Source organism: Spirosoma sordidisoli, assembly GCF_004138325.1.
GTDB lineage: Bacteria > Bacteroidota > Bacteroidia > Cytophagales > Spirosomataceae > Spirosoma > Spirosoma sordidisoli.
Window position 1 is genome coordinate 1 of the sequence record NZ_SBLB01000014.1, and the last position, 57,671, is coordinate 57,671.

48 protein-coding genes (1 of these 48 running past the window's edge) are annotated in these 57,671 nt (G+C 54.4%); 25 read left to right on the forward strand and 23 right to left on the reverse strand.

Features of this window, described 5'->3' with window-relative positions; genetic code table 11:
* From EQG79_RS29120 to EQG79_RS29130, 3 genes are all read right to left on the reverse strand, one after another.
* Positions 1-350 (reverse strand): mercuric transporter MerT family protein (locus EQG79_RS29120; RefSeq protein ID WP_240699507.1); only part of this gene is annotated, 350 nt, incomplete at its 3' end.
* A 13-nt stretch (positions 351-363) separates the two neighbouring features.
* On the reverse strand, positions 364-759 hold the full coding sequence (locus EQG79_RS29125; protein ID WP_129606536.1) for an ArsR/SmtB family transcription factor: 396 nt from the start codon (positions 757-759) through the stop codon (positions 364-366).
* A 176-nt stretch (positions 760-935) separates the two neighbouring features.
* Positions 936-1,649 (reverse strand): DUF4198 domain-containing protein, encoded by a 714-nt coding sequence (locus EQG79_RS29130; RefSeq protein WP_129606538.1) that lies wholly within the window; start codon positions 1,647-1,649, stop codon positions 936-938.
* Between the two features lie 77 nt (positions 1,650-1,726).
* Here EQG79_RS29130 and EQG79_RS29135 point away from each other — a divergent pair, with 77 nt between their 5' ends.
* On the forward strand, positions 1,727-1,948 hold the full coding sequence (locus tag EQG79_RS29135) for a hypothetical protein (protein WP_129606540.1): 222 nt from the start codon (positions 1,727-1,729) through the stop codon (positions 1,946-1,948).
* A gap of 71 nt (positions 1,949-2,019) precedes the next feature.
* On the opposite strand, the gene EQG79_RS29140 is transcribed toward EQG79_RS29135, so the two are convergent.
* From EQG79_RS29140 to EQG79_RS29220, 15 genes are all read right to left on the reverse strand, one after another.
* Positions 2,020-4,011, reverse strand: a complete 1,992-nt coding sequence (locus tag EQG79_RS29140; protein WP_129606542.1) for a heavy metal translocating P-type ATPase — start codon at positions 4,009-4,011, stop codon at positions 2,020-2,022.
* Positions 4,012-4,019: 8 nt separating this feature from the next.
* Positions 4,020-4,646 (reverse strand): hypothetical protein, encoded by a 627-nt coding sequence (locus tag EQG79_RS29145; protein WP_129606544.1) that lies wholly within the window; start codon positions 4,644-4,646, stop codon positions 4,020-4,022.
* A gap of 298 nt (positions 4,647-4,944) precedes the next feature.
* On the reverse strand, positions 4,945-5,844 hold the full coding sequence (locus EQG79_RS29155; protein WP_129606548.1) for a bestrophin family protein: 900 nt from the start codon (positions 5,842-5,844) through the stop codon (positions 4,945-4,947).
* Positions 5,845-5,855: 11 nt separating this feature from the next.
* Positions 5,856-6,761 carry a PE-PGRS family protein gene (locus EQG79_RS29160; protein WP_129606549.1) on the reverse strand — a complete coding sequence of 302 codons (906 nt, stop codon included), beginning with the start codon at positions 6,759-6,761 and terminating at the stop codon, positions 5,856-5,858.
* A gap of 2 nt (positions 6,762-6,763) precedes the next feature.
* Positions 6,764-7,672: a cation diffusion facilitator family transporter gene (locus EQG79_RS29165; protein WP_129606551.1), complete on the reverse strand. Its 909-nt coding sequence runs from the start codon at positions 7,670-7,672 to the stop codon at positions 6,764-6,766.
* A 10-nt stretch (positions 7,673-7,682) separates the two neighbouring features.
* Positions 7,683-8,279 (reverse strand): D-sedoheptulose 7-phosphate isomerase, encoded by a 597-nt coding sequence (gene lpcA, locus EQG79_RS29170; RefSeq protein ID WP_129606553.1) that lies wholly within the window; start codon positions 8,277-8,279, stop codon positions 7,683-7,685.
* A gap of 27 nt (positions 8,280-8,306) precedes the next feature.
* Positions 8,307-8,963, reverse strand: coding sequence for a DUF1345 domain-containing protein (locus tag EQG79_RS29175; protein WP_129606555.1), 657 nt, complete (start codon positions 8,961-8,963; stop codon positions 8,307-8,309).
* Positions 8,964-9,028: 65 nt separating this feature from the next.
* Entirely contained in the window at positions 9,029-9,514 is a 486-nt protein-coding gene (locus tag EQG79_RS29180) for a hypothetical protein (RefSeq protein ID WP_129606557.1), read from the reverse strand.
* 54 nt (positions 9,515-9,568) lie between these two features.
* Entirely contained in the window at positions 9,569-9,949 is a 381-nt protein-coding gene (locus tag EQG79_RS29185; RefSeq protein ID WP_129606558.1) for a SpoIIAA family protein, read from the reverse strand.
* Positions 9,950-9,970: 21 nt separating this feature from the next.
* On the reverse strand, positions 9,971-10,717 hold the full coding sequence (locus tag EQG79_RS29190) for a ZIP family metal transporter (RefSeq protein ID WP_129606560.1): 747 nt from the start codon (positions 10,715-10,717) through the stop codon (positions 9,971-9,973).
* A 7-nt stretch (positions 10,718-10,724) separates the two neighbouring features.
* Positions 10,725-10,988: a hypothetical protein gene (locus tag EQG79_RS29195; RefSeq protein WP_129606562.1), complete on the reverse strand. Its 264-nt coding sequence runs from the start codon at positions 10,986-10,988 to the stop codon at positions 10,725-10,727.
* Positions 10,989-11,073: 85 nt separating this feature from the next.
* Positions 11,074-11,409 carry a hypothetical protein gene (locus EQG79_RS29200; protein WP_129606564.1) on the reverse strand — a complete coding sequence of 112 codons (336 nt, stop codon included), beginning with the start codon at positions 11,407-11,409 and terminating at the stop codon, positions 11,074-11,076.
* A gap of 87 nt (positions 11,410-11,496) precedes the next feature.
* On the reverse strand, positions 11,497-12,786 hold the full coding sequence (locus EQG79_RS29205; protein WP_129606566.1) for an efflux RND transporter periplasmic adaptor subunit: 1,290 nt from the start codon (positions 12,784-12,786) through the stop codon (positions 11,497-11,499).
* Positions 12,787-12,793: 7 nt separating this feature from the next.
* Positions 12,794-17,218, reverse strand: a complete 4,425-nt coding sequence (locus tag EQG79_RS29210; RefSeq protein ID WP_129606568.1) for a CusA/CzcA family heavy metal efflux RND transporter — start codon at positions 17,216-17,218, stop codon at positions 12,794-12,796.
* Between the two features lie 543 nt (positions 17,219-17,761).
* Entirely contained in the window at positions 17,762-18,130 is a 369-nt protein-coding gene (locus tag EQG79_RS29220) for a four-helix bundle copper-binding protein (RefSeq protein WP_129606573.1), read from the reverse strand.
* Positions 18,131-19,020: 890 nt separating this feature from the next.
* On the opposite strand from EQG79_RS29220, the gene EQG79_RS29225 reads away from it, so the two are divergent.
* The 9 genes from EQG79_RS29225 to EQG79_RS29265 all read left to right on the forward strand — a co-directional run bounded on the left by EQG79_RS29225 (position 19,021) and on the right by EQG79_RS29265 (position 26,261).
* Complete coding sequence (locus EQG79_RS29225; protein WP_240699508.1) at positions 19,021-20,025, forward strand: YncE family protein; 1,005 nt, start codon at positions 19,021-19,023, stop codon at positions 20,023-20,025.
* A gap of 14 nt (positions 20,026-20,039) precedes the next feature.
* Complete coding sequence (locus EQG79_RS29230) at positions 20,040-20,906, forward strand: DUF2911 domain-containing protein (protein ID WP_129606577.1); 867 nt, start codon at positions 20,040-20,042, stop codon at positions 20,904-20,906.
* A 4-nt stretch (positions 20,907-20,910) separates the two neighbouring features.
* On the forward strand, positions 20,911-21,579 hold the full coding sequence (locus EQG79_RS29235; RefSeq protein WP_129606579.1) for a class I SAM-dependent methyltransferase: 669 nt from the start codon (positions 20,911-20,913) through the stop codon (positions 21,577-21,579).
* Between the two features lie 11 nt (positions 21,580-21,590).
* Complete coding sequence (locus tag EQG79_RS29240) at positions 21,591-22,034, forward strand: 5-fold beta-flower protein (RefSeq protein ID WP_129606582.1); 444 nt, start codon at positions 21,591-21,593, stop codon at positions 22,032-22,034.
* Between the two features lie 59 nt (positions 22,035-22,093).
* Positions 22,094-22,810 carry a DUF2231 domain-containing protein gene (locus tag EQG79_RS29245; protein ID WP_129606584.1) on the forward strand — a complete coding sequence of 239 codons (717 nt, stop codon included), beginning with the start codon at positions 22,094-22,096 and terminating at the stop codon, positions 22,808-22,810.
* A gap of 6 nt (positions 22,811-22,816) precedes the next feature.
* Complete coding sequence (locus EQG79_RS29250) at positions 22,817-23,596, forward strand: hypothetical protein (RefSeq protein WP_129606586.1); 780 nt, start codon at positions 22,817-22,819, stop codon at positions 23,594-23,596.
* Complete coding sequence (locus EQG79_RS29255) at positions 23,593-25,083, forward strand: multicopper oxidase family protein (RefSeq protein ID WP_129606588.1); 1,491 nt, start codon at positions 23,593-23,595, stop codon at positions 25,081-25,083. The genes EQG79_RS29250 and EQG79_RS29255 overlap by 4 nt, the downstream gene beginning before the upstream one ends.
* Positions 25,084-25,149: 66 nt before the next feature.
* Positions 25,150-25,641 (forward strand): DUF3347 domain-containing protein, encoded by a 492-nt coding sequence (locus EQG79_RS29260; protein ID WP_129606590.1) that lies wholly within the window; start codon positions 25,150-25,152, stop codon positions 25,639-25,641.
* Positions 25,642-25,694: 53 nt separating this feature from the next.
* The gene (locus EQG79_RS29265) at positions 25,695-26,261 is read left to right on the forward strand and encodes a helix-turn-helix domain-containing protein (RefSeq protein WP_129606592.1); all 567 of its coding nucleotides are present in this window, start codon (positions 25,695-25,697) and stop codon (positions 26,259-26,261) included.
* 76 nt (positions 26,262-26,337) lie between these two features.
* Here the strand turns inward: EQG79_RS29265 and EQG79_RS29270 are convergent, their stop codons facing one another.
* Positions 26,338-26,556 (reverse strand): hypothetical protein, encoded by a 219-nt coding sequence (locus EQG79_RS29270; RefSeq protein ID WP_129606594.1) that lies wholly within the window; start codon positions 26,554-26,556, stop codon positions 26,338-26,340.
* A 245-nt stretch (positions 26,557-26,801) separates the two neighbouring features.
* On the opposite strand from EQG79_RS29270, the gene EQG79_RS29275 reads away from it, so the two are divergent.
* From EQG79_RS29275 to EQG79_RS29325, 11 genes are all read left to right on the forward strand, one after another.
* A complete protein-coding gene (locus EQG79_RS29275; RefSeq protein ID WP_240699509.1) occupies positions 26,802-27,341 on the forward strand; it encodes a helix-turn-helix domain-containing protein in 540 nt (179 codons plus the stop codon).
* Between the two features lie 100 nt (positions 27,342-27,441).
* Positions 27,442-27,669 carry a heavy-metal-associated domain-containing protein gene (locus EQG79_RS29280; RefSeq protein WP_129606596.1) on the forward strand — a complete coding sequence of 76 codons (228 nt, stop codon included), beginning with the start codon at positions 27,442-27,444 and terminating at the stop codon, positions 27,667-27,669.
* A 195-nt stretch (positions 27,670-27,864) separates the two neighbouring features.
* A complete protein-coding gene (locus EQG79_RS31410) occupies positions 27,865-28,281 on the forward strand; it encodes a hypothetical protein (protein ID WP_240699510.1) in 417 nt (138 codons plus the stop codon).
* A gap of 116 nt (positions 28,282-28,397) precedes the next feature.
* Positions 28,398-29,792 carry an efflux RND transporter permease subunit gene (locus EQG79_RS29290; protein ID WP_129606598.1) on the forward strand — a complete coding sequence of 465 codons (1,395 nt, stop codon included), beginning with the start codon at positions 28,398-28,400 and terminating at the stop codon, positions 29,790-29,792.
* Positions 29,773-30,402: a class I SAM-dependent methyltransferase gene (locus EQG79_RS29295; RefSeq protein WP_129606600.1), complete on the forward strand. Its 630-nt coding sequence runs from the start codon at positions 29,773-29,775 to the stop codon at positions 30,400-30,402. The genes EQG79_RS29290 and EQG79_RS29295 overlap by 20 nt, the downstream gene beginning before the upstream one ends.
* A gap of 10 nt (positions 30,403-30,412) precedes the next feature.
* Complete coding sequence (locus tag EQG79_RS29300; RefSeq protein ID WP_129606602.1) at positions 30,413-32,356, forward strand: efflux RND transporter permease subunit; 1,944 nt, start codon at positions 30,413-30,415, stop codon at positions 32,354-32,356.
* Between the two features lie 82 nt (positions 32,357-32,438).
* The gene (locus EQG79_RS29305; RefSeq protein ID WP_240699511.1) at positions 32,439-33,680 is read left to right on the forward strand and encodes a TolC family protein; all 1,242 of its coding nucleotides are present in this window, start codon (positions 32,439-32,441) and stop codon (positions 33,678-33,680) included.
* Complete coding sequence (locus EQG79_RS29310) at positions 33,658-35,130, forward strand: efflux RND transporter periplasmic adaptor subunit (RefSeq protein ID WP_165358982.1); 1,473 nt, start codon at positions 33,658-33,660, stop codon at positions 35,128-35,130. The genes EQG79_RS29305 and EQG79_RS29310 overlap by 23 nt, the downstream gene beginning before the upstream one ends.
* 4 nt (positions 35,131-35,134) lie before the next feature.
* Positions 35,135-36,970: an efflux RND transporter periplasmic adaptor subunit gene (locus EQG79_RS29315; protein WP_129606606.1), complete on the forward strand. Its 1,836-nt coding sequence runs from the start codon at positions 35,135-35,137 to the stop codon at positions 36,968-36,970.
* Between the two features lie 80 nt (positions 36,971-37,050).
* Entirely contained in the window at positions 37,051-38,202 is a 1,152-nt protein-coding gene (locus tag EQG79_RS29320; RefSeq protein WP_129606608.1) for a glycosyltransferase family 61 protein, read from the forward strand.
* Between the two features lie 360 nt (positions 38,203-38,562).
* Positions 38,563-41,028, forward strand: coding sequence for a TonB-dependent receptor (locus tag EQG79_RS29325; RefSeq protein ID WP_129606610.1), 2,466 nt, complete (start codon positions 38,563-38,565; stop codon positions 41,026-41,028).
* A gap of 120 nt (positions 41,029-41,148) precedes the next feature.
* Here the strand turns inward: EQG79_RS29325 and EQG79_RS29330 are convergent, their stop codons facing one another.
* Both EQG79_RS29330 and EQG79_RS29340 read right to left on the reverse strand, forming a co-directional pair.
* Positions 41,149-41,889 (reverse strand): DUF6503 family protein, encoded by a 741-nt coding sequence (locus EQG79_RS29330; protein ID WP_129606612.1) that lies wholly within the window; start codon positions 41,887-41,889, stop codon positions 41,149-41,151.
* A 350-nt stretch (positions 41,890-42,239) separates the two neighbouring features.
* The gene (locus EQG79_RS29340; protein ID WP_129606737.1) at positions 42,240-44,321 is read right to left on the reverse strand and encodes a heavy metal translocating P-type ATPase; all 2,082 of its coding nucleotides are present in this window, start codon (positions 44,319-44,321) and stop codon (positions 42,240-42,242) included.
* 540 nt (positions 44,322-44,861) lie between these two features.
* On the opposite strand from EQG79_RS29340, the gene EQG79_RS29345 reads away from it, so the two are divergent.
* The 4 genes from EQG79_RS29345 (at position 44,862) to EQG79_RS29360 (ending at position 51,532) form a co-directional block, all read left to right on the forward strand.
* The gene (locus tag EQG79_RS29345) at positions 44,862-45,464 is read left to right on the forward strand and encodes a helix-turn-helix domain-containing protein (protein ID WP_129606616.1); all 603 of its coding nucleotides are present in this window, start codon (positions 44,862-44,864) and stop codon (positions 45,462-45,464) included.
* Positions 45,465-45,554: 90 nt separating this feature from the next.
* Complete coding sequence (locus tag EQG79_RS29350) at positions 45,555-47,819, forward strand: heavy metal translocating P-type ATPase (RefSeq protein ID WP_129606618.1); 2,265 nt, start codon at positions 45,555-45,557, stop codon at positions 47,817-47,819.
* 191 nt (positions 47,820-48,010) lie between these two features.
* Entirely contained in the window at positions 48,011-48,538 is a 528-nt protein-coding gene (locus EQG79_RS29355) for a DUF305 domain-containing protein (protein ID WP_170315674.1), read from the forward strand.
* 210 nt (positions 48,539-48,748) lie between these two features.
* Positions 48,749-51,532 carry a multicopper oxidase domain-containing protein gene (locus EQG79_RS29360; RefSeq protein ID WP_240699512.1) on the forward strand — a complete coding sequence of 928 codons (2,784 nt, stop codon included), beginning with the start codon at positions 48,749-48,751 and terminating at the stop codon, positions 51,530-51,532.
* 53 nt (positions 51,533-51,585) lie between these two features.
* On the opposite strand, the gene EQG79_RS31415 is transcribed toward EQG79_RS29360, so the two are convergent.
* Entirely contained in the window at positions 51,586-52,152 is a 567-nt protein-coding gene (locus EQG79_RS31415) for a hypothetical protein (protein ID WP_240699513.1), read from the reverse strand.
* 65 nt (positions 52,153-52,217) lie between these two features.
* Positions 52,218-57,671 carry the 3' portion of a polyketide synthase gene (locus EQG79_RS29370; protein ID WP_129606621.1) on the reverse strand. Its footprint extends 1,386 nt past the window's final position, so the window shows 5,454 of its 6,840 coding nt (coding positions 1,387-6,840); its start codon lies beyond the right edge, outside the window — the gene reads right to left on this strand; the stop codon is at positions 52,218-52,220.

The following is a 57,671-nucleotide window of genomic DNA, read 5'->3' on the forward strand; positions in this document are numbered from 1 at the left end:
GGTTGCTGTACTGGGGTTTTATCCTGGTAAAGCCAGTTTGAATAAGAGGGGAAAGCCAGGAGAAGCAAGGCAATTCCCGTGACGACACTCAAGAAACCTCGACTCTGCCAGAAGGTTGTTTTTTTTTGGTCACATGCACATTCCATGGTCTTTTTTGGTTTAAGTTGCTCGTACCAGGCCCAACCCAATGCACCCACTGTGAGGAGTGCCGCGTAGGGCCGCAAAGGTTCTAACCAACCCCAAGCACTGGTTGAACTGGTTGCGCCGACAAGCACCGTCAGCAACGGGACGGTGCAACAGAGAGAAGAAATAAACGCTGTCAATAATCCGGTCAATCCTGCCAGTTTCATCGCTTTGTGGTCGTTACGGTCCTGAGTAGGCAATCAGGACCGGTTCGGTTTGGAATGCTTCGAGGTGTTCCAGCAGGGCGCGTAAAACGCCTGCTGATTCCAGCCGAAGGGAATAAAATACGGTCTGACCAACTTTACGGGCTTCGATCAACTGAGCATCTCTAAGTTTGCGTAGATGCTGGGAAACTGCCGGAATGGTCATTCCCAAAATGTCGCTCAAATCGCAAACGCACAGATTGCGTTCTTCCCGGAGCAGATAAATAATTTTTAGCCGGTTTTCATTACCCGCTAAATCCAGAATTTGAGCCAATCGGCCAAAAGCGATCTGAGAACGGGTTATTGTTTCGGTAAATTGCCCAATCTTTTCCTGATTGGCATTGATCCGAATACAATTTGGTATAGTGTTCATTGGGGTTAAGATGCTTTTCCACGGTCGTCCCGCACAATAGATAAACACAAAGGTAAGACATTTGCGTATTTAAGCAAACACTTAACTAACTGTGATTCGGTTAATTTCTGTCAGTAACGCCAATATTGACAACGGATAAGCGATCAATGATAAACGCGACACTTTTGTCGCTGTATCTACAAAATCATCAGCGTCAGGGCCATTTTGTTCCGCACGGCCTGATACTCTTTTTCCCCATACTTGCCCGGCGTTTTATCCATGAAGTCCACGTCCACGACGTACTGCCCGGCTCCGGTTGGGGTCAGCGTTATTAGACCGTTGGCATCGGCGGTTAGCTTGCTCTGCTTACCATCAGGCATTGTCAATTTAACCGTGGCGTTGGCGTAGGCCGCACCATCCTTCGTAATTAGCAATGTCGCTGCCTGACCCGCTGCTGGTTTGCTTTGCGGGGTTGCATCTAAATAAAAAACAGGTTTGGCCGACAGCATTCCACCACCGATCTGGCAGATAGCCCGCAGGTATTCGCGGGGGCGCACGATGCCCAGGTTATGCTTGGTCCAATCCTGAACGGCACGGGTATCATTGACCAACAGCACCTGGTAGGTTCCTGCCTGTTTGGGTATGAATTGCGCCTGATAGCAGTTCTCAGCGGGTGAGAGGGTGAGCGGTTCGGTCGTGCCATCGGGTAGTAGCACCGAGGCAGTGAATGCCTTGATACCACCCAGCTTATCGGCTTTTTCGCGCAGGCCGTTTTCGAGTTCGCCGAAGTAGCACTGTACCGTCATCGGTTCGCCGACCTTACCGGAACCTTTGAGTTCAAGCCAGTAGCTGTGGGCCTCGGTCAGCAGGGGGAGTAGGAGGAATAGAAAGGATGCAAATGATTTTTTCATGGTTATTGATGGAAAAAAGTAAACTTTGGACAGATCATACAGTTGTAAAACTAACACTGAATAAACCAACGTTTAGTATGGCACACGAACATCATAAAGAGGCAGCTTACCACTTCCGCAAAGCCGCCGAATATCACGAAAAAGCGCAGCAACTTCACGAGGCTGGCGAACACGAACAGGAAGCCCATGCAGCTTACATGGCGTATGGTCAGCACAGCCTGGCCGACGAACACGCGCACGCGGCTGCCGAGCATCACGCCGAAGGCCACGATAAAGAGCATTCGGATCCGGTAGTCTGATTACTGAACACTCTGCCGTTTCACCTGAAAGAGACCCGTAGCCCATTGCCACGGGTCTCATTGGTTATGAGTCACTTGAATTTCAGATTCTGCACCCGAACGGCATTCAGAATCGCCAGCATGGCCACGCCCACGTCGGCGAAAACCGCTTCCCACATGGTCGCTAACCCACCTGCACCCAGCACCAGCACGATGGCTTTAACCACCATCGACAACGTGATGTTCTGCCAGACAATCCGGCGGGTAGCCCGGCCAATCTCAATGGCGGTGGCAATTTTGGCCGGTTCGTCATTCTGAATGATCACGTCGGCGGTTTCGATAGTCGCATCCGAGCCAAGACCGCCCATCGCCATACCGATATCGGCTAAGGCCACCACGGGGGCATCATTGACTCCGTCGCCGACGAACGCTAATTTTGCCTTTGGGTTGCCAGCAAGTTCAGCTTTGAGTCGCTCCACTTGCTTCACTTTGTCTTCGGGTAGCAAATCGCCGTGCCACTCGTCCACGCCAACCTGTTTGGCAACTAGTTCGACTACCGCCGACTTATCACCAGACAGCATAACAGTACGAATACCGTCTGCTTTCAGCCGTTTCACCGCGTCGGCAGCATCCGCCTTCACCTCGTCCGCAATGGTGAAATAACCCGCAAATTGGCCGTCAATGGCCGTCATCACAATGGTATACGGAATCTTGGTTAAGGCTTCATCAAACGCTACGTTGAATTTGCGAAGTAACTTGGCGTTTCCAGCCAGCATTTCTTTCCCATCGACCCGTCCTTTCAGGCCGTGACCGGCAATCTCTTCGACACCCTCGACCGAAACCGTTTCATGGCCGGTATCCGCATGGTCGATAATGGCCGTAGCCACCGGGTGGGTTGATTTGCTTTCCAAAGCCGCTGTCAGCCGGGCCAGTTCTTTTGCGTCGATGCCCACCGGCTTGACCTCCTGCACCTTGAACACGCCTTTGGTCAGCGTACCGGTTTTGTCCATGACGACCGTTTTAAGCTGGGTCATCAAATCCAGGAAGACGGAGCCTTTGAACAGAATGCCCTGCCGCGACCCGGCCCCGATACCCCCGAAGTAACCCAGCGGAATCGAGATGACCAACGCGCAGGGGCAACCAATGACCAAAAAAACCAGTCCCCGGTAGAGCCAGTCGGCAAAGCGGTAGTCCGTGACGAAAAAGTACGGTACGACGGTGATCAGTACCGCCAGCAGACAGATGATCGGCGTATAAATCTTGGCGAAGCGGGCAATGAACTCCTGCGTCTGCGCCTTGCGGCCCGTTGCCTGTTGAACCAATTTGAGAATCCGCGACAGTTTGGAATCCTGATAGGGAACCGTTACGTCCATCTCCACCAGCGACTGCCGGTTAATCATCCCGGCCAGCACCGCTTCCCCTTTCTCGATGGTACGCGGAACGCTCTCGCCCGTCAGAGCCGCCGTATCGAAGGTGCCGCGTTCGGAACGCATCGTCCCGTCTAAGCCTACCTTTTCGCCCGGTTTGATCTGGACGACCTCGCCAATGGCCACCGTCGCGGCTTTTACGACCTGTGCTTTCCCATCTTTAAGCACCGTTACCTCATCGGGCCGAACATCCAGCAAGGCTTTGATGGACCGACGTGCCCGCAGCACGGCGGCATCCTGAAACAACTCGCCGATGGTGTAAAACAGCATCACGGCCACGCCTTCGGGGTATTCGCGGATGGCGAACGCGCCGAGGGTCGCTACACCCATCAGGAAAAATTCGGTGAACACATCGCCCCGGATGCTGCTGCTCCACGCCCGGCGTAGCACCGGCCAGCCCACGGGTAGATACGCTACGATATACCAACCTAATCGAATGGGATCTTTGAACCAATCTTCCGCGTAGTTATCCAACGCGATACCACCCAGCAATAAGACTAAACTAATTGCAGCGGGAGCGTAGGTACGCCAGGTTTGTTCGGGGCCTTTTTTTGCGGGAGCAGCATCTGCTGCCGGAGTAGTCCCCTCTTCGATCAGCTCCACATCATCGTGGGTGTGACCGTCTTCATCATGGTTGTGATCGTGATCGTCTGCCATTGTGTTGGTTAGAATTCAATGAAAAAATTAAACAGGGCCAGCCCAACAAGTGTCAGACCGGTAATCAGATTCTCGTTATGCTCAAACCAGTGCGGGTTGACCTCTTGCAAGCCCCGTCGTCCGAGTGTCACCATCAGGAGCATCCCCGACAGGGTAACTACGTTATAAATCAGGGCCACCAAAGCCACGGCACCCCAGCCTTTCGCGCCCGCGCTCAGAAAATACGCTTCGATCTCCAGACAGGGTGAGAGAAACATCGCCAGGCCCAGCGACAACAGCAGAGCCGAAAAGGAACGGGCTTTGCGGGCGGCTCCTGCGTCGAAATGGTCATGTACGTGCCGGTGGCGCAGGTGCTGCATCAAATACCATACGCCTAACGCCAGCAGGAGCAGGGGAATGGCCCGCTCCGAGAGGTCGTGATAGTTCTCGGCCAGTTGCCAGCCCGCCAGACTCACCAGTACGCCCAGCAGGGTGGTACTGACCGTGTGAGCCAGTCCCGCAATGGCGGTTACGGTCAGCGTCTGCCGCAGGCTCCACCTCTCGGTTTGCCCGATGGTCACGAAGGGGAGCCAATGGCTGGGAATCAGGGCGTGTAGCAGACTCAGCGTCAGGCTACCATAAACAATTGCATCCATAGTTCACTGAATTCAATGAGCGTTATATTGTGTTCAGTCGCGTTCCCGTCGCGCACTATATAGCGTCCGCCGGGATATGTTGGTAACGGCCTTTTTTGGCCCTTTCAAAGTGGCTGGTTTGCCTGCCTGACCGGTTTGGTTACTATTGGTTGGCCGGTTCACCGGTTTCGTTTTTTTCTTAACCGTGATAAGTTTAAACCACACAGCCAGTCGATACAGACACCAACCCAGCAGGCCCAGCGTAAACGCAATCCCAACGACGACTTGCACGATATGAATGGTCTGATGCATAGTTTCTCTAAAGAATAAAGTAGGTGGGCGGTGCCGTTGACTGTTCGGCCACAGCCGCGCCCGATAATTGATTTAAACTCACTTCGATCCCTTTCGCAATGGCCGTCACTGGCGTGTCAGTGGGTCGGTTCTCAAACGGGTCCTGTAGCTGAATGGCACTTTTCTCAATTAAGAAAAAAGCAGATCCAATCAGCGTCACCAGAGGGACTTCCACGAAAAACAAATTTTCTACGAAGCCGAACGGCAACATGGCCGTAAACAGGATAATAAATACCTGTAAGTAGAACGTGTAGGTCCGGGGGAAGACGGTGTTTTTGATTCGTTCACACCGCCCCATCGCATCGGTTAGCCGGGTCAGCGTAGCGTCCACCTGCACCAACTGTAAATCGGTCAGATATCCCGCCCGGTATAGATACCGCAGTTGATTAGCATGGCCCTGCAGCACGGCCAGGGGCTGGTGCGTGGCTCCCAACACCCCGGCTTGCTCGGATACAGGAATATACGTTTTAATGGCTGACTGCGTAGGCTGGCCGCGCAGGGTTTTCCCCAATACATAACACCAGCCGATTTGTCGCTGAGCCAACATCTGAACGATATTCGCAGGCACCGTTTCATCGGGCAGAAACGTCAGCAGTTGGCGGATCAGGATCCGGCTGTCGTTGACAATGCCGCCCCAAACGACGCGGGCTTCCCACCAGCGTTCATAGGCCTGATTGGTGCGGAACGCCAGCAACAGGGAGATGCACGTACCCATCAGGGCCGGAATTGCCAAAGGAATCGACAAAAATTCCAGCCCGACGTAGTGACGCAGGGTAAACATCAGATTGGCAAACACGAATACGCTCAGTATTTCATATTTGATCTTGCCGAGTAGAAACGAAAAGGGAATGGGTCGGTTCAGCAACATAGTCGTGGGGGTTATTGGTGCCGGTAATAATTCAGCGTTACGGAGGCTGCGTTGCCGCGCTCACTCAGGGTAAAAAAGCCGTTGCCCGCCTTGTCGAAGCAAATGCCTTCTCCCTGCGGTTCAAGCTGGTAGGTGAGCGGATACGATTGCTTTCCTACCAAAGCCTCCGTTACCGTTTGTCCGGTAAAGCGGGGCCAGTAGTAAACACCCGTGTACGTCTTCAGCAGGATTTCCTGTCCATCGGGTGAGATGCTGCCCGACGTGACTAAGGTGAGCGGTAATTCACCCCGGAAGGCCGCCGTGTTAACCGATGTGGTGCTTTGTGGATAGGTCAGTTGGTAAAGCCGCACGTTCGCTTCGCCTTTGGAGACAATCCACAAATCACGGGTGAGCGGGTCGAGCAGCAGCGTCTCGGCATCACGGGGGCCGTCGGCGTAGCGAAAGGCGATCCGGTCAACTGCGCCCACCGACTCGGTCAGACTTTTGGGTTCGGCCAGCCGGTAGATAATGTTCTGTGTATTTTGTGCCAGATTATCACCGATGTCGGCCAAATACAGATACGTGATGCTTGGTTGCGGGCCGGGACCGGCAGCCATGTCTTCCCAATCCCGATTGGTGATACCCGGCAACGGTAGCCGCCCGGCCAGCTTGCCCTCGTGCGAAAGCAGGTTGAGTTGCGCGGGCGTGCCGCTGTCTTCGTTTACCCAGACATGTCCATCCATACTTCGGCTGTCGGCCAGCCCCGACGCTTCGTCGATAAGGCCCGGTGTGATTGGTGCCCGGCTCGGGATTGGCGCAAAGTCTATACTGCCGGGAATGGTCACGGTTTTTTCGCCACAGCCCCCCAGTAGCCCCACCACGAACAGGCTCAGGAAGACATGACGCACAGTTGGGGTTATAAAACGGAACGCAGTCATACTTAAAGTGTCGTTAGGCTATTGGTACATTGCCCAGCCCGTTCGGGTTGAAGGGCGATATGATTGATGTTGAACTGGGTGTTGAGTTGGCCCGCCAACGCTTCCAGCCGGGCTGTCAGGTCCGCCGTGGTCAACGTCTCATTCGTGACGACGTGACCGCTCATGACGACAATGCCCGACGTAAGCGTCCAGATGTGCAGGTCGTGGGCGTTGCCAAAGCCCGGAACAGCGTTGATAAGCTGCGCTACGGCCGTCACGTCCAATTTGTCGGGCGTTCCCTGAAGCAGGATGTTGACCGATTCCATCATCAGTTTCAGGGTACGGGGCAGGATAAACAGGCCAATGATCGCACTGAACAGCGGATCGGCGTAGTACCAGCCGGTGTAAGTCATGATCAGACCGGCGGCAATAACCCCAATCGAACTAAGCAAATCGCTGACTACCTCCAGAAAAGCCCCTTTCACATTCAGGCTGTCTTTGGCCCCCTGCCGCAGCAGGTAAATACCCAGTACGTTGACGAGCAACCCGACGAACGCCACCAGCGTCATATTACTGCTATCCACGGTGGGCGGATTGCGAAACCGGCCATAGGCTTCAACCAGGATATACAGCGAGATACCAATAAGGATCAGCGCGTTGACGAAGGCCGACAGAATCTCCAGCCGGTAGAAGCCAAAGCTGCGCCGGGCCGTGATAGGTCGGCGGCTCATCCAGTTGGCAAACAGGGCCAGGGCCAGGCCAATGACATCGGTGAGCATATGGGCCGCGTCGGAGAGCAGGGCCAGGCTGTTGGTCCAGTAGCCGACCACCACTTCCACCAGAAAGTAGGTAAACGTCAGGCCAAAGACAATTCGTAGGTTCTTGTTGTAGCGGCCCGTAGCCGATGCGGTTTGTGGGGGTGTCGGGTTCATCGATTATGCGTTAAAGCGTGTTTTTCTCCGGGGTCAACTGCTCGATCAGCAAGATCAGCACGTGAATGACCTTGCCATGTACTTCCTGAATCCGGTCGGCATAGCCAAAATGAGGTACCCGAATTTCTACGTCGGCCCGACCCGCCAGCTTACCGCCGTCCTTGCCCGTCAGCAAAACGACCGACATGCCTTGCTGCCGGGCCGCTTCCACGGCCCAAACCACGTTGGCCGAATTGCCACTCGTACTTAGGCCAAGTAATACATCGCCCGGCCGACCCAACCCTTCGATAAAGCGGGAAAACACGAACTCGTAGCCATAATCATTGCCCACGCAGGTCAGATGACTCACGTCCGCAATGGCCAGGCCCGCCAGACCGGAGCGGTCGTTCCGGTAGCGGCCGGACAGTTCCTCGGCGAAGTGCATGGCATCACAGAGTGAGCCGCCGTTGCCGCAACTCATCACCATGCCGCCCCGCCTAAGGGCATCGGCCATCAGCCGGGCGGCCTGCTCAATGGCCGCTATGTTTTCCTCGTCGGCCATGAATGTGTTGAGCACCGTTTGGGCCTCGTTGAGTTCCTGGTGAATTAGCGTCTGTAAGGATTGCATCGGTATAGATCGTCTAGATGACCTGCATTAAAACAGGCCGGATACTGTGTTGATAGTTAAGGCGATAATTAGCGTGTTGAAACCAAACGACAGCACACTGTGCAGCAACGTCAGACGGCGAAGTCGTTGTTCGGTAACAGCGACATCCGAAACCTGACAGGTCATCCCCACCACAAACGAGAAGTAGGCAAAATCAAGGTAGTCAGGTAGCTGTTTACCCGGGAAATCCAGACCGCCCTCCTGCCGGGTATCATTGGCATCATAGTAGTATAAATGCGCGTAATGCAGCGTAAAGATGCTGTGCATCAGTAGCCACGAGCTAACCACGGTCAACCCGGACAGGATCACGTGCCGCGTTGCTTCGGAGGCTGATAAACCCTTAACCGAACCCAGCAGAACGACTACGGCCAGCAGACTGACCAAAGCTCCGCCCACGGTAAAGAGAAAAATAGCGGGGCGGCTTTCATCTTCCCGCTGGGCCGTTTGCCGGGCATCGGCCCGGCCAATGACCAGCCAGATCATCATTAGCACAGTCAGGGCATAGGCCAGCCAGCCCAGCAGCAGCCGGGTTTGCCAGCCTAACCGCCCGGCAGTTAGCCACCAGACTAATCCCCCCACGATCACGGCTATTAGTGACCGGGACAAGGCCGTTAGCTTAGGCTGATATGGTCTGTTCGTTTTCATGTGTGCACAGCGAGAATTAGAAAATCAATTGCTTGGCCCCAACCCAGCTTAAAATTTTGAACTGATTAGTGGACCTGAAACGACCAACCACGCTCGGACCGGTGACGAACCCCTTTTCGTTGATGGGTTCGCTGCCAGTAAGCCACGGCCAAACCGACACCTGTTCCAAGCAGTAAGGTAAGACCCAGACGTGGACCAGTCGGCATATCCCGCTTGTCGATAAGCGTTATGGTGGTTGCTCCCACGGCTGCCCCTGCCGTTATGCCCGAAAGCATGGTCGGCAGGGAGCGTATGCCCGTAATTTTCGGCACGGCCACGCGTTGCGTATTGCCAGCCGGGTCACGCAGGAAAACGGAATCCGACCGGATACTTGTAAGTTGCCCCACTGTAGTCATCTTGCCGACCGTTTCATCCCAAACCACTAATTGTAGCTCATCGCCGTGCCGGTACGCTCGCCAAACGTGCCCTTTAGCATCAATCACCCGGAGTGCCTGGCTACGTCCCGCAAAACCAATGAGTAAAAGCGTAGTAAGTAAACCGAGCTGTCTCATCAAATTAGAGCTTTATCAATGGAGTAATTTTGCCGCCTTTACCTTTGTAGACGACTACTTGGTAGGCAGGCGCGGTAATTCGCTATCACCGAACCACTGCCAGGCCGCTTCTTTCTGGTCGGGTGGGAAAGTCCGCATCTCGGCCCGGAAGATGGTCTGCATCACCGGCGTAATGAGTGATACGTTGTCTGGTGTACCCACCAGCGCGATGCGGGCAAAATCCGCCGTGACCGTCAGGTCAAACTGCAAATCCCGCCAGAGTTCATCCGGTTGCCAGCCCCGGAAATACTCCATTTCCCAATACAGCCGGGGTTCTCCGGCACTATGCAGAGTTGTATCCAGCAATGGACGGAGTTCATAGTAGTCGTCCACCGTGATAAAGTCGGCCACGCGCAGGGCCAACCGACCGGGTTGATTGAGTAATACCTTGTACATAGGCCATTTGGTTTAGTAGGATTAAGCCACGATACCCAGGATCAAAAACAAGAGAAACCCCGCGAAGAACGTGGCCGTCAGCCAGGGCTTTTCCGGTCCTTCGTGGGCTTCCACCAACAGTTCCTCCGTCACTAAAAACAGCAGGGCCGCCAGTCCGAAGGATAGCACGATATCTAAGCCCGCTTCGGGCAGGTTGTGCAACAGGGTCGCCCCGCCAACGGCACTCACAAAAAATAGCACCGATAAACCCAGCAGCAGGCGAATGATGCGGGACCGGGCTACGCCATCGTTGGTCAGGGAGGTAGCGGTAGCCAGCCCCAGTGACAGTACCTCCACGCCCAGCGCAAACGCCAGCAGAACCCCTTCTTTGGCCCCGGCTGCAAAACCGACCCCCAGCAGCAGGCCATCGATGAAAATATCGACCCCAATAGCCAGTAGAAAAGCCAGCGGAAACCGACCGGCAGGTGCTGTGGGCATTCGGGGACGGGATAACGTTTCAACGGGTGCTTCCGTTAGTTGGCGGATGAGCAGCATCAGGCCGATGCCCGCCCCAAACCCCAGGGTCGTTAGCCACGGGTCATGCAGCCGCACCACGTCGGGAAGGATTTCAACGGCCACTACAGAAAAAACCACCCCGGCGGCAAAATGCAGAATAGCGGAACGCGCTTGAACACCAAAGCGGATAAACAGGGCAAGCAGGCCCCCGCCCGTCAGGGCAACGGTCGGCAGCAGAGCATACGAGATTACTTGTTCAAATAGGGGGTCCATAAGTATATTAGCGGGTTGGGTATCGGAAAAGCAGGTAAGCGACAATGCCTATCCGGTCATACGTACCCTCCCGGAGACGGAACGCTCCGTTGGCTCCCCGCTGACGAGCTTCCTGTTGGGGTTGATGCTTAACCTGGTCATGAACACCCATACCAGAGCGGTACGTGCGAAATGTAACAATGCCCGACCGATCAAACTGGGGCGGCAGATCCCGTTCCAGTAGAAAAATAGTCACCGAATCGGATAGTGCGTTAGTTGAAGTGGTTTGCATTACGGGTTGGAACTGCGAGGTAACACAGCCCGAGGTTAACCCCAGTAGGATTAAACCCGTGGCGATTAACAGTAGCTTCTTCATCTCAGTCAGGATTAATGGTGTAATACACGCGAATCAGAAAATCGAACGCTTCCCCATGGGCATCTATTCCGATGGTCAGGCTTTCCCACACCGCAAACATTCGGTTGATAGTGGCTTCTTGCGGACTATCGGGAGGAGCATAGGTATGCAGTTCGTCGCTCCAGAGCATGAACCCGGATTCGTCGTAGGTAGCCAGCGACAGGGCCGGGTAATGGGCAAACGTCAGTTCGTTCTCCGACACGAGCCGGTCGATGCGGACCGAGCGGATGCCGTCGCGAGCGTGCAGGTGAACCTGATGACCCGTAGGGGTGAGTAGTACGTTATCTGCTGTGTTCATCGCTTTGTCAGAAAGGGGTTCGCCTAATGAATGGATGCCCTGAAACCGGGCCTGCCCAAATCGAGGTTGGGCAGGCCCTACTATACGTTAGTGTGCGTGTCCTTCTTCTTCCCCACTGGCGGCCTGAAGCTGCGACAGAACGGCGTAGGCTCCCTTAACCACTACCCGTGCCTTAGCCAGGTCGAAATCGGCAGGCAGCGTAACCTGTGAATAGCCCCCTTCGGTGACACCCCGGCGCACGGGAATCTGCTTAAAGGTGGTGCCGTGCTGTTCGGTTTCGCCAGGTTTATGGTCGTGCTCTTCCTTGTCGGAGTGCGCTTTCTCCCCTTCTTCGTGTTCGTGTTCTTCGGGGGCTTTTTCGTCGGTAACGATAAAAATGTAATCTTTCCCTTCGGCAGAAACAATGGCCCCTTCGGGCAGGGCCGTCACCCGGCTCTTGCCCAAATCCAGACCCGCTTTCAGAAACGTGTTGGGCGATAACCGGGCATCGGGCTGGTCGAGTTTAGCCACCACCCGTACCGAACGGTCGGCATCGATGGCCCGGTTGATGTACGTAATCCGTCCTGACCGTTCTTTTCCCCCTTCATTGTTGAGCCGGAGGCTGATGCGCTGCCCTTCCCGAATCTGGGGCAAATCTTTCTCGAACACCGTTAGTTCGGCATAGAGTCCCTGACTACCCGTAAGCTGAGCAATCACATCGCTGGGCTGCACAAACTGCCCGTTCGTTACGGCTACGTTCGTCACGATGCCCGACATCGGAGCCGTTACCACATAGTACGCACTAAATGTACCGTTCAGCGCGGCCTGGGGTGACAACCCCACCAACTGAAGCCGCTGCGCTAAACCCCCTAAGCGGGAACGTACCTGATTGCGTTCGGAGGCTGTTTGCTGGAATACTTTCAGGGCACTGACGTTCTGTTCGCTGAGTTCTTTCTGGCGGGCAAATTCGGCATCTAAATACGTCAGGCGGCTATGGTTTTCGGCGTATTCCTGTTGCAGGGCCACCAACTCCGGGTTTTGAATGCGGGCCAGTACCTGCCCCTTCCGCACGGGCTGGCCGGGCAGCAGGGGCAGACTCCTGACAAAACCGCCCTGGATGGCCGTGATGGCTACCTGGCTCTGGGCCGGTACGGCCAGCCGCCCGTTGAGCTGGAGTTGCTGGCCCAGATTCCGGTTTTCCACCTGGCCCAGTTCCACCGCTCCGATGCGAAGCTGGTCGGTGGAGAGTTCGACCACATCGGCCGGGCCTTCTTTGTGCGCGTCTTCTTCGTGCGGGGCGTCGGGTTTAGCTTCTGTGGTGGCCGTTTTTTGGTCAGCCGTTTGGTTGCAGGCAGTAGTCAGCCACAACAGGCTGAGGCAAAAAATGATTTGTTTCATGGTTGTATTAAGGTAAGCCCAGAATCTGCTCTAAGCGAATGACGGATTGATTGTATTGACCCAGCACATCGACGTAGCCCGCGCGGGTCTGGTACGCCTGGGTGAGGGCCTGCGAATAGTTGAGGTAGCCGATTTCGCCCGCCCGGAATGCCACGGTTGCTTTCTCCGCCAAGAGTCGGGCGGTAGGCAGTCCCGTTTGTTCGTAGTAGCTCAGGCTGCTCTGCAACTTGCGGACTTCCTGAATAACGGCATTCAACTCGCCCTGTAAATTGCGCTGGGTGAGGACCAGCGTGGCTTCGCCTAGTTGCTGACCGAGCCGGGCCGCTTCGATGCGGGCGCGCTGGGGCCGGGTAAAGAGGGGAATGGAAACGCCCGCAATAAATCCCTGAAACCGCCTGCCCCCCCCGTAGGTAACTTCCTGATTATCGACCGTGTACGTACCCTTCAGCGACTGGTTAAAATAGCCCAGCGAGAAACTGGGCAGCAGCCTGGCCTGTTCCACGTCCGTCTGGCGGGCGGCAATCTCCGTTTGCTGGCGGAGAAAGGCCAGTTCCGGGGTCTGGGCCAGCGTAGCCGAATCCGTCACCAGCGGCAAGGCCCGGCGCGTGAGCGTACTGTCGGCCAGACCAACGGGCTGGTTGGTATTGAGCAGGGTTTGCAGCCGACTCAGGGCAATTTGCCGGTCGGCATCCGTCTGGTTCAACGCGTTCCGTAATTCCCCCAGTTGGTTGGTGGCCGTCGCCACTTCCACGGCGGTTCCTTCCCCGGTCTTTAAGCGAAGCTCAGTAGCCGCCCGGAATGCTACGAGCAGACTATCCTGGGTTCGGAGTAGCCGTCGGCGTTGGGCGATGTAGAGCAGGTCGTAATAAGCCGATTTTACCTGCGCCCGCAATCCGTTCAGGTTGACTCGTCCCTGCGCTTCGCTACCGACGACATTGGCATCGGCCACGCGCTCCAACTGCCGGATGAGTTTGGGGTTGGGCAGGTTTTGCGAAACGGTGAAATTATTATCGAAGTTGGGGCCATTGTACTGGCCCCCTGTCCAGGAGAAGTTGGTTGCTCCGATGTCGCGGGCCGCCCGGCGACCCGTTTGCTGCTGGGCGATGTTAAGCGCGTTGATGCGGGCGGTTACGTTGCCGGTGGTTGCCTGTTGCAGGGCCCCTTCCAGCGAGAGCGACGAGAATGCCGGTGTGCCTGCCGCCAGTTGGGGTACCTGAGCCGACGCATGAATGACTGTACCGCTCACTAATCCGGCAATCAGCAACCAGGTGGCCAGTTTACCCACAACAGGAGCCGGAGCCACAACAGGTTTCTTTTTCCCAAATTTGGTTTGCTCCCACCAGTATAGACAGGGCAGCACCAGTAGCGTCAGCAGCGTAGCCGACAACAACCCTCCGATCACGACCGTCGCTAAGGGCCGTTGCACCTCAGCCCCTGCCGTAGTCGCCAGAGCCATCGGCAGAAAACCCAGAGAGGCTACTAAGGCCGTCATCATCACGGGGCGTAAACGGGTGGCCGTACCCTGTAAAATCCGCTCCCGCAAATCCAGGTCGGTTTCGTCTTTGAGGTGATTAAACTCGCCAATCAGCACGATGCCATTGAGTACGGCGACCCCGAAGAGGGCGATGAAGCCGACCCCCGCCGAGATACTGAACGGCATATCCCGCAGCCACAGGGCGATCACACCCCCAATCGCGGATAAGGGAATGGCCGAGAAAATCAGTAAACTCTGCCGCACTGAGCCAAACGTAAAGAACAACAAGAGGAAAATCAGCCCCAGGGCCACTGGCACGGCGATACTCAGCCGATCTTTGGCTTCCTGTAGATTCTGAAACTGCCCGCCGTAGGTCACGTAGTACCCCACGGGTAGTTTAATCTGGCTGTCAATCTTGCCCTGTAGTTCCTTAACCACGCTTTCCACATCACGACCCCGCACGTTGAAGGCCACAATAATGCGCCGTTTGGCATCTTCCCGCTGGACCTGATTGACGCTGTTCTGGAAGGAAACGTCCGCTACCTGACTCAGCGGCACCTGCTCGTCATCTACCGTACTGATGAGCAGATTCTGCACATCTTCGAGTCGCTGACGGCTTTGCTGCTGCAACCGCACCACCAGATCATACCGCCGTTCGCCTTCGTACACTAATCCGGCGGCTGACCCGGCAAAAGCCGCCTGGAGATAGCGATTGGCATCGTCAATCGAGAGACCAAAGCGGGCCAGCGCGTCGCGGTCGAACTTGACCACAATCTGGGGCAACCCCGATACCTGCTCGACATAGAGGTCCTCCGCCCCCGGTACGGTGCCGACGACGCGGCCAATGCGGGCGGCATAATCGGCCAGCACTTTCAGGTCTTCGCCGTAGAGCTTGATAGCGATGTCCTGCTTCACCCCGGAGATTAGTTCGCTGAAGCGCATCTGAATGGGTTGCAGAAAGCCGAAGCTCACGCCCGGAATCTGGTTGAGCTTTTCCTGCATCTTCTCGGCGAGTTCTTCCCGGCTGGTAGCCGATGTCCACTCCGAGCGGTCCTTGAGAATGACCATCAAGTCGGTGGCTTCAATGGGCATGGGATCGGTTGGAATTTCGCCCGCGCCGGTTTTGCCAATGGTCTCGATCACTTCCGGAAAATTCTCTTTCAGCACTTTTCCGGCCTGAAGCGAGGCATCCGCCGATTGAGCCAGCGACGAACCGGTCATTACACGGGTCTCAACGGCAAAGTCGCCCTCATCCAACTGCGGAATGAATTCTCCACCGAGGGTACTAAACAGCCAGAGCGTAGCGGCAAACAGAGCAACCGACAGCCCTACGACCAGCCCTTTGTGGTTCAGCGTCCAGCGGATGGCCGGGTCATATCCCCGGTGGAAAAAGCCCATGATCCGGTCGGAAATATTTTTACTGCCTTCGCGAATAGGCTTCTTACTCAGCAGCAGGGCGGAGAGCATCGGTACGTAGGTTAAGGACAGGATGAATGCCCCCAGAATGGCAAAAGCCACGGTCTGAGCCATTGGGCGAAACATCTTTCCTTCGATACCGACTAAGGCCAGAATGGGCAGGTACACGATCAGGATGATGATTTCGCCAAAAGCCGCCGAGGATCGAATGCGGCTGGCCGATACAAACACTTCCTCATCCATCTCGTCCTGGGAGAGGTTGTGTCGGAATTGTTTCAGGGCAATGTGGTGCAGGGTGGCTTCCACAATAATAACGGCCCCGTCCACGATCAGCCCAAAGTCGATAGCCCCCAGGCTCATCAGGTTACCCGATACCCCGAACAGATTCATCAGTGAAACGGCAAACAGCATCGCCAGTGGAATCACCGACGCTACCACTAGTCCAGCCCGCCAATTGCCCAGCAACAGCACCAGTACGAAGACGACAATCAAGGCCCCTTCGAGCAGGTTTTTCTCGACCGTACCAATGGCGCGGTTGACGAGTTTGGTGCGATCAAGGAAGGCGTGAATCTCGATGCCTTCGGGCAGGGATTTCTTGATTTGCTCAATACGCTGCTTGACGTTGCCGATCACTTCGGAGGAGTTGGCTCCTTTGAGCATCATGACGATGGCCCCCACCACTTCGCCGTCGCCATTGCGGGTCATAGCCCCGTAGCGCACGGCTTGCCCCAGTTGCACCTGCGCGACATCGCGCACGAGTACCGGAATCCCGTTGGGACTCCGCCGGACAACGATCTTACCAATATCCTGTAAGGTGCCGATCAGCCCTTCCGAGCGAATGAAGTAGGCGTTGGGCCGACGGTCGATGTAGGCACCCCCGGCGTTCTGGTTGTTTTTTTCGAGGGCGGTGAACAACTCGTCCATCGTTACGCCGGCCGCCCTGAGCCGCTGCGGATCGACGGCCACTTCGTACTGTTTGAGAAAGCCCCCGAAACTGCTTACGTCGGCCACGCCCTTGGTCCCCAATAGTTGCCGCCGAACAATCCAGTCCTGAATCGAGCGCAGTTCCATGGCGGGGTATCGCTGCTCGAAGCCGGGTTTGGCCCGGATGACATACTGGTAAATTTCACCGAGACCCGTCGTGACAGGGGCCAGTTCGGGATTGCCCGCGTTGGCGGGAATCTGAGAGCGGGCCTGCTGCAACCGCTCGAAGACCTGCTGGCGGGCTAAATAAATATCCACGCCATCTTTCAGGACGACGGTGACGACAGACAGCCCAAAGCGGGAAATAGACCGCACCTCGACCAGATCAGGCAGGGTCGCCATGGTCTGCTCGATGGGAAAGCTGATGAGCCGTTCGACATCGAGGGCCGACAGGGCTGGGCTTTGCGTAATGACCTGCACCTGGTTGTTGGTGATGTCGGGCAGGGCATCGATGGGCAATCGGGATAACGAATAACCACCCCAGACAATAAGGGCCAGGGTGAAAATCCCGATAATGAGTTTATTCTGAATAGAAAAACGGATGATGGAATCCAGCATAACGGAATCTGAACAAATGAATAAAAAAAAGGAATGCATTCACGCTGCTACCGCCCTATCAAAAAAGGCGTAGTAGTAGCGTGAACGCTGGGGTGTTCAGACCCGAAGTTTAGGGGGTTGCCAGATGGCAGAGAGTGGGTCGGCCAGAGGAGCCGAAACGTAATGAAATGAGGCTACATCAATCGGGATTAGTTCGCACGAAGGCGTAAGCGAGTAGTGGAATTGGGGAGCAGTCGTAATTGTTGCCGCACAGCAAGCACAGGTACAAAAAGGCGTACATTGATCATGCTCGTGGTGATGACTGGCATCTGACTCCGTGGTCGAAGCTGACAGAATCATAGCTATCCCCGGCTGCCCAACGGGTAGCAGCGGTTCATCTGCACAAGGCCAAAGCGACAGACCGAGGAGATAAACGGACAATATGACTGTAAACCACTTCACGGCTACAAAGGTACGGTAATAACTTATGCAACAGGTAGTCAAAAAGAAAACCGATTAGCCCACTCTTAAACTGTAGTAAGCGGGCTAATCGGTTTTGCTTGATTAGGCGGTCATGCTGTGAGCACCCTGAGCCATTTTTCGACAGGCTTCCGCGCACCGGCGGCAGGCTTCGGCACACTGGCGGCAGTGATCCATGTGGGCCGCGTGTTTTTCACACTCGGTAGCACAGGCTTCACAGATATGAGCGCAAAGCTGGCATACATCAGCCGCGTGAACACTACCACTGGCCATGAATGAAACAGCCGTGTAACAGATCTTGGCGCAGTCACGGTCAAGCCGAATGCAGTCCACCATCATCGATACGTCCTGTTCGGATAGACAGGCTTCGGCGCAGGCATCGCAGCTGACAGCGCAGGCCTGACAGGCTTCGATGCAATCCTGATACTGTTGAGGGGCTAAGGCAGTTGTCATACTTAAAATAAATTTGAGGTTTTGTTTCTACGTGATTAACAAGTTGTATGAAGTAAGGTTTTTCTTCCCTGACCACTCGATAGGATAATAGGAGTAAACGACTGACCTTGACAGACAAACGAAAAGTTTTATAAGCCACTCGTAAAATCTTACAACACTACTTATTCAGAATAACCCCTATGTTTGCAGCGTGAAAAACCCTGTTGTCCATCGGTCCTGGTTTACTCGTCTGCTGTGTTTGTGGCTGGCGGGGTCCGTGCTGTTTGCCAGCAGTGGTTTCGTCGTGGTGGACCACTGGTGCCAAATGAGTGGCAAGAAGGTCGAGAGCCACCTAATGCCCAAGGCGTGTTTAAAAGCCTGTTCAGAGGAAGCCGCCTGTCCGCATGACAAATCAACCCGGACAATTCACAGAACACCCTGTTGTAAGGAAGTCGCTCGGTATGAACACTTAAAAACCGAACAATCGAACGCTGTTCACGCTATCGAGGTGAACCCGATTATCAGTGATCTTCCCTCTTTTGCCCAGGTAGCGCGGTTCCTATCCGTGTTATTACCGATTAGTGAGCCTTCCTCTGCTCCCCAACAGCCCGACGATCCGTTAATCCGATCTGGGCGTTTCCGATTAACCTCTCTCTGTAGTTGGCTTATTTGAGCCGATTCGTTCGTGCCATTACCGCTGGCAGACGCATCAGTGCGTCTTGGTCTGCGGCTTTTGGCATGTAGTCTCTCCACCTGGCATCATCTTACGTCTGTTCGGATATACATCCGTCGTATGGCAATCCGGTATTTCTATAAAATTCAACAAACCTACTAAAACAATGACTAAGTACACTAAACTGGTGGCATTACTGCCGCTTATCCCCCTTGCAGGTTGCATGAACATGGACAACATGAACGCAACTCAGCCAATGCTGAACATCAACTACCCAGCCGCCTACGTGGTCAATGCTGAGGGAAATAGCCTGTCGGTTATTGACTTAACCGGGCAGCAGGTGAAAGAAACTATTTCGTTTGGGGACGCTTCTATGACCGGCATGAACATGAGCAACATGATTATGTGGCCGCACCATATTTACCTTTCGCCCGATGGCAGCAAACTGGGCATCGGTGTGCCAGGCATGGACCTCAGTGCCGGGCATACGGGGGGAACAACCGGCATGAATGGCCGTGTATTGGTCGTCAACCCGGTAACGGGCCAAACAGCCCAAAACCAGCAAACTCCGGTGATGAACCATAACGCCGTTTTCTCCGCCGATGGAACTGAAATCTGGACTTCCCAAATGGATATGACGGGCAAGGTACTGGTTTATAACGCCGGTACAATGGCCCTGAAAAATACCATTACGGTCGGTATGGAACCCGCCGAGGTAACGATGTCATCCAATGGGCAGTATGCGTTTGTTGCCAATGGCATGAGCAACTCGGTGTCGGTCATTAAGGTTTCCGACAAGTCGGTGGCGAAGACCATTGCCGTTGGTGAGGACCCGGTTGGTGCCTGGCCGGGCGCGGATGGCAAGATGTACGTGGATAATGAAAAAGGCCAAAGCATCAGCGTCATTGACGTAAACACGCTGTCGATGGTCGAAACCGTGAAACTGGGCTTCACACCGGGCTATGCCGCTTATCATCCTACTCGTAACGAACTCTGGGTGAGTCAGGCCGGGACGGGTACTAAAGTAGTCATCTTCGAGCGAATGAATGGGGCCTGGATGAAGATGAGCGAGGTCCAAACGGGCCTGGATGCTCACGCCATCGCCTTCACCAAAGATGGAGCCACGGGCTATGTCACCAATCAGGGGGCCGCAACGGTATCTGTTCTGGACGTAGCCAAGCGCACTAAAATCAAAGACATTTCAGTGGGCAAGAAGCCCAACGGTATTGTGCTTAAGTATTAATCGGACCAATTCACATGACCAATTACCTGACTAAATCAACGCTGGCTATTACCCTGCTGGCTGGCGTAATGGCCCGGCCCGCGTCGGCTCAACTGAGTATGCCCGAGCCATCGCCATCGGCCACGGTGACGCAGAAAATCGGCTTTACCGATCTAACAATCAAGTACGCCCGCCCGGCGGTGAAGGGCCGAACTATCTTCGGGAAACTGGTTCCCTACGGCGAGTTGTGGCGTACCGGCGCGTCGGATGCCACCATCCTGACCGTCTCCGACCCGATGACTGTAGCCGGAAAACCGCTGCCCGCCGGGAAGTATTCGCTCTTCACCATTCCCACCCGCACCGAGTGGACGGTGATCCTGAATTCCTACACCGAAGGACACGGCACGACGGGCTACGACGCAAAAAACGATGTGCTGCGGTTTACCGTCAAACCCGATTCGTCGGCGCGGTTCTACGAATCGTTCACTATAGAAATGCAGGATGTGGTGAAAAATCAGGCGAATCTGTACCTGACCTGGGCCAATACGTCAGTTCATTTCCCGCTCGTGAGCAATGCCGATGAGCGGATTACGGCCGATATTCTGAAGCGCACAACCTCGGCTACCGACGAGGAGCCGGGCGTATTTTACCAGTCGGCCCTGTATTATTTCGACGCAGGCAAAGACCCGAAACAGGCGTTGGTCTGGGCCACCAAAGCCGCCACCCTCAAACCGGCCTTCAACTACCTGCACCTCCAGGCTAAGTTGCTGGCACAAACAGGCGATTATAAAGCGGCCATTGCTGCTGCCCGCAAATCGTCGGAATTAGCCGCCGAAAAGAAGTTTACCGAGTTCGTCACGCTGAACAATCAACTGATTGCCGGGTGGGAGAAGAAACTGTGACTGTATGAAAACGCCTTCTCCGACTTACAAACCAGCCCTGCGTTGGAACGGCCTGACCCGGTTTTACGACCAAATCATGGCCCTGACTATGCGAGAAGACCTCTTCCGAATGCTGTTGCTTGACCCAATACGGGATCAAAAGCCGCATTACGTACTGGATGTCGGTTGCGGTACGGGGACACAAGCTCTGCTGTTGCATCGACTCTTTCCTGATGCCAGCGTTTTTGGTCTTGATGGTGACGAGACCGTTTTGGCAATTGCCAGGCAAAAACACGCCCACGCCGGGTGGCCCGTGACACTGGAACAGGGACTTTCGACGGCCCTACCTTATCCCGATGGAAGCATGGACATTGTGACCTGTAGCTTATTGCTCCATCACTTGTCGGATACAGACAAAAAACAGTCGATCCGGGAGATGTGGCGGGTGTTGGTACCGGGTGGCGCACTTGCCTTAGCGGATTGGGGGAAACCCGCCAACGATGCCATGCGGCTGCTGTTCTACGGGCTTCAACTCTTCGACGGTTTTGATACAACCAGGGCGAATGAGCGTGGGCTTATACCAACTATGCTCTATGATGGTGGTTTTCGGCAGATTACTCAGACCGGACAGGTTAACACTCTTTTTGGAACAATGGTCATGCACTATGCAGTCAAACCAACCTACATTAATTAAACGACAATACGATGAAAACCAAATCCCTGTTTTTTGCCCTGTTCGCCCTGCTGTTGGGCGCGCCTTCGCTGTTGCTGGCCCAGTCAGCCAACTACAAAAATCCCATGAGCATCAATGCCAGTGGGCAGGTTAAAGACGGCACCGGCGCTACGGTTGGCACGGTTTCCAAAGACCGGATGATTATGGATGCTAAGGGCCAGAAAATCGCTTTCGTGGATGGGCAAGGCAACTTAGTAGATGCCAAAACGGGCAAAAAAATGGGGCGTATGGGGAAAGATGGCAAAACATACATGGATGCCAACGGCGATCTGATGTTCACCATTAAAGACAACGCCGATGAGACTTGCGACATCGTTGATGCAAATGGTAAAAAGATTGGTAACGTACACGACAGCTACAAAGGCTCGGCTTGTGCGCTGCATTGCTTTCAGGCCGGGCATACGCATAAACAATAAGTCTGGGTAACGATAACGACTCTTTTGGGTACGCTAATCAACCGACACATACTACTGCAATGAAACAACGACACATAGTTTGGGTATTGCTGCTCCTGGTGGCATCGGTTCAAATCAGTTTTGGGCATGGCGGCCACAAAAAGAAGAAAGCTCCGATAGACTCGGCCCGCCACGATTCGGCCATGACCTCGGCCCTGCCGATGACTCACGCAGGTACGGCTGCCGATAGTATGCACATGGACCAGGTACAGGCAATGGCTCCCATGCCTGCACCCTTAGCAGATTACCCAACGTATCACCCGATGGTCGTGCATATTCCCATTATTCTGTTGCTATTGGCCGCGCTGTTGCAATTGGTTGTGTTCATCAAACCGTCCAGCCCACTGAACTGGCTGACCTGTCTGATCGCACTGGGTGGAACGGTGGGGGCTTACGTGGCGGGTACGTTTGTGCATCCCCATACGGATGGATTGAGCGATGCCGCTCAGTTGGCACTGGAAACTCACGAAACCTACGCCGATTACACCCTCTGGCTCGGACTGGCCGGTACGGTGCTGAAAGGCGTAACGCTCTGGCGACCGCTGAAGTGGCTGGAAGGTGTTACGGCCCTGGTTCTCGTCGGGGCCGGTATTGCCGTGGGCCTGGCCGGGCATCAGGGCGGAGCCTTGACGTACCTATACGGCATCGGGCCGCGCGGGGCTTATCTTGAACAGCATGAGGAAGGTGCTGCTGATGGCAATCGGCACGAACACAAACATCCAGACGAGGCAAAGTAAGTACGAATGAATCGAACCTGGCATTTACGCATTCGCAAAACGCACCGCTATCTGGGGGTGTTCATCGGCATCCAGTTTCTGCTCTGGACGGTGGGTGGCCTATACTTTAGCTGGTCGAACCTCGACGACATTCACGGCGATCACCTCAAACGCCCGGCTGTCGGCTTTCCAGCCTCATTATCGCTGGTTTCCCCATCGGTTCCCCTGCAGACGTTGCGGCAAAAAGGCACAGACTCCATTCTGAGCGTGGCCCTGATCGAGGTTCAGAACCAGCCGCTTTATCAGGTGAGTTACCGAATGCAACACGACAAGGGCCACGCTATGACACACACGCAACTGGCTGATGCCCGAACCGGCGAGTTGCGGGGTGAACTGACGCAGGCTGAGGCTACTGCGTTGGCCAGACAACGCTTCGTGGGGCCATCTACCGTCGAGCGAGTCGAGTACCTGACGAGCACCAACGGCCACCACGAATACCGCGAAAAACCCCTGCCTGCCTACGCCGTAACGTTTCGGCAACCGGCACACGCGACGGTTTATGTGGCTGCCCAGTTGGGGACGGTGCAGAGCGTTCGCACCGATCCCTGGCGAATATTCGACCTGTTGTGGATGCTGCACACGATGGACTACGAAGGCCGCGACGACATCAACAACGGCTTACTGCGGGCTTTCTCTATTCTGGGCCTGTTAACCATCACGTCAGGGTTCGCGCTCTATTTTGTTTCCTCGCCCCAACTCCGACGAAAGAAAGTTAATCGCCCTAAACCAATTACACTTCAGTCATGAATCGACAGGACTTTTTAAAAACACTGGGTCTGGGAGCCGTTGCGTCTGTTACCGGCTCGTCGCTGCTGACGGGTTGTAATACCCACGATATGTCGGGCATGAACATGACTCCCGGCATGGAAAACATGAGGCCATCGGTAACCGAAATTCCATTCACGACACCCCTTCGGTTTCCTGAAACAATTACGAACACCGGTCAGTTAACGGCCAAATCGGTCATTGATGCCATTCTGCCCGGCAAAAATGCCCGGGTGCTGGGGTATCGGGGCGGTATGCTGGGGCCAACGATTCGGGTACAGAATGGCTCCGATGTTTCGCTGCGTTTCACCAACAACTTGGATGAAGAATCGAATATCCACTGGCATGGGCTACTGGTGCCTGCCGAGATGGACGGCCATCCGACTCAGTTAGTACAGGCAGGCGGCTCGTTTACCTATGCGTTCCGGCTGAATCAGGCCGCCAACATGGCCTGGTATCACCCGCATCCCCACGAGAAAACCGGTAAACAGGCGAATCTGGGGTTGGCCGGCATGATTATCGTCGAGACCCCCGCCGAACGCGCCCTCAACCTGCCATCGGGTGCTTACGAGCTTCCTTTAGTGATTCAGGATAAGCGGTTAGATGGCAACGGCGCGCCCACCTACAGCCCCAGTATGGACGACGTGATGATGGGTTACATGGGCGAAACGATCATCGTTAATGGCGTTGCCGGTGCCGTTCAGACGGTCTCGACCCGGGTATACCGGTTGCGAATTGTCAACGGCTCCAACGGGCGCATCTATAATCTGGCTTTGAGCAACAACGCTCCCTTCTGGCTCATCGGCTCCGATGGTGGTCTGTTGCCGACTGCCGAACAGGTCACGGCCGTGCTTTTATCGCCCGGTGAACGCGCCGACCTGCTGGTGGATTTTAGTAAGGTTCCGGTAGGAACTGACGTGTTTCTGAAAAGCAACACCTTTGCCGGAGCTTCCTCGCAGGGCGGTCAGGCATTCAACATTCTCAAATTTACGGTCAATAAAGCCGAAACCGACCCGTTTCAACTGCCCGCAGCACTTGGAATGGTCTCGCCCCTGTCAACGGCTTCAGCGACCAAAACCCGCCTGTTCGACATCGGTATTGCCATGGAAGGCATGAACGGTATGCCGATGCGCGGCATGCATACCATCGGTGGAAAAACGTACCTCGGCAGCCGGATTGACGAATCGGTTAAGCTGGGCGATACGGAAATCTGGGAGTTCGACAACAGCAAGGGCGACGAACCCCACCCCATGCACCTGCACAGTACGTTCTTCCAGGTGTTGAACCGGGTTGGTGGGCGAAACACGCTGTATGCCACTGAAAAAGGCTGGAAAGACACCGTGCTGGTTATGCCCGGCGAGCGGGTACGCATTATCGCCCAGTTTACGAAGCCTGGCCTGTTTGTCTTCCACTGCCATAACCTCGAACACGAGGACGATGGCATGATGCTCAACTTCCGGGTTAACTAATGCCAGGTAAGTCACTTAAATCAATTACCGTTTACTATTTGTTTCACTTAATTTTTTTTAACACTAATGAAAACCAGTCGTTTCTCCGCCTTACGGTTCGCTGTGGCGGCTTTGAGTCTTTCCTTTGCTTCGGTGGCTGCGTCAGCGCAGAATACCGCCCCTGCACTGACCGCTTACTACGGCGTGAAAGATGCACTCGTTGCTACGGATGCGGCTAAAGCCAAAGCCCAGGCAACCTCGCTAACCGCAGCTTTGAGCAAGGTCGAAGCGGCCAAACTCTCAGCCGCCGATAAAAAAGCTTTAGCAATGGCTAAAACCCACGCTGCCGCCATCGGCAAATCAACCGATGTGGACGATCAGCGGGCGCAGTTCGAGATGCTCTCCACCAGCATGATTTCGCTGGCTAAAGCCACCAAACCCGCCAGGTCTTACGTGCAGTTCTGCCCGATGGCCGCCAACGGTAAAGGAGCCTCCTGGTTGAGCGACAAAAAAGAAGTTCGCAACCCCTACTATGGCGACAAGATGCTGAAGTGCGGTTCGGTGAAAGAAGAAATTTAAGGGATTGCGCCCGGCCAGCCTACGAAATGGCCGGGCGCAAAAAATAGTCTATAATGGCCATTCAGGAACTTCATATCAAAAACATGGTTTGTGACCGCTGCGTGCGGGCGGTCCGGCAGGAACTCGAACAACAGGGGTACGTGGTTCGCCATATCGAACTGGGCCGGGCGGCTGTGGAAGGAACCCTGATTGAGCTGGCTGTGCTGGAGGAGGGATTAGCGGCATTGGGCTTTGAGCTGCTGACCGACCGGAACGCCCGAACGGTCAACCAGATTAAGTCGCTCATTATTGACCTTATTCAAAGCGGACAGATCGCTAAACTGAATATTACCCTGTCGGATTATCTCTCCCAACAACTGGGTAAAGACTACGCCCACCTGAGCCACATCTTTTCGACTACCGAACACATCACCATTGAGCGGTTTTGGATCATGCAGCGCGTTGAACGGGCCAAGGAACTGTTGAGCTATCGGGAATTATCAATCAGTGAAATTGCCACCCAGTTAGGCTACAGCAGTCTATCCTATCTGTCCAATCAATTCAAACAGGTAACCGGCATGACTCCGGCTACGTACCGCGACCTGAACGCACCTGACCGCAACCCGCTGGACTGGATTTAAAGGATTAAACTAATCGGTTACGAAAGCGGCCCGGTCAATCACTTGACCGGGCCGCTTTCGTATGGGTGCATGAGCATCAGGAATCTTTCTTCATCTTCATTTTATTGTGATCCATCTTGCTGTGGTCCATGCCCTTCATAGAGCCGGACTTTCCGTCCATCTTCATGGTACTATGGTCCATTTTCTTGGCCGCCTTAGCCTGTTTTTTGGTCGCTTTGGCGGGCTTCTGGGTTTGAGCGAAACTTGCGCCAACCAGCAGCAGCGAAAGTGTGAAGGCAATGATTGTCTTTTTCATGGCAAAGTCGTTACAAAAAATGTGTTGTTTCTGTCTCTTTAGAACCTTGCAGTTGTTGGGATGTTCAGCTCCTTACTTGTAAAATTTTTGGATTGGCGCATTTCGCAAAAAACTATAACGACAGGCCAAAATTTTGTAGAACAAAAGCCGGTTTGTTTCCCCATTTTTGTTCGATGAACAGGGAGAGAGGAAATATAAATAGCGGCCTGATTACTGTGTCGGTTAAAGGGCTGACCAGCAGAGGGTTGATACAACATATTCGGCACGAACTTTCGGAAGCCGGGTTTCGGGTCATCGCCATTCGTCCAGGGCGAATTATGCTGCAGCAAACGGGGCCGTTGCTCAACCTGGAGCCACTGCTCGGTGTCTGGGGAGTTTCTCTGTTGAATGAGCGGGAACAGCAGGTATTTGAACACGCCAAAAACGGGTTAGCCAATCATCTGTCCCAGCGTTCGCTGTCGCTTCGGAACCTGCTAAAGCACCTAAGCGAACATACTCATTGCCCCTATGACCAGCTCAACGATTTGTTTCTGGCTACCGAAGGCATTACGTTCGGTCGGTACGTCGTGCTGCAACGCCTGGACAAGGCCATTGAACGACTAACGTACACCCGCGCAACGGTAGCCGAAATAGCCCGGCAAACCGGCTATCAGGACGAAGACCATCTAATCAGACACTTAGAAGCCGAACGCGGTTTACCACCCGCCCATTTTTTGGCCCTCCGAGACACCCGAATGAGTCGGGGGATGCACAGGTTGGTTACGGCTCCTGTTGGGATGAACTAACGACGGAAGATTTTACAAGCCTTGCCCGAAATTGTGTAACGCATCCGGGTCACGAATGGCAGACCTTTGTCCATAGTTCATCCGATAATTCGTGAAACCAATGGAAACGACAACACAATCTGAAATTCAGTTTAAAACGAACATTAAGTGTGGCGGCTGTATCGCTACCGTTACCCCATTTTTAGACAAAACGGTTGGTGCCCAGCATTGGCAGGTCGATACGGCCAGCCCCGATAAAGTGCTAACGGTACAGGCAGATGGCGTATCGGCCGAGCAGGTACAGAAGGCCGTGCAACAGGCCGGTTACAAAGCCGAACTGCTACATTAATGACCTTTTGTTTGAAGGCTGGTTGGTGTCTATCAGGAACCTGGACACCAACCAGCTTTAAACAGAGGACAGCCGTGCTCATTGCTGGTATAATCCCGATTATTTTATAATAAACCGGCGTTAATCTTATAACTCGGCCTGTTCGGTTTTGCACTATTTTTGCGCTAAAGTAGTTTTACTTAAAAACGGTGACTGGTGCGAACACTTAAAAACATAGGTCTGGTGAGTTGGGTACTCTGGCTAACGCTGGTACTCAGTGGCTTCCGGCCTGTTGTCGAACGCACCTGCCATAGCCAATCCGCCCTTCCCTGCACCTGTTGCTGTTCGGCTGGTCATTCGACCAACGCCGACAGTAGCCCAAGCTCTGCCGCTTCCTGCGCGCCTGAAGCCTGCCTGTCGACGGTTAATCCGGCTGATGTTTCGGTTCGGGTATCGGTGGCACCCGCTCAGGACGTTAGTAGCGATCAGCCATTGCCAGTACTGATCTGTCACCAGTGGCTCCGCGCCCTGCTGTCGGCCAGCCATGATGCAGGTACGCGCCCTTCACACAGCTACGATACCCCTCCCTTCGAGCGCGATGTGTTTCTGCGTCTGCGTGCTCTGCTTATCTGAATTTATTGGTTCTTCTATTAACTCATTGACTGAGCGGGGCTTCATTGGGCCATTTCGCCAGTTGCTGAGTTATTCTGCTATATACTGTTTGCTTATCGCTTAACCATTCTACCCTGATGATTGAGGGCTTAATTAAATTCTCTATACGCAACCGATTCATCGTCCTGCTGATTGCAGCCGGTCTTTTTGGCTGGGGCGTTTACTCTGTGAGAACGAGTAAGATCGACGCGATTCCCGACCTGTCGGAGAATCAGGTTATCGTTTTTACCGAATGGATGGGCCGCTCTCCGCAGCTCATCGAAGACCAGATTACCTACCCATTGGTAACGAACCTCCAGGGACTTCCGCAGGTGAAGTACGTGCGCGGTACGTCGATGTTCGGCATGAGTTTCGTTTATGTCATTTTCAACGACGATACGGAGGTGTATTGGGCCAGGGAGCGGGTGCTGGAACGGCTCAACTATGCGGCCCGGCTGCTGCCGGGGGGCGTTTCACCCACGCTTGGTCCCGACGGAACGGGCGTGGGCCACATTCTCTGGTACACGCTCGACGCGCCCGGCATGGACCTCGGCGAACAGCGGGCCGTTCAGGACTGGTACGTCAAGTTTGGGTTGCAGAACGTACCCGGCGTGGCCGAAATCGCGTCGTTCGGTGGCTTTCAGAAGCAGTACCAGGTGACGCTCGATCCCAACAAACTGACGTACTACGGTCTGTCGGTGCCGCAGGTCATCGGGGCAATTCGGGCCAACAATAACGAAGCCGGGGGGCGCAAGTTTGAACTCAGCGGTATCGGCTACATCATCAAAACGACGGGCTATCTGCAATCGGTCGAGCAGATTCAGAACATCCCGCTGAAGACGATCAGCAGCGTTCCCGTGCGGGTAGCCGACGTAGCGACGGTGCAGATGACGGGCGAAACCCGGCTGGGCATCTTCGATCTGAACGGGCAGGGCGAGGCCGTGGGCGGCATTGTGGTGATGCGCTACGGCGAGAACGCCGACGAAGTAATTGGCAACGTCAAGAAGAAGATGGAAGAGGTCGCTAAGGGCCTGCCCGAAGGGGTCAAATTCAACATCGTCTATGACCGCAGCGGGCTGATTCAGGAGTCGGTGGCCTCGATTCAGCACACGCTGATTGAAGAAATGATTGTCGTCTCGCTGGTGGTGATTCTATTTCTATTACACTGGCGGTCGGCCATCAGCATCATCATTCAGATTCCGATCACCATTGCCACCAGCTTTATTCTGCTCAATGCCTTCGACATTTCGTCTAACATCATGTCCCTGACGGGCATCGCGTTGGCTATCGGGGTGATCGTCGATAACGGCATCATCATGGCCGAAAACGCCTATAAGAACTTAGCCACCCGGCAGGCTGAGTTAACCGCAGAGCGGGATCAGCAACCGCCAGCGACCCAACCCGATACTACCGATCAGGGCAAACTGAACGGGCAAAAGCATCGCTCCGCTACCCCTCAACCAACCGAGAGCTATGGAAACGAACGTACCTAAAGCGCACTGGGAGACCATCTATCAAACCAAACAAGCTGACCAGGTTAGCTGGACCCAAGCAATACCGGCCATGTCGCTGGATTTCATTCGGCAGGCCCGATTGCCCAGGTCGGCCCGCATTATCGACATTGGCGGGGGCGACAGTAAGCTCGTTGATTTTTTGCTTGATGAGGGTTATCAGTACATTAGTGTCCTCGACATTAGTGAAGCGGCTCTAAACCGCGCCAAACAGAGGTTGGGCGAACGGGCTGATCGGGTGGAATGGATTGTGAGCGACATTACGGCCTACGCGCCAGTTCAACCCTTCGACTTTTGGCATGATCGGGCGGCATTTCACTTCCTGACCACCCCTGAACAAATTAGTCAGTATCTGACAAAGGCCCGTATCGGTGTGTCCCTCAATGGCTACGTCATGATTGGTACGTTTTCGGAAAATGGGCCGAAAAAATGTAGCGGTTTGCCCATTCGACGCTACAGTGAACAGAACCTGACCGATGAACTGGCTCGCGGTTTCCGCAAACTCCGGTGCATCACCGAAGACCATATTACGCCCTTCCAGACGAGCCAGAATTTTCTGTTCTGCTCGTTTCAGCGAGTGCATCAAAACTGATTGAAAGACTATGTGGAAGAAAATAAAAAGATGGTTCGGCTTCGGGCCTAAAAACTACGCCGAGATACCCGAAGATGAGCGGCTGGCGATCATCGAGCGGTCAAGTGTTCAGGTGTCGCGGGGGGTGTTCTACTCGACCATCATCATCATTACGTCGTTTCTGCCGGTGTTTCTGCTGACCGGGCAGGAAGGAAAGCTGTTTCACCCACTGGCCTGGACCAAAACCTTTATCCTGCTGGTTGATGCGCTATTAGTGGTCACGCTGGCCCCGGTGATGCTGTCGCTGTTCATGAAGGGCCGCTTCAAAGATGATCACGCCAATCCGATTAATCGCTTCCTGGAGCGGGCCTATGAACCCATCATCCGGTGGGTGATGCGCTGGCGTAAAACGACCATTGGGATCAACCTGTTAGCCCTGGCTATTAGCATACCGATGCTGATGAGTCTGGGTTCGGAATTTATGCCGCCGTTGGACGAGCAGAGCATTCTCTTTATGCCCGTGACGCTGCCCGACGTATCGAACGCCGAAGCCAAACGGATTTTGCAGGTGCAGGACAAGTTGATTAAGTCGGTGCCGGAAGTTGACAAGGTGTTGGGTAAAGCAGGCCGGGCCTCGACGGCAACCGACAACTCGCCCATCAGCATGATCGAGACTATCATCATGCTCAAACCCAAAACGCAGTGGCGCGAAGGCATCACCAAGAAAGACCTCATCAACGAGTTGGATGCCAAACTTCAGATTCCGGGTGTGGTCAACGGCTGGACACAGCCCATTATCAACCGGATCAATATGCTCTCCACAGGCATCCGTACCGACGTAGGCATCAAAGTACACGGGCAGTCGCTCGACAGCATTTACGCCGTATCGGAGCAGGTGAAAGCCGCTTTGGAAGGCGTTCCGGGCGTGAAAGACCTGTACGTGGAACCTGTCACGGGCGGCAAATATCTGACTATTGATGCAAACCGCGAGGCCCTGGGCCGCTACGGATTGAGCGTGGACGACGTGAACGGCGTGGTTGAATCGGCCATTGGCGGCTCCCCCATCGGGCAGACCATCGAAGGGCGACGGCGGTTCTCGATCAACGTGCGGCTGGCGCAGGATTATCGGAACAGCGTGGAGCGCATCCGGCGCATCCCGATTGCTACAGCCGCCTTCGGTACCATCCCACTCTCGGCGGTGGCAACGGTGAAGTTTGAAGATGGTCCGCCGATGATTACCTCCGACAATGCCCTGCTCAGGGGGGCGGTGATGTTCAACGTGCGTGACCGCGACCTGGGCGGTACGGTGCAGGAGGCTATTGCGAAAGTGAACCGGGAGTTGAAACTGCCCAATGGTTATTTTCTGGAATGGAGCGGGCAGTACGAAAACCTGATTCGGGGTAAGCAGACGCTACTGATTATTGCCCCCGTGGTGCTGGTTATTATTTTTCTCTCGCTGTATCTGGCCTTTGGTTCGGCGCGCGAAGCGTTTTTGAGCCTGATTACGATTCCCTTCGCGCTCATCGGCGGAGCCTACATGATCTATTTCTACGGGGTTAACCTGTCGGTAGCCGTGGCGGTTGGCTTTATCGCCCTGTTCGGTATTGCGGTCGAAACGGGCGTAGTGATGGTCATCTACCTCAACGATGCCATGAAGCAATTAGTAGCGAAACGGGGCAACTCCCGAGACACCATCAGCCGCGACGAGTTGCGCGAATACGTCATCAACGGCGCGGCCAAACGGCTCCGACCTAAAATCATGACCGTATCGGTGGCCCTGTTTGGCTTAGTGCCGGTGCTGTGGGCATCGGGGGTGGGGAGCGATGTGATGCTGCCCATCGTGCTACCCATGATCGGGGGGGTACTCACTTCCTCGACGCATATTCTGCTGGTGACTCCGCTGATTTTCTTACTGACGAAAGAATATGAACTTAAAAAATTTGGTAAACTGGATGTGCTGGAAGCTTCTCACTAAGAGTCTGCTTGCCGCGTTGCTGGTAACGCAGGTTGGTTTTAGCCAAACCCGACCCCAGCCAGTCCCGTCAGCCGTGCAGTCGATGACGGGGACTGAACAATACGTGCGGCCTTCGGCCACCGCTCCATCCGGCCCGGTGCTGGCCTTAGACAGTGTGTTGGTTCGTATCGACCTGAATAATCCATTGCTTAAACCCTACGGCAGCCGGGCCGCTGCCGCCCGCGCTTACGCCGAGGGCGCACGTAGCTGGATGGCCCCAATGGTGGGCCTGGGTACGTTTATGGCACCGTATCCGATGCAGATGATTATGGACGAGCGCGACAAGGGATTTGGCATGGTGTCCGTAGAGCAGGATATTCCGAACCCTTTTAAGCAACGGGCCACGCGCATCTACCAGCAATCAAAAGCAGGCGTAGAAGAGGCCGGGCGGGGCATCACGCTCAACCGGCTCCGCTCCGATGCCAAACAACTCTACTTCGACTGGCTCGTGCTGGAAAAACGGCGGGGGGTACTGGCCGAAAATAAGCGCATTCTGCAACTGATGAAAAAGCTGGCCGACATCCGCTATCCGTATCAGCAGGGCAGTCTGGGCAACATTTACAAAGCGGAAGGCCGATTGTACGAGCTTGACAACATGGTGACGATGACCGAAGCCGAGATTGAGCGTAAACGGATCGGGCTGAATACGCTGATGAACCGACCCAAAACTGACCCGTTCCAAATCGACACGACCTATCGCCCGGTGGAGCCGCAGCCCATAGTGCCGACAACCGAAGAAATTGGTGGCCGACGCAGCGATATTCTCCGCATGGACCGGCAAATCTTAAGTATGCAGGCGGGGATTGAATCACAGAAAGCGCAGGCCCGGCCCGACTTCCGCGTCCGCTTCGACCATATGCAGCCTTTTTCGGGCGTGAAGAGCATGATGCCTACCCAGTTTACGCTGATGGGTATGATCTCAATTCCGATTGTGCCATGGGCCTCACGGATGTACAAAGCCGAGATCAAGGGAATGCAGCAGGATATTGAAGCCATGCGCTACGAGCGGGAAGGTATGCTCAACGAAACCCAGGGCATGGTGGCCGAGATGCTGACCGATATTCGGAACATGACGACTCAGTTGACCAATTACGAACGGCGGGTCATTCCGACGCTTCGTAAGAATTACGATACCCAACTGATTAACTACGAGCAGAATAAAGGCGATTTGCCCCTCGTCATTGATGCCTGGGAAACGCTGAATATGACGCAGATGGATTATCTGACGCGCCTACAGGAGTATTACCGCATGATTGTAAGTTATGAGCGAGAACTGGAGAAATAAGAACAGGCTGGGGCTGATGGCCTCCCTCGTCGGGCTTGTCCTGACTCTGTTGGCAGGCTGCCAGGCAGACAACGACAACAAAGAAGCAACGTCACCGGCCAACCCAAATACAGGGGTTCATAGCGGCCATACCCACGAGACCGCCGAGGAAGCTTACACCTGCCCCATGCACCCGCAGATTGTGCAGGGCAAACCCGGTTCGTGTCCCATTTGTGGCATGGATTTGGTGAAAAAAGTAACGGACGGTGGCGACAGTCTGACGATCAATGCCGACCTCAAAGCCCTGTTACAACCCACAAACTCGGTGGTAGTGGCTAACATCGCGACCGTGCAGCCCGAACAGCGCACGGCCTCGGTATCCGTGCAGGCCAACGGCATTGTGACCTACGACACCCGGCGGCTCTACTCGATTCCGGCCAGGTTTGGCGGTCGGGTCGAAAAGCTGTATGTCCGGGTCAACTACCAGCCCATTCGCAAGGGCCAGAAACTACTGGAACTCTACAGCCCCGACATCGTCACGGCGCAACGTGAACTGCTCTATTTACTCGATGCCGACGCGGGTAATGCCCCGGTGATTGCCGCAGCGAAGCAGAAACTGCGGCTGCTCGGCGTAACCGACGGGCAGATTGATGAGCTGACCCGTACTCGTAAACCAAGTTATGCCCTGGCTGTGTTCAGTCCTTACGATGGCTACGTCGTCGAAGAATCGGCGGGTACTCCATCGGCGCGGTCCGGCGGTCCGGATATGCCTGCTGACAGGGGCATGGGCGGTGCCGGAGCTGGTAATGGCATGGGGGGAAGCGGAGGAGGCATGGGTGGCGGTATGTCAGGCGGGGGAAGCTCTCCGGGTACGGATGAAATCACGTTCGCAACGCCAACACCCGCGCCGGGGGGTGGTGCCGCTGGTGCCTCATTGCTGCTACGCGAGGGACAGTACGTACAGACCGGGCAAACCTTGTTCCGGGTCGTAAACCCCAGCCGGTTGTGGGCCGAGTTCCGGCTCTACGCCCGCGATGCAGTTGGCATCAAACCTGGCAATGAACTGACCATCTCCTTCGACCAGACGGGCGAGGCTACCCGCCGGGCGAAGGTCAGTTTTGTGGTGCCTTTTATTGAGGGGAACGGGCAGTTCGTTACCGTGCGGGCGTATCTGCCGGGGGGTAATTCGGTGCGGGTAGGCCAACTGGCCCGCGCTACGCTTCGGCGGTCGGGTGTACAGGGGCTTTGGCTACCCGCTACGGCCATCCTCGATTTAGGCAACGAGCAGGTTGCCTTTGTGCAACAGCAAGACGCGGCCAATACCTTTCGACCCGTGCGGGTACAGACCGGCCAGCAAACGGGTGGGTACGTTGCCATTATGAGCGGACTGACGGATGAGAACGTTGTTGCCCGCAATGCCCAATTTTTGATTGATAGCGAAAGCTTTGTTAATGTTTCAAACACGAAATAACGTCATGATTAGACGATGGATATACGGTGCTTCAACTTTGCTGGTGCTGCTGAATGCCACCTGCCAGTCGGGCGAAAAGACCGACACCCAACAGAACGATTCAACACAGGTAGCCGCCAGCGACGATCATAGTGGCCATAATCACGGCCCTGATGGGGCAGGCGGCACAACCTATACCTGCCCGATGCACCCCCAGATTGTACAGTCCTCGGCGGGTACCTGTCCCATTTGCAGCATGGACCTGGTGCCTGTAGTGAAGACCGGCGAGAAAGCCACGGAGATTATGCTCAGTGAAAGCCAGATGCAGCTTGCCAACGTGATGGTACAGCCGGTAGCGTCGGGCAATATTGGCAACAGTACCGTGCTGAACGCCCGGCTTGCCGCCGATCAGCAACAAACGGATGTCATCAGCAGCCGTGTAGCGGGCCGTATCGAGCGGCTCTACGTGAAAGAGACGGGTCAGCCCATCCGCAAAGGGCAGGTACTCTATGAGATTTACAGCGAACCCCTGCTTACTCAGCAGCAGGAGTACCTGTTGGCCCTCCGACAAGTCGAAGAGCTAAAAGAACCGCGTTATGAAGACTTCCGGCGGGCTTCCGAACAAAAACTCAAACTGTATGGCATGACCGCTGAACAGATTGCCAGGTTGGCCAAAACCCGAAACGTACAGCCGCGTATTCCATTTGTGGCACCGGCGGGCGGCACGGTTACGGAGATTGCCGCCAGTGAGGGGCAATACGTGGGTGAAGGAGCGTTGCTGTACCGATTGGCGAACCTGAGTCAACTTTGGGTCGAAGCCGAATTGTATGCGGGGGAAGCCCGGTTTGTGAAAGTCGGCGACCGGGTGCCCGTACAGGTAGTGGGTTACGAAACCAGTTCCACGATGAATGCGCGGGTGACTTTTATTAACCCGGAATACCGGGCCGGTAGCCAGGTACTGGTGATGCGGGCCGTGTTACCCAATCCGGGTGGGCGGTTCCAGCCCGGCCAGCAGGCACGGGTGTTGCTTCGGCACGGCGTACAGCGCGGGCTAACCTTGCCGGTCGATGCTGTGGTGCGGGCAGGGCAGGGAGCGGTCGTGTTTGTGCAGACTGGTCGGCAGTCGGAAGGCCGCACCCCCGATGGGGCGGTTTTTCAGCCCCGCCGGGTGCAGACCGGCACCGAAACGGATCAACAAGTGGCGATTACGGGCGGGCTGAACGGCGATGAACAGGTGGCGATGTCGGGGGCCTATCTGCTCTACAGCGAACTGATTCTAAAAAAGGGTATCAACCCGATTACCGCCGAAGTTGAAGAAGGAGTAAAGTCAACGCCAACGACAGAAAGCAACCCCACCGCACCAGCGGTCAGGCCAAGAGCCGATGCTGCTACTGTTCCCAAAAGCCACAAAGTCCCGGAAGCGTTTAAGAAGCAACTAACCGCTGTGTATGTTTCCTCCCTTAAACTAACCGAATCGCTCGTCGGCTCCAATTCAGGCCAAAGCAAGGCCGCTGCAGTCGGGGTCGAAAAGGTCTTGTCCGGCGTGGACATGATGCTACTGAAGGGAGCCGCCCATACCGACTGGATGACGTACCTGAACGCCATGAATGCAGGGTTGAAAACGTTGCGCGGCACGGGCGATCTGGAAAAGCAACGAACCGCCTACGCGCAGTTTGAGGATGGATTGTACCGGAGCGTCAAGGCATTTGGTGTGAATGGCAAACCGGTGTATCGGCAGTATTGCCCAATGGCCCTGAATAACAAAGGCAGCTATTGGCTCAGCGACAAAAAACCAATTCGCAACCCGTACTTCGGCGATCAGATGCTGACCTGTGGGGAAACGAAGGAAGAAATTAATTGACCATTCGCGTCGTACTACTGGCTTAAAAAGTAACGTCTATGGCTGCACCTCTACCCATCCAAACATCTTTGTTTCAGTCAATGAACAGACAACTTACCCACTTACCCATCAAGCTGGTTAAGCGGGTAATTAGTAGAGGCTCCCGTTGGTTCTATCGCCGGCTGGGCGTTCAGTTTCTGGACAAGCCCCAAACAGCCGCTTATCTTGCCCCTTACCAGCGGAGTGCGTACCCAGCCAATCAGCTTTCCCTAACGGAAGTCATTGACCCCGCAGTTCCGTCGAAGGTGTATTTTGCGGCCACCCAGGACGAGAGCGAACCCGTGTCGGTCTGGTTATTGGAACAGGCCAACGGGGCGTTCTCGCAACTGCCCTATGGGAGTATTCGTGACAAGCAGCACGTTCTCTGCACGGACATCAATACGGATGACTTCTACCGGAACGTCCTCCACCGAAAAAAACGTCAGCAAATCAGCAGCACAACCTTGATAGCTCCCTGGAGTCATTACTTAGATGGCGTGGTTTGGGGCGGCTATTATGACTTTGTGATGTTGGTGGCGGGGAAGTTAGCCCGGATAAAAGAAGCCATTCCTGAAACCCTGTTCAATGAAGCCCTTGTCGCTTACCCATTGTTTAACACTACTTATGAACGTGAGTATCTTTCCTTACTGGGTATAGAGCCGACCCGCCTACTGGACAGCCGCACGACGCAGGTGCGTTTTGAGCAATGTGTATTAGCCAATACGGGCCACTGGTTTTATCCAAATAAAGCGGATATTGATGCGCTCCGTAAACATATCTTACCTAAACTACCGCCACCAACCGGCAACCGCAACCGGATATATATTAGTCGGGCGGGTCGTCGTCGGGTACGCAATGAACCTGACTTAATTAACCTTTTACAACACTATCACATTGAGGTGATCGAGGACAAACCGCGCTCAGTGGCTGAACAGATAGGTATTTACCAAAATGCCGATTTTATTATTGGTCCTCACGGTGCTTCATTCGTTAACATCCTTTGGTGCCAGCCCGGTACGCATCTGTTTGAGTTGTTTGCGCCGACTTATTTCCCCGATTTCTACCGAAATATGGCGGAGCAACTCGGCCTGCGTTACTCTGCTTATTTTCACGGTCCAGCCGGAACAGGAGGTTGGGCTGAAGGGTTAGAAGACGATATATATGTCTCCGTTTCAGAGATAGAACAATGTCTAAAGAAGCTGCTACCGGATTAGGTATTCTCCCGGTATAAAGCCAACTAAACGGCAACGACAAACAGCTAAAAGCACTATAAACTAAGACTTTATGAAAGACTGCTGCAAAACAGGTGATGTACCGCCGACCCCCCTCTGGAAAAAGTACTTGAACTGGTTGCTTTACGCGGTATTAGGGGGGATTGTGCTACTGGCTGCCTGGCAGTCGGCATAATGTTCACGCTTTTAGGGCTGTAGTGGTTGCATAATTGAAAAATAAGGGGTGTAGCGGCTGATTCAACAGCCGCTACACCCCTTATTTAGAATTATTCTATAAAATGTTTGTCCGTGCCGGTGGCCTTTATACCTTTGCATTAGTTTTGAATCAGTCTAAATAAAACTATGCAAGTACTTCTTCGATTTATCTCTTTACTCTTCATCTGTCTGGCTTCGTTCGTCGGGTGGGCAGCCGATAATAAGCCGTTCGGATCGCTTCAGGGCTATGTGCTGGACCGAAACAAGCAGCCTACGGAGGGTATTACCGTGTCACTTAAAGGAACCGTTCGTCAGATAAGCACCGGCCCGGATGGGTCTTACCTCTTTAAAAACCTGTCACAAGGCCGTTATGTATTGATTGTAACGGGCGTTGGCCTGCAAACCCAGGAGCAATCAGCCGAAGTAACGAGCGGTCAGACAACCCGCCTGGACATCACCATCAGCGAAAGTGTCCAGGAACTTCAGGAGGTGAAGGTAGTAGCCTCAAGCGGCCTGCGTGAGCGCGAGGTGCTTCCCGAAGTTGGTCAGAACGCCATTTATGCGGGCAAGAAAACGGAAGTCGTTAACCTCGGCGCATTGGACGCGAACCTGATTACCAACAACAGCCGGCAGGTGTTCAGTAAAACGCCGGGCGTGATGGTCTGGGAGAGCGAAGGCTCAGGAATGCAGGTTGGCGTAGCGGTTCGGGGTCTCAGTCCGAACCGTTCCTGGGAATTCAACGTCCGGCAGAACGGCGTGGACATCAGTTCCGACCCGTTCGGCTACCCGGAAGCGTATTACAACCCGCCTATGCAGGCCGTTGATCGCATTGAACTTATTCGGGGTGGCGCGTCGCTGCAATATGGCCCTCAGTTTGGCGGACTACTCAACTACGTGCTAAAGAAACCGGCGACTGAAAAGCCGATTGCGGTCGAGTCGCAGCAGTCAGTGGGCAGCTACGGATTGTTTTCGACCTATAATTCGGTGGGTGGCACGGCGGGTCGGTGGCAGTATTTTGGGTATGTCGATTACCGCCGGGCCGATGGCTGGCGCGACAATAGCCGCTACAACATTTTCAACGGCTTTGCGTCGATCAGTTATTTGGTGTCGAACCGGCTCAAAATCGGGGCGGAAGTGTCACGGGCCTATAGCGTCAATCAGCAGCCGGGTGGCCTGACCGATGCTCAGTTTGCCCAGAATGCCCGGCAAAGTGCGCGGCCACGTAACTGGTTCAACGTTCCCTGGACCGTTCCGTCTGTAACCGTCGATTATGCCCTTAGCGACCGTACCCGGCTGAATCTGAAGGTACACGGCCTGTTCAGCGAACGCAACCAGATTGGCTTTGTCAGTGCCATTACCAACGCCGACGTACCCAATACCAGCGGTCAGTTGGCGAACCGGACAATCGACCGCGACACCTACCACAACTGGGGCAGCGAACTACGGCTTATCAGCCAATACAACGCGCTGGGCCGTCAGCATACCTTGTCGGCTGGTATTAAGTACTTTAACGGCTTCACCGACCGGCGGCAGCAGGGTAAAGGCGACATTGGCTCGGATTTTAACCTGACGCTACAGGATGCGGCTTACCCCCGCGCCCTTGCGCTACGCACAACCAACGTAGCCGCTTTTGCGGAAAACCTGTTCCGATTAAGCCCTCGCTGGAGCCTTACGCCCGGTGTGCGCGCCGAAATGCTTGATAATAGTGTATCGGGTCGGTACAGTTTTGCGGCCAACGGCACCGAAAATCAGATTGACCAGAGCCGCAGCCGGGCGTTTGCGCTATTCGGCGTAGGCACGGAATACAAACTGGCTACGTTCGCCACGTTCTACGGTAATTATTCACAGGCGTACCGACCCGTCACCTTCGGCGACCTGACACCAGCCGCCCTGACCGACTTTGTGATTGACCCGAACCTACAGGATGCACGCGGTTACACCATCGACGCGGGCCTTCGGGGGAATTACCGGAAGTTTCTGAATTATGACCTGGGGGCCTACTACCTCAGCTACGACAATCGCATTGGAACCCTGACCCGGCTGGATGCGGCTAACCGCCCTTATCAATACCGGACCAATCTGGGCCGCAGTGTGAGCAAAGGCGTAGAGGCTTACGTCGAGATTGACCCGGTGGTAGCACTGGCCGGTCGCTCAAAGGTGGGGTACGTTAGTCTATTTGCTTCGCTGGGGTTCACTGATGCCCGCTATCTGAACCTGCCCACCGCTACGGTAACAAATGGCAAGCTTGTGGAAGGAAACTTACAGGACAAACAGGTAGAAAATGCCCCACGCTTCATTGGTCGCTTCGGCCTGAACTATACGTACCGCACCTTTACCCTAACGGCCTTATTAAACCGGGTTGGCAGTGCCTACAGCGATGCTAACAACACTGAAACCCCCTCGGCCAATGCCCAGACGGGACCAATTCCCGCTTATCAGGTGATGGACCTGTCGGCATCACTTCGGCTGGCAGGCCGGTACTCGTTCAAAGCCGGGATAAACAACCTGACCGACGAACGCTACTTTACGCGCCGGGCCGGGGGGTATCCGGGGCCGGGCATTTTACCCGCCGATGCCCGTAATTTTTATGTGACGGTGGGCGTGAAGTTTTAGAAGTTGGTGCCTTAGTATTGAAGTTGTCCCCGTACCTACGTGAGGCAACTTCAATACCTTTTCCGAAAGGCTAAAAAATAGTGGACGTTAAGTTTCTCGTGATGCCCAAGCGGAAAGCAATTAGGGCAACGGCACAACCCGGATGTTTTTCTGCTCGATTCGGGATAATTCCGTGAGTTGGCGGGCCTGGTAGCGACGGTCATAAGTACCGACCGACGTAGTATCGTTATTTTCGCCCTTGTAGTTGATGTAATCCTGAAACCGGATACCGCCCACGACCTGTGGGTTAATAGCCTTGCGGAAACGCGGTCCGCCCTCGCTGTAAGCCAGATAATCCATCGTGTGGGTCTGCTGATTAAACCAGTAAAAAAAGGTGTCCTGGTAATCGGTTCCGCCCCCTTCGGCCCGGAACCGAACGCGCACTTTATGATAGGGCTGCCCGTCGATTTGTGACTCACCGACATAATCCGCCAGAACGGCCGGGTCACTTAATTTGGCAGGCAACAGAACAAAATACGCCACTGAATTCACCGCCTGGCTATACCGTCGGGTCTGGGCCGAATCCAGCGTTTGCCGTTTGCCGTTCAGGGTACGCACAAACCCGTTGTTGGTTAAGGTTTCAACGAGCCGGTTGCCCGTCGAATCACGGTAGGTACGCTGGTAGCTGAACTGTCCGTCCTGGTGTTCCAATGCCAGATGATAGGTACGGAAATCAAATTCAATCCGCTTGTTATTGTAGGCCGCGCCCCCATGTGCTTCAATGGCTTCTTTGACCAGTTCCTGCGCCTGATCCGGCGGTTGACACGCACTAACAATAAATAGTAATGACAGCGGGCTAAACAGATGAAGATGTTTCAACATAATTGATAATGAAATGATTTGACGTACTATATGGGGCTGTGCAGTAGTGTGTTAAACGACTGAACGCCCGAATTTTACAAATTCCTTAGCACAATCTTACAAGGTAGTCATTGATGAAACCACGTAGATTTGACTAAAAATTCAGACTGGTATGAACGAGCTACTCAGGGCTTCCGACGATGTTTTTGATGCACGAATCGCACAAATGCTTACTCGTGATGACCATCCGGTCAAAGAGACCAAATTGGTCCCGGCCCACTGGAAAAAATTAAGGCTCCGTTTGGAAATACGTGCGTCAGGTTTCATAGATCATCCCCGTAGTAATAACTAAACCCAAATGGCGATAACCTCTACGAATTGCTGCTACGCAAACTCCGCTTCAGTAATTGCGCGTTCAGGGCCACGATGACCGTACTGGCACTCATCAGTACAGCCCCAATAGCGGGACTAAGCACGAAATTAGGATACAGCACCCCAGCCGCTAAGGGAATGGCGATAACGTTATAGCCCGTTGCCCAGAATAGGTTCTGAATCATTTTGCGGTACGTGGCCCGGCCAAATTCAACTAAGTTGGTAATGTCAGTGGGTTTGCTATTGACCAAAATAATATCGGCAGTTTCGGCGGCAACATCGGTGCCGGAGCCAACGGCAATACCCACGTTGGCCTGGGCCAATGCCGGGGCATCGTTCACCCCGTCGCCAGTCATGGCTACGAACTGCCCTTTAGCTTGTAAATTTTTCACGATGGTCACTTTCTGGTCGGGCAACACCTCGGCAAAAACGCCATCCAGACCCAGTTCTTTCGCAACGGCATCGGCCACTTTCTGGTTGTCGCCCGTAGCCATATAGACCTTGATGCCCGCCTGCTGCAACCGCTGCACGGCCTCCTTCGAGTCTTCCCGAATTTTGTCAGCCAGGGCTACATACCCGGCCAATTGGTCGTCAATCAGCACGAACACGACCGTTTCGGCTCCGCTGCCGTAGGCATCCTGCGGCTGCTCGATGCCTTTTTCTTTCAAGTAGCCCGGACTTACCACCACCACCTGTCGACCATCTACGGTAGCCGACACGCCCTTACCGGTGATGGACTGGAAGTTTGTGATGGTCGGCATAACCAGGTTTCGCTTTTTGGCTTCGCGGACAATGCCCTGGGCGATGGGGTGCTGTGACTGCTGTTCCAGAGCCGCCACCATGCCCAGAAAACCCGCTTCGTCATCCGTCTTCAGCAGACGAACCCGCGTCACGCCAAACTCGCCTTCCGTGAGCGTACCCGTCTTGTCAAACACCATCGCCGTAATTTTGCGGGCCTCCTCAAACGCCGTGCGATTGCGAATCAGCAGGCCCTTTTGAGCCGAAATAGCCGTTGAGATGGCGACTACCAGCGGAATAGCAACCCCCAGCGCGTGGGGGCAGGCCGTAACCATGACCGTGACCATCCGTTCGACGGCGAACGAAACTTCTTTGCCGCTCACCAACCAGATAACCAGTGTCAGCAACCCCACTGACAGCGAAATCAGCGTCAACCACCCGGCAGCGCGGTCGGCCAGCGTCTGGGTCTGCGACTTGGCACGCTGTGCTTCTTCGACCATTTTAACGACCTTGTTGAGGTAGCTATCTTCACCTTTGTGCGTGACCCGAATTTTGAGCGAGCCTTCGCCATTAACGGCCCCGGCAATGACTGTGTCATTTATCGCTTTCTGCACGGGTACACTTTCACCCGTCAGCATACTTTCATTGACGGCACTATCTCCCTCAACAACGGCCCCATCAGTGGGAATGCGTTCGCCCGGCCGCACCAGCACGACGTCACCCGGATTCAGGGTATTCACGTTTACGTCGGTGATGGTGCTACCAGCCACTTTGTGGGCATCGGAGGGCAGCATTTGTACAATCAATTCCAACGAATGGGATGCCCCAGCCACCGACTTCATCTCTAAGTAATGACCCAGCAGCATGATGTCGATCAGCGTCGCCAGTTCCCAAAAGAAGTCCATTCCCTGTAGCCACCCGAACGAGACGGCTACACTGTAGGCATAAGCGGCTGTGATGGCCACGGCGACCAGGGTCATCATTCCAGGTTGCCGGGTACGTAATTCGCCCACCATACCCGTTAGAAACGGCCATCCACCATATACGTAGATGACCGTTGCCAGCACCACAACGAGCGGTTCGCGGTACGGAAAATCAAGTTGATAACCCACCAACTCCTGAAACATCATCGACAGGGCGACCACCGGCACCGACAAAATCAGGCAAATCCAGAACCGGCGCAAAAAGTCGGCAATCATGGCTCCGTGGTCATGCCCTCCCGATCCGTGTCCCATTTTACTGTGATCCATGCCTGCGTGGCTCATTTGGCTATGATCCATCTTACTGTGATCCATAGACCCGTATTCCATGCCAACGCCACCTTGATGGTTATTGGGATTCATGGTTCCGCTGTGCCCGTCGTGGCCGATGTGTTGCAGGGCTTGCTGTTCAGCCGGGGCTTCCTCATCGCCGGTCTTTTTCGGGAGCGTAACGGGATGCGAAGTCATACCCTGTTCTGTATGATGCGCCGAGTCTTTGGCTTCCATGACATGAAATGCCCCAACTTGTGAGATAATACGTTGTATGTCGGATACAGACGGGTGTTCTTCTACCGTCAGCACCGCTTCTGGCGGATCAACCGTAACCACAACGGCCAGCATTCCGGCCTGTTGACCAAGTGCTTTCTCTACCGCTTGTGCTTGTTCGGCAGTGGTTAATCCATGGAGCCTATATCGGTGCTGATGGCGCATAGCGGGAGAGGTTTGTTGTGTCAGGCTAACCCTAAATAGTGCGTTCCGGTTTATTGATTCCCTCAATCTGAACCACTTCCAAAAATTTTGTAACAAGCGTAAGGCAATCTTGCAAGTAAAACCAGGCCATCTCGAATAGCTTTGCTGCCTTTATTGTTGTTTATACGAAGTGAATGAACCGATGTACCCTCTATGATAACGCGTAGCCAGCCTTTACCAACCAACGAAACACCACTCGCGATCCGGGGCATGGTCTGTGCCCGGTGTATGGATGTGGTTCGGCAGGAACTGGAAGACTTGGGCTGGGAAGTAACCCAGATGCGACTGGGGCACGTGCAGGTACGTGGTCAGGTATCCCCGGACGAGTTGGCCCGGATTCAGGTCACTTTGGAAAAACAAGGCTTTTCATTGGTGTCGGACGCTAAAGTGACGCTTGTACAACGTATTAAAACCCTCGTTGAGCAGACGCTGAACCGTGATGATTTAAGTGAGCGTAAAATCAGGTTTTCTGATTTTCTCGCTACCGAACTGAGCATGAGTTATGATAAGCTGAGTGCCCTTTTTTCGGCCAGCGAGGGCCAAACGCTCGAACGATACGTGATTGAACGGCGGTTGGATAAGGTCAAAGAACGCTTAGTGTACAGTGATCTGTCACTAAGCGAGATAGCGCATCAGACGGGGTATAGCAGCGTCCCTCATTTGTCGAACCAGTTTAAACGGCTGACAGGTCTCTCCCCGACCTTTTTCCGCACCGTTCGGCGCGATAAACAGGCCCTCCAGCAGCAGACAGGGTAATCAATTTTACAAGCTAAATGGGCAATTGTGTAACGCTTCCGGGGCGAAGCCGAACGAACTTTGCCGTATAAAATCAGTCACCAAAACAGTATGAATACGCCAACTATCGCCCCGGAGAAGCCCGTTCGATCAGCGGGAGCTATCACCCGCCAAACGTTCCCGGTGCTGGAAATGACCTGCGCGGCCTGCGCCGTGAGCGTCGAGTCGATGCTCAACAATACGCCTGGCGTTGCCAAAGCCGCCGTAAATTATGCGAACCAGTCGGCTACCGTCGATTATAATCCAAAGGCCATCACGCCCCAGGGTATGCAACAGGTGCTACAGTCGATTGGCTATGATCTGGTTGTGGATGTGGAAGACCCGCAAGCTGTACAGCAGGAAGCCCAGCAACGGCATTATGAGGCTGTTAAGCAGCGTACCCTCTGGGCAGGTATTCTGTCGGTTCCGGTGGTCATCATCGGTATGTTCTTCATGAATGCACCCTTTGCCAACTATATCATGATGGCTCTTTCAGCCCCGGTGGTGTTCTGGCTGGGTCGGTCGTATTTTATCAACGCCTGGAAACAGGCGCGGCACGGCAAGGCCAATATGGATACGCTCGTAGCCCTATCAACGGGTATTGCCTTTCTGTTCAGCGCATTCAATACGCTCTACCCGGAGTTCTGGCACAGCCGGGGGCTGCATCCACACGTCTATTTTGAAGCGGCTGCGGTGGTTATTGCGTTCATCTCGCTGGGCAAGCTGCTCGAAGAGCGGGCCAAGTCGAATACATCCTCGGCACTGAAGAAACTGATGGGCCTCCAGCCCAAAACGGTTCGGGTTATCGAAGACAATACGGAACGCGACGTGCCGATTGCGTCGGTCAGGGTAGGCCAGTTGCTCCTGGTGCGGCCCGGGGAGAAAATTCCGGTGGACGGCAGGGTTGAATCCGGCCAGTCCTATGTGGATGAAAGTATGATTTCGGGGGAGCCGGTGCCCGTTAACAAGCAGGCGGGCGAAGCGGTCTTTGCCGGTACGATCAATCAGAAAGGCTCATTTCGTTTCCGGGCGGACAAAGTGGGGGGCGATACCATTCTGGCGCAAATTATCCGTATGGTTCAGGAAGCCCAGGGCAGCAAGGCTCCGGTGCAGAAATTGGTCGATAAAATTGCCGGCATTTTTGTGCCGGTTGTGATTGGTATCGCTCTGTTAACGTTCGCGGCCTGGATGCTTTTCGGGGGTGAGAACGCCTTTACTCATGCCCTGCTGACTTCGGTGACAGTGCTGGTCATCGCCTGTCCCTGTGCATTGGGGCTGGCGACACCTACCGCCATTATGGTTGGGGTAGGCAAGGGAGCCGAAAACAACATACTCATCAAAGACGCGGAAAGTCTGGAACTTGGCTACAAAGTCAACGCGGTCATTCTGGATAAAACAGGCACCATCACCGAGGGGAAACCAACCGTAACGGATCTGGCCTGGCAGGTTAGCGAAGTTGAGGTAGCCCGTTTATCGCCTGTACTCTACGCGCTCGAAGCTCAGTCGGAACATCCTTTGGCTCAGGCCGTTGTTGATCGATTGAAACAGGCGGGTGTCGGGGGCCTTTCCCTTGATGGTTTTGAAAGCCTTACGGGGCAGGGAATAACGGGCCGATATAACGGGCAAACCTACTCGGTTGGCAATCGCCGACTGATAGCCGAGCAGGGCCAGTTAGATCAACTAACAAAAGTGAATGGTCTGGTCAGTCGCTGGCAGGACGAAGCGAAAACGGTCGTTTATTTTGCGGATGAAGCACGCATCCTGGCGATTCTGGCGATTGCCGACCCCGTGAAGCAAACCTCCCGCGAAGCTATTCACACATTACGAAAGCGGGGAATTGCTGTGTACATGATGACCGGCGACAACAAACAAACCGCTCAGGCAGTGGCAAAGGCAGTGGGCGTTAGCGACTACCGGGCCGAGGCCCTGCCCACCGATAAAGCGGCCTTTGTGAAGGAGTTACAGGCGCAGGGTAAGGTCGTTGCGATGATTGGCGACGGTATCAATGATTCGCAGGCACTGGCACAGGCCGACGTAAGCATTGCGATGGGACGGGGGTCAGATATTGCCATGGACGTAGCCAAGATGACGCTCATCACGTCTGACCTGAACAGCGTACCCAAAGCCCTCCAACTCTCGAAGAAAACGGTACAGGCCATTCGGCAAAACCTGTTCTGGGCGTTCATTTATAACCTCATCGGCATTCCGATTGCTGCCGGGCTACTATATCCTATCAACGGATTCCTGCTCAACCCGATGATTGCTGGTGCGGCAATGGCCCTGAGTTCCGTATCTGTCGTGACCAACAGTTTGCGGTTGCGTTCGGCAAAACTGTAAGCAGTTTGGCTGGTTTTAAAGCGGAGCCAATACTATACCCGTAACGACGCGGGGCGGCCCACGGTCCGCCGTTGCGGTGCCGTCCGACCTGATTTCCAAAAGTTTTGCAACAAGTCAGCCAAATCTTATAAACGTCTCCGACATCCAAAGGGGCATCTTATAAGTTATAGTATTACTCAACGAACCAAACTATGGAAGCGCACACGCAACACACGGGACACGCCCAATCTTCTCAAACCGGTCATGCTATGTCCAATCATGGGGCGGCTAACGGGCAACCTTACGGAAAGTTGGCTATCATGGGTGTTCTATCTTTTATTTCCATGTACGTGCTGATGTATTCGATGGTTGATCGGTTTGCCAACGTGATCCCGAACGTCAATCAGTTGTATATGGCGGGCCTGATGACCATGCCAATGCTGATTATCGAAGTCCTGCTGATGTCATCCATGTACATGGACAAACGACGGAATGCACTCGTTATCGCCGTCAGTGCCGTTGCGCTTGTCGGATTCTTTTTGCTGATCCGTCAACAGGGTTTTGTTGGGGACAAAGAATTCGCTAAGTCCATGATTCCGCACCATGCTGCGGCTATTCTGATGGCTAAAGAAGCGAAGCTGACAGACCCTGAGCTGCAAAAGCTTCAGCAGGATATTATCACGGCCCAGGAGAAGGAAATTAAACAAATGAAGGATAAGCTGGCCGAGTTAAATAAATAGTGCGTAACGACTTTGTGGGCCTAAGTCCAAAAGTTTCACAATACCACTGGTCAATCTTACAAGCGGCTCTTCCATCCGGCAGGGCTGCTTTTTGGTTTTATTAATATAGATGCATTTGGTACGACAATGATGAAAAACACTTTTTTTGCGACGTTAAGTCTGCTGATGCTGCTACAAACAGCCAGTTATGGGCAACACCAGCAGCATACGATGTCCGCTGACGATCAGGCAGCCAAGCCACCTGCCAATCCCGACAAATCCAACTTTCCGGTCGTTAAAACATCTCTGCCCGTTTCCCGGCCCCAGGCTCTTGCAAAGGTGAAACCCACCGGTAAGCGGGTCGAATATGATCTCACCATTGATGAGCAGACGGTGAACATTACGGGCAAGCCGAAGAAGGCCATGACTATTAATGGGGGTATTCCCGGCCCGACGATGCGGTTTACCGAAGGCGATGTAGCCGTTATTCGGGTACACAACAAATTAAAAACCGAAACCTCGCTGCACTGGCACGGCATATTACTCCCCAACAAACAGGATGGCGTTTCGTATCTGAATACCCCTCCGATTCATGCGGGTGACACCTATACGTTCGAGTACCCGCTGGTTCAGTCCGGCACGTACTGGTTTCACTCGCACACGCGCTACCAGGAGCAGGTAGGGGTGTACGGCTCCATTGCCATCCAGCCCCAGCAAATTACCCACAAGGTAGATCATGACCTGGTGCTGTTGCTGTCGGATTGGACGAATGAGAATCCGGCGTACATTCTGAAAAACCTGAAACGGCGTAACGAATGGTACTCCATCAAAAAAAACAATGTCCAGTCACTCAACCGCATTATTCAGCACAAGGCGGTGGGTGCGTACCTGCGGCAGTCGATGATGAAGATGGCCCCGATGGATATATCGGATGTGTACTACGACCGGTTCTTAATTAATGGAAAAGACACCGTGCGTTACCCGGAAATCAAAGCGGGCCAAACCGTTCGGCTGCGGGTTATAAACGCCAGTGCATCCACCTATTTTCACGTCAACTACGCCGGTGGCCCTATGAAACTGATTTCCGCCGATGGGCTGGACGTGCAGCCGGTAGACGTTGACCGGCGGCTGATTGCCATTGCCGAGACCTACGATTTTATTGTCACCGTACCGAAAGGCGGAGCTTTTGAAGTGCGGGCCACTGCTCAGGATGGGTCTGGCTACGCAACGGCCTTGCTCGGAAATGGCCCGGCGAAGTACGCTCCGACGGTTCCCCGCCCCGATCTCTACAAGTTAACGGCCAATATGAGCCAAATGGGAGGCATGGGCATGGGTACAATGAATATGGGGAAAACCGACACGACTGCTCAGGCCAACGTGGACATGAACGGCCCCATGATGCACGATAGGCCCGGCATGTCGGGTGGCAACATGAACAAGGCGACGGTCAACCCGGCTAAAGCCGGTAAGGCGGAGTCCGCTATGGGTCAAATGGATCATAGCCAAATGGATATGGGACAGGGTAAACCAGCAAAACCGGCCCCTGCTACGCCTAAAAAGCCCAATTCGATGGCCGGCATGGGCAATATGGCCGGAATGGACCACAGCAAGATGGATATGGGTGCAAAGTCCTCAGCAAAGAGGTCGGCTTCGACAAAAAAGGCTTCTAAGCCAAAGCCAACGAAAGCGGCCGGCTCAATGGCGGGTATGAAGATGGGTGGTATGAACATGGATATGGCCGGCATGAACTCGAGTAAAGACGGCAAAATGGACATGACGGGGATGGACCACGGGCAGATGAATCAATCATCCATGCCCGGTATGGATCATAGTAAAATGTCCATAAAAATGGATTCAATGCCCGCTAAGAAGACAGACAGCAAAAAGCCGGATTCGATGGCTGGCATGGATCACAGCAAGATGAATATGGGTGGCAAGCCCGGCGATATGGCCGGGATGCAGGGAATGAAGCCCGGGGACGGGGGGATGGCCGGCATGAGCATGATGGACGAGCAGAATACCATCGACTATAGCATTCTCAAATCGCCCGAACCCATTGTGTTTCCCACCAACCACCCGATTCGGGAAATTCCGCTGACTCTGACGGGAAATATGTTTCGCTACATCTGGGGCTTCAATGGCCAACCCATGTCGCGGGCGGATATGATCCAGATTCGGCGGGGTGAAATCGTGCGTATCCGCATGATAAACAACACCATGATGATGCACCCCATTCACCTGCACGGGCATTATTTCCGGGTGCTGAACGGGCAGGGGCAGTACTCGCCCCTGAAGCATACGGTTAACGTATCACCCATGGAGAGCGTCACGATTGAGTTTATGGCCGATGATGAGAAAGACTGGTTTTTTCACTGCCACCTGCTCTATCATATGCTCAGTGGCATGGCCCGCGTGGTCAGCTATGGCGACAAACCAGACTCCTCGATTGCCAACATCCAGAAGCAGCACCTGCGCGAAATGCGCGACAATCAGCCGTTTGTCTGGGGTTTCCTGCAACCCGGTTATCCAATCAACTACTTTAATCTGAACGTTTCCAACAACAAAAATGCTATCGTTGCCGGGGGCGATCACGACTGGCGCACGAACCGGTTCGAGTTCGACTTAGACTATGAACGATACCTCGGCGATTGGCTCCGCGTATTTGCCGGGATTGACGGCGGTAATGAAGAGTTTCTGCGCCGGATACGACCCGAAGATGGGATACCCACCGACCGGCGCATCGTCCGGGCTGTGGCCGGTATTCGGTATATGCTGCCGTTTCTGATTCAATCGGAAGTAAAACTCGATACGCGCGGTAACGTCCGGTTCCAGCTCAATGGGCAGCAAATGTTGTTTCCCCGCTTAGATTTCCAGTATCAAACGCAGTGGTTAGTGGGTAGCTACGTGCGGGCGCACGTTGAGTTGCAGTACACCGTCACCAAAAATCTGTTTCTTCATACGGATTACGATACCCGGTACAAAGCCTTTGGCGGTGGATTGGGATACAATTTCTGATCGGACAATCTCCGCTGGTGCCAGGATATACGATCATTTTCCTGCAATAGTATCTATTCCGCAAATAACCCAAGGATAACTCCGACAAAACCAAACAAGGCGACAACAAGGCCCAGAAAGAAAATCGAGCCGGGGGCGGTCAGCATGATGACCACACCGGCAACCAGTAGAATAGCACCCCCGATCAGTTTAATCCAGTTAGCCCTGGCTTTGGTTGTTCCACTGGGGGCCAACTGCCCGCTTTTCTTCTCACCCGTTTTTTTGACCATTACCTTTTCAACCGTATTCAGTCTGTCGGCGGTATAGTTCCCTGAGAGAGTCGCCGTCGCTTGAGTTGAGGTCATCCATGTTTTCACCCGAGCCATATGCTTACTAAACGGTTTGTTCGGAATGAGTTTGTTGTTATTGCGGGCAACGAATTCAAGCTCTGAGGTACTTGTGTCAGCTTTTATAACCGGCCTTATCGATGAGATAATAGCCTGAGTGAGGGGGGGCAGGGAAACTATGTGCGTATTGCGTGTCGTGAGCAGGTTAACAGGTGCCCGTTGAAAATAAGCTACAGGCCGACTACAGGCAGAAAGAGCAGCGATCACAACTAATATACCAAGAGAATTTTTCATAGAAACAGACTATTTTGATTGTTAAACTATTGACAGGTTGCTGGGCAGAGCCTTCCCACCGGTAGCTATTCTTTTGACAAAGTTTCAAGTTGCCGGTATTTTCCGGGTCGGTCCGGGTCTGTTACAAACCACCCAGGATTACCCTGCTGGTCCCGGCCTAGTCTGGCTCCCGGTATGGGCGGGTGATTCGCTTGATTATACACCTGTAGCAGATCAGAAATCAATGGCCCCTTAGGCTGTAAGTATTGAGCCTTCACTAATTCCTGGACACTATCGAGGAAGGCAGCAATGATCTGTTGAATATCGGCTTTGGTATGAGCCTCGGTCATGAAACAGGGGAAACCGTCCCAGATATGAATGCCTTTCTCCCGCATCAGTGTGAACAGGAGTTCGCCGTAGGGTACATCTTCGGTAAACTTCAGTTTCCAGAGTGATCCAAACTGAGCGATCAGCATGGGTAGTTGTTGTTTGATAAAGGCTATATTCAGCGTGTCAGCCAATTGTTTTGCTTTGGCGGTCAAACGCTCCTGAAGCGCGGGACCTTGCTCCCGTAGGTATTGAAGCGACGCATGGGTGGCTGCCAGGGCTAAAGGGTGACGCACAAACGTACCGGCAAAAAACGTGATGTCGGCCTGCGGATACGAGTCGTCACCATACTGCCAGTATCCGCCATCCAGGGCATCCATAAACGCGGCCTTTCCCGCTACCACCCCAATGGGGAGGCCACCCCCTATTACTTTGCCATACGTCGCCAGATCCGCTTTAACACCAAATAGGGCCTGCGCTCCGCCCGGATGCATCCGAAAACCGGTTATCACTTCGTCGAAGACTAAAGCCGTTCCCGAAGCTTCGGTAATGGCCCGCACCTGTTTCAGAAAATCAACGGGCTGAAATTCGGGCCGTCGGCTCTGCACGGGTTCAACCAGCACAGCGGCCAGTTCCGAGGCTCTTTGGCGAATAATTTGCAGACTTTCATCGGTGCCATAGTCCAGAATCAACACGTTCTGGACCGCTTCGGCAGGAATACCCAGGGCCGCCGGATACGATTGGCGATTGGCACTACCCCGGCTGATTACTTCATCGAAAATGCCGTGATACGAGCCAGCAAAGGTAATTACCAGCGAACGCCCCGTTACAGTGCGGGCCATGCGTAGCGCACCCAGCACAGCCTCTGAACCCGTGTTGCACAAAGCCGCCCGGTCGAAGCCGGTAAATTCGCAAATCATTCGGGCAACCGCACCGGCGAGCTTGTGCTGCGGCCCCAGTTCGTAGCCCATCTCGATCTGATCGTGCAGAACCGTTTTCAGCAAGTCAGGCTGATAGCCAAACAGGGTTGACCCAAACCCGTTCAGCGCGTCGATGTATTCATTACCGTCAATGTCCCACAACCGGCTTCCCTTCGACCGTTCTACCACAATCGGATAAACCAACTCCTTAGTCAGCGGCTTGAATCCTGTTACAGCGCGGGGATCAGCCATCCACCGCCGGTTTTCCTGTGCGTAGGCTTTGCTGGCGGCTGTCTTCTGGGTGTAGCGTTGGGTAAGTTTTGCCAAAAACGGTTGCTGCACATCGCTGAGAGAAGTTGCCTGACGTTCGATACGCGCTCCGGCTCCGAACGCCTGTCGGACCGGAGGGGCCTCAGCTACCGGTAGCAACGCTTTTCGGGGTGTTGCGGTAGCCGAAGGCACCGGGTCGGTAACTACCTCCATCGGCTGCGGTGCCGGGTTAACCCGCCCGGTGGGTTGCTGCCGGGCGGCTGACGGCTCCTGACCGCGCAAAACGGCCAGTTGTTCCGCCATAATCTGTAGTTGTCGCTCAAACAGGTCAATGACCGGGTCAGTAGGGTCAGTCTGTCCGGTTGGCCGGTTCGGAAGCGGTTCTGCTGCGTTCGAGGGTGTACGCTGAGGAGCGGTTGGTGATAGGGCGATTGGTAATGGAACGGAGGGCGTTGGCGAAGTAACCGGAGCCGACGGCTGAAACGCACCGGCGGGCAGCTCCCGATCTAAAAAATCAACTAAGGCTTCAATGGAATTGTAGGCACTGTTCAACTGCCGGAACGAAATGGGTAAATCAAACTTCTTGCGAAGGTTATAGGAAAACTGAGTTAGTGCTAAGGAATCAAGCCCCAACTCTAAAAAGTTCAGTGACAATGCCTTGTCATCCAACTGGATGCCTGCCGTGTCGTTCAGTAATTGCCGAACGAGGGTTATCAATTCATTTCGACGCATAATAGGTATGGTAATTGGTTCTTCAACAGGGGGTGGGAGATTTGGTAGTTCCACTACACCAACGTCCGGGTTCTTAAATACCTGCTGGGGTGGGTCCACCCAGCAGCGTGTCCGGTCAAAAGCATACGTGGGCAAGGTTACTTTCTGGTGGGGTTGGCCCGTCTGAAAAGCCGACCAGTTTGGGTTGATCCCTTTAACCCAGAGTTGCCCTAACGCATTCAGTATAGATTCGTACTCGCTTCGGCTGTCTTTAAGCGTATCTAAGCTCATTACCACATCAATCGGTCGCGGCATGGCCTGCTGACGGGCCAGGGTGGCGGTAACACTACCCGGCCCCGCTTCTAATAGGAGTGGGCTTTTCAACGTGAGTACCGTTTCCAACGCATCCGCAAACCGAACGGTAGCCCGCATATGGGTGGCCCAATAACCGGGATTTGTGGCTTCGGCATCGGTGAGCCAGGTACCGCTCACGGTGGATACAATTGTCTTTTGGGGTCGCTGCAACGCTATCTTCCGCACCCTGTTTTCAAATTCACCCACAATTGGTTCCATCATGGCTGAGTGGAAGGCATGGCTGGTTTCGAGAAGCCGGTTGGCAATACCCCTCTCGTTTAACTGTCCAGCAAACAGGGTAACCGCGTCGCTGGGTCCGGCCACCACGCACAACTGACGACTGTTGACCGCTGCCAGCGATAGAGTGGGGGGCAATATGGCCGAAACGGCTTCGGCATCGAGCCGTACCGATAGCATACTTCCTGCTGGCAGATCACTGATTAGTTGGCCACGGACTGCGATCAGGGCCAGTACGTCCGACAAGGTGAAAACCCCGGCCAGATGAGCCGCTACGAACTCACCAATGCTATGGCCACAATAAACTGTTGGCTCGATTCCCCAGCTTTGCCAGAGCCGGGCCAGGGCATATTCCGTTACAAACAACGCGGGCTGGGTGTAGCGCGTGTTTCTAAGCCGGTTGGTTGCGTCCACATCGACGGAATCGGGATAGAGCACCTGCCGAATATCAAGGCCGAGATGAGCGATCAGTTTATCCGCACAGGTGTCAACGGCCTGCCGATACACCGATTCGTTTTCGTATAGTTCCCGGCCCATGTTAAGATACTGCGTCCCCTGACCCGGAAACAGCATGACAAAGGAACCGACCTCGGTGGAGCCGGGTGGTTGTGATGCCGCATTTCCGTCCGAAAAGGCGTTGGTCGTTTGCGGAGTGGCCGGGGCCAATAACGCCTGCATGAGTTCGGGCTGGCTACGAGCCAGTACGAACCGACGGTGAGCAAAAATGGGCTGGCGGTTCTGAAGCGTATAGGCTACATCGGCAATTGTCTGGTCTGGATACTGGCCAAGATGCCCGGCCAGATGAGCCGCATAGGTTGTCAGACTTTGCCGGGATTTGGCCGACCACACTACCAGGTTAACAGATCGCTGCGCGGCTGATGGGCTTACGACCTCGATCTTCCCGGCGGGGTGATATTCCTCCAGCACGACATGAACGTTGGTGCCGCCAACGCCAAATGAACTGACTCCCGCCCGGCGCGGTCCCGATGAGACCCAGTCGCGGTGGGTGTCGTTCACGTAAAAAGGGCTGCCAGCAAAATCAATAATCGGATTGGGTGCGTTGAAACCAAGCGATGCGGGCAGTTGCCGGTGGTGCAGAGCCAGCGTCGTTTTAATCAGCCCCGCCACGCCCGCTGCCGCCGTTAGATGCCCCAGGTTGCTTTTAATGGAACCCAGCGCACAGAACTGTTTTTTCGACACGCCACCGAACGCCATCGTTAGGCCCTCCACTTCGATAGGGTCGCCCAACGGGGTCGCCGTGCCGTGGGCTTCCACATAGCTTATCGTAGAGGGATCAATTTGGGCATCAGCCAGGGCCATTCGGATAGCCCCGGCCTGTCCTTCGGCGTTGGGAGCCGTAAAACTGCCCTTACCGCTCCCGTCGTTGTTAACGCCCACCCCTTTAATGATCCCGTAAATAGTATCGCCATCGCGTTCGGCGGCTGACCGGGCTTTTAGCAGCACCACCCCCGCACCATCACTGAACACGGTTCCGGTAGCACTGGCATCGAACGGCCGGCAATGTCCATCCTGACTCAGCATGGCCCCTTCTTCGTACAGATGCCCACTATAAATGGGTGCCGTAACGCTGGCTCCGCCCGCCAGTGCCAACGCACAATGGCCCAGCCGAATGCTATCGACCGCCTGGGCAACCGCCAGCAGCGAGGTAGAACAGGCCGAATAAACACTAACGGCTGGCCCGCCCAGATTTAGTTGATAAGCCGTTCGGGAGGCTATAAAGTCCTTTTCGTTGACCGTCATGGCCTGAAAACTCCCCACCTGGCGAACGACTTCAGTGTTGGGCAGTACATTGTTGAGGTAGTACGTATTGTTGCCACAACCCGCCCAAACCCCGATGCTTCCCCCGTACTGATTCGGCAAATAACCCGCCTGTTCGAGCGCTTCCCAGGCAATCTCCAGAAAAACGCGCTGTTGCGGGTCCATGACCTCGGCCAGTTTCGGGCTTAGGCCAAAAAAGCCCGCATCAAATTGGTAAGCCTCGGCCAGAATTCCTCTGGCTTTCACGTACTGTGGGTCCCGGATTAAGTCGTCGGGCAATGAAGGATCTAACTCGTCGGGCGTAAAGAAGCGAATCGTTTCCTGACCTGTCCGTAATATTTCCCACAGGGCCTCAACCGTATTGGCGCCCGGAAAACGACCGGCCATGCCAATAATCGCCACATCGTCGGTATCAGCCCGTGCCGCATTTTTTCGACCAGGAGGGAATGAATCCAGGGCTCGCCCGTCCACATAATCGGCCAGGGACCGTACCGTAGGAAACTGATAGAGCTTCGTGACGGGAATCTCGAACCCATAGGTTTTCTTCAGGGCCGCTACGGTGCGGGCCGCCAAGAGTGAGTTACCGCCTGACTCAAAAAAATTATCGGTGACATCCATCCGGTTGAGTGCCAGCACCTCCCGCCAAACAGCCAGCAGCTTTTCCTCGGTGGAATTGCCCGGCATCAGGAATGTGTTTACCAACGAGTCTGCCGATTCAGGATCAGGTAACGCCCGCCGGTCAACCTTGCCGTTAGGGGTCAGCGGAACCAGGTCGATGGAAACCCATACCGCAGGCACCATGTAATCCGGCAGGCGACTATTCAGAAAATGGATGAGGGCCGATTTCTCGAAGGGGCCATCCATGACCACATAGCCCACTAACCGAACGTCGGCATCACCGTAGGTTTTAGCGACGACAACGGCCTGTTTTACGCTGGGATA

Excerpts from the sequence above, each read along its gene's own strand:
- EQG79_RS29125 (WP_129606536.1), bottom strand. The coding sequence starts at position 759 with ATGAACACTATACCAAATTGTATTCGGATCAATGCCAATCAGGAAAAG.
- EQG79_RS29130 (WP_129606538.1), bottom strand. The coding sequence starts at position 1,649 with ATGAAAAAATCATTTGCATCCTTTCTATTCCTCCTACTCCCCCTGCTG.
- EQG79_RS29135 (WP_129606540.1), top strand. The coding sequence starts at position 1,727 with ATGGCACACGAACATCATAAAGAGGCAGCTTACCACTTCCGCAAAGCC.
- EQG79_RS29140 (WP_129606542.1), bottom strand. The coding sequence starts at position 4,011 with ATGGCAGACGATCACGATCACAACCATGATGAAGACGGTCACACCCAC.
- EQG79_RS29145 (WP_129606544.1), bottom strand. The coding sequence starts at position 4,646 with ATGGATGCAATTGTTTATGGTAGCCTGACGCTGAGTCTGCTACACGCC.
- EQG79_RS29155 (WP_129606548.1), bottom strand. The coding sequence starts at position 5,844 with ATGTTGCTGAACCGACCCATTCCCTTTTCGTTTCTACTCGGCAAGATC.
- EQG79_RS29160 (WP_129606549.1), bottom strand. The coding sequence starts at position 6,761 with ATGACTGCGTTCCGTTTTATAACCCCAACTGTGCGTCATGTCTTCCTG.
- EQG79_RS29165 (WP_129606551.1), bottom strand. The coding sequence starts at position 7,672 with ATGAACCCGACACCCCCACAAACCGCATCGGCTACGGGCCGCTACAAC.
- lpcA (WP_129606553.1), bottom strand. The coding sequence starts at position 8,279 with ATGCAATCCTTACAGACGCTAATTCACCAGGAACTCAACGAGGCCCAA.
- EQG79_RS29175 (WP_129606555.1), bottom strand. The coding sequence starts at position 8,963 with ATGAAAACGAACAGACCATATCAGCCTAAGCTAACGGCCTTGTCCCGG.
- EQG79_RS29180 (WP_129606557.1), bottom strand. The coding sequence starts at position 9,514 with ATGAGACAGCTCGGTTTACTTACTACGCTTTTACTCATTGGTTTTGCG.
- EQG79_RS29185 (WP_129606558.1), bottom strand. The coding sequence starts at position 9,949 with ATGTACAAGGTATTACTCAATCAACCCGGTCGGTTGGCCCTGCGCGTG.
- EQG79_RS29190 (WP_129606560.1), bottom strand. The coding sequence starts at position 10,717 with ATGGACCCCCTATTTGAACAAGTAATCTCGTATGCTCTGCTGCCGACC.
- EQG79_RS29195 (WP_129606562.1), bottom strand. The coding sequence starts at position 10,988 with ATGCAAACCACTTCAACTAACGCACTATCCGATTCGGTGACTATTTTT.
- EQG79_RS29200 (WP_129606564.1), bottom strand. The coding sequence starts at position 11,409 with ATGAACACAGCAGATAACGTACTACTCACCCCTACGGGTCATCAGGTT.
- EQG79_RS29205 (WP_129606566.1), bottom strand. The coding sequence starts at position 12,786 with ATGAAACAAATCATTTTTTGCCTCAGCCTGTTGTGGCTGACTACTGCC.
- EQG79_RS29210 (WP_129606568.1), bottom strand. The coding sequence starts at position 17,218 with ATGCTGGATTCCATCATCCGTTTTTCTATTCAGAATAAACTCATTATC.
- EQG79_RS29220 (WP_129606573.1), bottom strand. The coding sequence starts at position 18,130 with ATGACAACTGCCTTAGCCCCTCAACAGTATCAGGATTGCATCGAAGCC.
- EQG79_RS29225 (WP_240699508.1), top strand. The coding sequence starts at position 19,021 with ATGAACGCAACTCAGCCAATGCTGAACATCAACTACCCAGCCGCCTAC.
- EQG79_RS29230 (WP_129606577.1), top strand. The coding sequence starts at position 20,040 with ATGACCAATTACCTGACTAAATCAACGCTGGCTATTACCCTGCTGGCT.
- EQG79_RS29235 (WP_129606579.1), top strand. The coding sequence starts at position 20,911 with ATGAAAACGCCTTCTCCGACTTACAAACCAGCCCTGCGTTGGAACGGC.
- EQG79_RS29240 (WP_129606582.1), top strand. The coding sequence starts at position 21,591 with ATGAAAACCAAATCCCTGTTTTTTGCCCTGTTCGCCCTGCTGTTGGGC.
- EQG79_RS29245 (WP_129606584.1), top strand. The coding sequence starts at position 22,094 with ATGAAACAACGACACATAGTTTGGGTATTGCTGCTCCTGGTGGCATCG.
- EQG79_RS29250 (WP_129606586.1), top strand. The coding sequence starts at position 22,817 with ATGAATCGAACCTGGCATTTACGCATTCGCAAAACGCACCGCTATCTG.
- EQG79_RS29255 (WP_129606588.1), top strand. The coding sequence starts at position 23,593 with ATGAATCGACAGGACTTTTTAAAAACACTGGGTCTGGGAGCCGTTGCG.
- EQG79_RS29260 (WP_129606590.1), top strand. The coding sequence starts at position 25,150 with ATGAAAACCAGTCGTTTCTCCGCCTTACGGTTCGCTGTGGCGGCTTTG.
- EQG79_RS29265 (WP_129606592.1), top strand. The coding sequence starts at position 25,695 with ATGGCCATTCAGGAACTTCATATCAAAAACATGGTTTGTGACCGCTGC.
- EQG79_RS29270 (WP_129606594.1), bottom strand. The coding sequence starts at position 26,556 with ATGAAAAAGACAATCATTGCCTTCACACTTTCGCTGCTGCTGGTTGGC.
- EQG79_RS29280 (WP_129606596.1), top strand. The coding sequence starts at position 27,442 with ATGGAAACGACAACACAATCTGAAATTCAGTTTAAAACGAACATTAAG.
- EQG79_RS29290 (WP_129606598.1), top strand. The coding sequence starts at position 28,398 with ATGATTGAGGGCTTAATTAAATTCTCTATACGCAACCGATTCATCGTC.
- EQG79_RS29295 (WP_129606600.1), top strand. The coding sequence starts at position 29,773 with ATGGAAACGAACGTACCTAAAGCGCACTGGGAGACCATCTATCAAACC.
- EQG79_RS29300 (WP_129606602.1), top strand. The coding sequence starts at position 30,413 with ATGTGGAAGAAAATAAAAAGATGGTTCGGCTTCGGGCCTAAAAACTAC.
- EQG79_RS29305 (WP_240699511.1), top strand. The coding sequence starts at position 32,439 with ATGACGGGGACTGAACAATACGTGCGGCCTTCGGCCACCGCTCCATCC.
- EQG79_RS29310 (WP_165358982.1), top strand. The coding sequence starts at position 33,658 with ATGAGCGAGAACTGGAGAAATAAGAACAGGCTGGGGCTGATGGCCTCC.
- EQG79_RS29315 (WP_129606606.1), top strand. The coding sequence starts at position 35,135 with ATGATTAGACGATGGATATACGGTGCTTCAACTTTGCTGGTGCTGCTG.
- EQG79_RS29320 (WP_129606608.1), top strand. The coding sequence starts at position 37,051 with ATGAACAGACAACTTACCCACTTACCCATCAAGCTGGTTAAGCGGGTA.
- EQG79_RS29325 (WP_129606610.1), top strand. The coding sequence starts at position 38,563 with ATGCAAGTACTTCTTCGATTTATCTCTTTACTCTTCATCTGTCTGGCT.
- EQG79_RS29330 (WP_129606612.1), bottom strand. The coding sequence starts at position 41,889 with ATGTTGAAACATCTTCATCTGTTTAGCCCGCTGTCATTACTATTTATT.
- EQG79_RS29340 (WP_129606737.1), bottom strand. The coding sequence starts at position 44,321 with ATGAATCCCAATAACCATCAAGGTGGCGTTGGCATGGAATACGGGTCT.
- EQG79_RS29345 (WP_129606616.1), top strand. The coding sequence starts at position 44,862 with ATGATAACGCGTAGCCAGCCTTTACCAACCAACGAAACACCACTCGCG.
- EQG79_RS29350 (WP_129606618.1), top strand. The coding sequence starts at position 45,555 with ATGAATACGCCAACTATCGCCCCGGAGAAGCCCGTTCGATCAGCGGGA.
- EQG79_RS29355 (WP_170315674.1), top strand. The coding sequence starts at position 48,011 with ATGGAAGCGCACACGCAACACACGGGACACGCCCAATCTTCTCAAACC.
- EQG79_RS29360 (WP_240699512.1), top strand. The coding sequence starts at position 48,749 with ATGTCCGCTGACGATCAGGCAGCCAAGCCACCTGCCAATCCCGACAAA.
- EQG79_RS31415 (WP_240699513.1), bottom strand. The coding sequence starts at position 52,152 with ATGAAAAATTCTCTTGGTATATTAGTTGTGATCGCTGCTCTTTCTGCC.